Here is a 57,671-nt window from a genome sequence, read left to right on the forward strand (position 1 = left end):
GTGATGCATGACGAAGGTCGAAGTGACGACGTCGACCGAGGCATCGGGCAGGGGCAGCGACTGGGCGGCGCCGACTTCGAGACGGCAGTTGGACGAGGCGCCGATGCGGCCGGTCGCGTAATCGATCATCTCCTGGGACGGGTCGATGCCGATCACTCGACCGTCCGGTCCGACTCGATCGGCGAGTGCTCGGACGAGTTGGCCCGGACCGCAACCGATATCGACGGCGTGCTCGCCCGGGGCGGTACCGGTCAGCTCGACGAGTCGAGCATTCAGACTCCCGACGCGGCCGAGCAGTAAGACCGATTTCAGGGCGAGATAGCCGCGCGGTTTGGTGATGAGAATGCCGATCTCGGAGTTCCGGTCAGCATATGCGTTAGTGGCCTGTTGTCCTTTTCCGGTCATGTGTTCATAATCGGACCAGATGACCGGATCGACCAGAAGCAAAAGTGCGGATATCGTGCCGTTCCGAACGGATTCGCACAATTTGTACGACAACGCGGTATGCGCGTTCGGAGGATGCCGATGACCAGCACCGATCGCCGGGTGCGGCGCACCAAGAGCCTGCTGCACCGGGCGCTGATCGAGCTGATGATCGAATGCGGCTATGACCGGATCACGTTGCAGGACATTCTGAATCGCGCCGATGTCGGACGCTCGACCTTCTACGCGCACTTCCGGGACAAGGACGATCTGCTGTTGGTCAGCAGTACCGAGTACCTGCGCGCGGCGGTGGCCGATATCGAATCGGCCGCGAATGACGCTGATGCACCGCAGCATTCGGAACCACTCGCGCCGCTGTACACGCTGTTCCGACTGGCGTCGGCGAATCCGGAGGTCTATCGGGCGCTACTGGGTCGCAGGGCGACCGGGGTGCTGCTGCGCTCGACCCGGCGCATGGTGGAAGAGATTCTCACCGAGCAACTTTCGGGCCGACTCGATATGGACGACGACGAATTCGCGGTCACGATGACGTTCCTGTCCTGGGGCGTCGTCGGCCTGCTCGGCTCGATCGCGGATGCCGAACCACCGCTGCCGGCGGCCGAAACCTACCGTCGCCTCGAAGATCTGGTCGGCCCCGGCCTCACGAGCCGGGTATCGCACACCGGACGGATCAGCCGCACCGGCCGATGATCTGTCACACCGACGCGCCGATCAGCTCGAGCGCCTGGTCTGCGGTGCGGCAGGCCGCGGTGATCGATTCGAGGTTTACCAGCGACGCGGCGTGGGCTTGCGGGTCGACCGCGGCCACACAGTCCGCGGCCGGATGCACGGTGAAGCCGAGATCGGTTCCGTTCCTGGCGGTTTGCTCGACCGCGAGATCTGTCGCGAGCAGGGAGTCGATGCCCTGTTCGTCGCACCATTCGGGCAGCGGGCAGCCCGCGAGCGCGGAGAGCTTCTGATTGTCGAACACCACGGTCGGCTGTTCGATCATTTCCGGAATCATTCGGAAACCGGGCGCATCCAGGGGGAATTCGGTTTGCGCCGCGGCTACCGAACGCATGAATCCGGTATGAGCTCAGGACGAATAGTCCTTGCGCAGCTGAACTTTGACGACCTTGCCGCTGGCATTGCGGGGCAGTTCGGCCACGATCACCAGATCCTTGGGGTGCTTGTAGCGGGCCAGGTTCTCGTTGAGGAACGGCGCCAGCTCGTCGAGAGTGAGCTCGGCATCCGGATCGACAAGGGCGACAACGGCAACCGGCACCTCACCCCACTTCTCGTGCGCGCGTCCGACCACCGCGGCCTCGCGGATCTTCGGATGCGCGAACAGCACATTCTCCACCTCGGCACAGTAGATGTTCTCGCCGCCGGAGATGATCATGTCTTTCTTGCGGTCTACCACCCACAGGAAGCCCTCCTCGTCCGCGCGGACCAGGTCACCGGAGTGGAACCAGCCGCCGGCAAAGGCCTCGGCGGTGGCCTCCGGTTTATTCCAGTAGCCCTTCATGAGAGTCGGTCCGCGATAGACGATTTCACCGATCGCACCGGGCGCGACATCATTCATCGCATCGTCGACGACGCGAGCCTGGATGGTCGGAATCGGCTTACCGACGGAACCCAGCTTGCGGATCGCGTCCTTACCCTCGAGCACACAGGTGATAGGCGACATCTCGGTCTGGCCGAAGACCGCGACATTGACCGCATCCGGGAAGCAGTCGGCCATGGCCCGCAGCACGGTATCGGAGGCCGGAGCCGCACCCCAAGTAAGCACCTTCAGTGCGAGCTTGCGCTGCTTGACCGTCGGCTCCTCGCAGATCAGCTGCCACTGCGCGGGCACACAGAAGGCGGTGGTGGCCTGCTCGCGCTCGACCGCGTCCAGGAATTCCGTGGGATCGAACGCACCGAGCGGATGTAGCACGGTCTTGGCGCCGAGCACGAAATACGGTGCGAGGCTGCCGAGTCCGGCGATATGGAACAGCGGTGAGGTGCAGAAGCCGACCGAATCGGTGTCGATCGCCGTGGCCCGAATGCAGGTCAGCGCTTGGGCATTCATATTCGCGTGGGAGAGCACCGCACCTTTCGGACTGCCGGTGGTGCCCGAGGTGTACATGATCAGCGAGGGGGTGTCCTCGGCAATGTCGAGCGGCGTATGCGGTTCACCACCCTCGGCCAGCACATCGTCATAGCCGAGCACCGCATCGGTGGTCTGGCCGCCGATCACGATGCAGATCGCCAGCTCGGGGGCCTGACCCTGCACGGCGGTGGCCAACGGCTGCAACATGGTGTCGGTGACAATTGCCTTGGCGCCGGAATCGCCGACGATATAGGCGACCTCGGGCGGGGTGAGCCGGAAGTTCACCGGGACCGCGATGGCGCCGAGTGCGTTGATGCCGAAGACGGCCTCGAGGTATTCGGGATAGTTCAGCGCCAGGATCAGCACCCGGTCACCGAAGCCGATGCCGCGGCGGGCGAGCGCGTCGGCGAACTTCAGCGAACGCTCGTGCAACTGCCGCCACGTGGTGTCCACACCACGGAACCGCACGGCGACCGCGTCCGGGCGCATCTGCGCATGGGATGCGAGCTGGTTGTTCCAGTGGTTGCGCCGCGACCTGATCGGCTCGCCGAGCGCCTGTGCACCGGTGGTCATGCCACTCCTCTCGGACCGCCAACCATGCGCCGGTGCATCCGACGGCGTCGACGGACTGAACTGAGAGCAGAATAACAACTAACTTATTGCGACGGCAAGAGATCGAGATATGAATCGCTGTTAATCTTCTCAGTACGAGATCTCGGCCAGAAAATCGCATCTAGCTGCGCATTTGCCGATAATCGCGTGTGCCAATTTGGATTCTCGTGTACGTTCAGAGGGCATGACTATGCGAATCTGGGCTTACTTATAAGTTGAACAGCGGATGATACGCCTGCGGACGACGCGTCTTCGACGAGGGCGATCTCGATGCGGGCATCTGGTCGGCCGGCCTGGCCCAGGGCCTCATCCACGACATCCCGTCCTGCGCCGAACTGATCGGCCGGATGGTCGCCGAAGCGGAGGAACTGATCACCGCCCGACTCCGCCCAGGCGATCTGATGCTTCAACAGCACTATCTGGCGGCCAGTGCCTCGACCGCGGCGTAGTCGTGGGCCGCGACGATGTCGATGCCGTCGGGTAGGGCGTGGAGGCGGTGAATGGTGGCGAAGGTGGCATCGCGGTCGGCATCGAAGAGTTGGCCGGGCATGGGCGCCTTTTCGCGGATCAGCTGGACCTGGAGTTTGTTCCACACCGCGTCGCCCGCGAGCAGTACCCGGGTGCCGTCGTCGACCGCGAGCAGAACGCCGATACTGCCCGGGGTATGTCCGGCGAGGTCGACGAGCAGCACCGAACCGTCACCGAACAGGTCCAGGCTGCGCGGGAAGGTGAGCACCGGCGGGCCGTCGAGTTCGAACGTGTCGAAGGCGCGACCGCGCAGGGGGCCGCGGGCAACGCCGACCGGGGCGTGTGGGCCGTCGAGCGCCCAGGCGCGTTCAGCCGCAGGTAGCCGGATGGTGACGGAGTCGGGCAGTTCCAGCAGGCCGGAAATGTGATCCCAGTGCAGGTGGGTCGGCAGGACGAAATCGATGGCGTCGACGGCGATATCGTGGCCGGCCAGCGCGTCCGCGAGCCCGAGTACCGGCTTATCGGGCGCGACCAGGAGTGGAATCGGGAACGGCAGCTCGGGCAGCACCCGATCGTGCACGCCCGCGCACAGCGCCGGATCGACCAGGAATCGCGCCTTCGGATGTTCGATCAGGTAGGCCGACATGGTCATCGGCAATTCGCGCAGGCTGCGCACGCCCTCCGCGACAATCGTGGTGGGAGCGGCCATGCGCGCCTGCATCAGGACGGTGAGCCCGACGGTCGCCTTGGTCTGCGGCAGCGGCATCGGCTCCAAACCGGACAGCAACGCGGTGTCAGGGCGACGCGGCCGCAGCAGTCGGCCCGGCGTGGCCGCCAGTGCGGTGCAGCAGCGCAGCGCGGTCGACAGGGTGGGGGTCCGCTCGGATACGGATTCGGGCACGGTGCCACCGTAAGCGATCACGGCATACCGCGAAAGAGCCGGGCATGCAGGATAATTCCGGACAATTCACCCGCCTGCTCCCGATCCAGGGACGCCTTGATCGCGCCGATATCTACGGCATAATTGCAGAGGTACCGGCGTGGGGGCAGCAGCCCTCCGGCGACGGGAGGAGGACGGATGGGGCCTGGTCTTCCCGACGGGCAGGGTGTTGTCTCGAGCGACCTGCGAACAGTCGCCAACGGTGTTTCGAACAGATCCGGTTCGCGACGTGCTGCGCTGCGCTGCGCTGCCACCGCGGCCATCGCCGACCTGCTGAATGTCGATGCCGCAACGGTTTCGACCACTGCGCCGTTCAGCGATCTCGGCCTCAGCTCGCTACAACTGGCGCGGCTGACGGCACATCTGGAAGATGCCATGGGAGTCGAGGTTTCACTCACCGCCCTCTACGACCACCCGGACATCGAGCAGCTTGTCGAGTATCTCGCGATGCGATGAGCACCGTGCCCACACATCGGAAAGGCCAGTTCGCCTCCGGCCGTCCACATCCGCCGGTTGCGATCGTTGGCATCGGCTGCCGGGTGCCCGGCGCGTCGAATGTGCCAGAGTTCTGGCGAATGCTGTGCGGTGGCCGCGATGCCACCGGGGCACCGCCGCCCGGTCGACCAGGTACGCGGCACGCCGGATATCTCACGGATGTCGATGCGTTCGACAACGACTGGTTCGCCATCTCCAGTCGCGAGGCCGCGCTGATGGATCCGCAGCAGCGGCTGGCGCTCGAGGTCGCGGTCGAGGCGCTCGACGATGCCGGAATCGGCTATCGCACCAGGGGTTCCGAGGCGGCGGTGGTATTCGGTGCGGGCGCCTACGATCACGGCATCGCGGTGTTGGGCCGCGACGGGCACGATGCGCCGTACGCCGTCACCGGATCGGCGCTCAGCATCATTGCCAACCGGCTCTCCTATGTCCTCGACCTGCACGGACCCAGTCTGGTGCTGGACAGCGCCTGCTCATCCTCACTCGCCGCGGTCGATCTCGCGGTGCGTCTGCTGGCCGATGACGCGGTGCCGTTCGCGATCGTCGGCGGAGTGAATCTCACACTGCTGCCGCATACCTCGGAGTACCTGGCCAAAGGTGGGTTCCTCGCACCTGATGGGCGGTGCAAACCATTCGATGCCGCGGCCGACGGATATACCCGCGCCGACGGATGCACCGTGGTGGTGCTCCGGCGCACCGCCGATGCACTGCGGGACGGGCATCGGGTGTATGCCGAAATCCTCGGCACAGCAGTCGGTTCGGACGGGCGATCCAATGGGCTGTACGCACCGAGCGGCCGAGCCCAACAGGACACCATTCGTACCGCGTTGGCACGGGCCGAACTCGATCCACATGATGTCGGATACGTCGAATGCCACGGCACCGGAACACCATTGGGTGATGCGGTGGAGGTAGGCGCGCTCGCCGCCGTAGTCGGCAGCGCTGCCGAACCGACCTGGATCGGCTCGCTCAAAGCCAATATCGGACATCTGGAGGCGGCCGCCGGAATCACCGGAATGGTCAAGGCGGCGCTGTCCATTCGGCACGGCGTCATCCCACCGACCATCAATTTCCACACCGAGAATCCGCTACTGAAACTCACCGAACATGGACTGCGAGTGCCCACCGAACCGGTGGACTGGACCGACACACCGGTGCGTGCACGCCATGCCGGAGTCAGCTCATTCGGATTCGGTGGAACGAATGCGCATGTGGTACTGCGTGGTCTGGAACCCGAGCGTCATCGGAGCTATGAGCCGCCCGTGCTGCTCCCGGTCACCGCTCGCGACATCCCGGAGCTCCGCTCGAGCGCGCTACGGTGGGCCGAGTTGCTCGAGGGGGCCGACGCGAGCGGTACGGCATCGGACGGCACGAGCCACGCCCCATGGAACAGGTCGACCACCGCCGTGCGCGACGGCGTGAGTAGCGCCGCGCACGACGCCATGAGCAGCACCTCACGCGACGGCACGAGGGGCGCCGCCGACGACGGCACACGCCGTGCCATCGGCGACGACACGAGTAGCACCATGCGCGACAGCACCACCAGACCCACACGCGACGCCATGAGCCGCGCCACATGCGACAGCACAAGCCGCACCAAGGGCGACGGTACGCGCGGCGCCACACCTGACATCACGTGCAGCGCGACGCACGACGGCACAACCGGCACCACACGCGACAGCGCCAGCAAGCCCGAACACGACGGCGTGAGCACTGCATCGAGCGACGGCTCCGGCCACACATCGCGCGACAGTTCGCGCGGCGGCACCCACAGCGCCACAGGCGAATACACGCCTGGCACCACACGCGACCGCACAAGCAGCGCGACGCGCAACGCCACGATCAGCGCGTCGAGTGACGGCTTCAGCCGCGCATCGCGTGACGGCGCAACGACTTACAGCTCCTACCGCGCATCGCGCGACAGCATCAGCGACAGTTCGAACAACGCCACAGGCAACGCCCCGCGAGACGGCACCCACAGCACCACAGGCGAATACACGCGCGACGACACAGCCAGCACCATGCACGGCAGCACCTACAAGGTCGCACCCGACGGCATGGGCGCCGCGTCACGTGACGACTCCAGCCGCGCATCGCACGAAGGCAGCAACGACAGTTCGAACAACGCCACAGGCAACGTCTCGCGAGAGGGTGCTGGTAACTCTCGGTGTGACGGGACCAGTCGCAGTTCACGTGAGCGCGCGAGTGACGACTCGCGTGCGGGTGTGCGGGACGCGACGGTGATGAACTACTCAGGTACGGACATAGGTGAACGCGAAATTCTTCGGAGTTTTGCCGCCGCTGCGGGGCGGTTGATACCCGAGAATGCGCGCGCCGCAGTGGTTGCGCGTGATCTGAACGAAGCGGTAGGTCAGTTGCGGGCGCTGGGAGACGGGAAGTCAGGTGGTGGGGTGATCGGCGCTGGTTCGGTGCGGCGGCGGGGCGGTGTGTTGTTCCTGTTCTCCGGGCAGGGTGGTCAGCATGCCAAGATGGGGCGGGGGCTGGCGGCTCGTTATCCGGTATTCGCGAAAACGGTTACTGCTGCCGCGGATGCGATTGCGGCCGCGGGTGGTGGGCGAGTGTGGACGCCACGCAACGGGTTCGCGCTCGGCAGCGGGGCTGGCGCGACGGAACAGGTGCAACCGGCGATCTTCGCATTCCAGGTGGCACTCGCCGAACTGCTCGCCGCATGGGGTGTCGAACCGGATGCGGTGGTGGGACATAGTCTCGGCGAGGTAGCCGGGGCCGCGGTGAGTGGTGCGTTATCGCTGTCGGATGCGGCCCGAGTCGTGGTGCAGCGCAGCCGGATTCTGGCACGGCTGGACGGTCAGGGGGCGATGGCGGTACTGGAGGCGACACCGGATGAAGTGGCGCGGCTGGTCGAGCCGCTGCACGCGACGGTAGCGGTCGCGGCCGTCAATGGACCGCGTTCGGTGGTGATCTCCGGTGCGCCACGTTACGTCGATGCCCTGGTCCGGCGGGCCAGGCGCAGGCAGATGTTCGCACATCGAATCGCGGTCGACTTCGCCGCACACAGCCCACAGGTCGGCGCGCTCGTCCCCGAATTCGCCCACGCGCTCGATGGACTCACCGCCCAGGTACCGCGCGTTCCGGTGTACTCCACGGCGCGCCGCCGCGAAACGGTCACCACAATGGATGCCGTCTACTGGGCCGAAAATGCTTCGAGAACCGTCGAATTGGCCGCCGCACTGCAACAAGCCGCCGACGACGGATTCGCAACAGTACTGGAAATCGCACCACATCCGGTGCTGACACCCGCCATCCGGGAGTATCCCGAATTCGCCGACGCCACCCACGCGGTAACCACCCGCGACGACGAAGCCGGATCCTTCCTGACCTGTCTCGCCAACCTCTACCTCGAAGGCCGCCCCATAAATTGGGCCGCAATCGGCCCCGTCACCGCAGCACCCCCACCACGCCAATGGGCGCACCGGCGGTTCCCATTGATCACCACGCTCGACCCCGGCACCACCCGCGACACCCCCACCAAGCCCGACATCACCAATGTCGCTGCAACCGAACAGCCCACCTCGTACGACGCTGCGCCCGAGCCCCCCACCGCCGGCGGTGCTGCCCCCGAACCGCGCATCACCAGCGACGCTCCCACCAAATCCGATACGACCCGCCGCGCTGCCACCAAGTCCGGCACGCCCCACGTCGCCCCCACCAACTTCGACAGTGCCACCAATCCCGACACCACCAGTGACGCTGCCACCGAACCCGGCACTACTCACGACCCAGCCACCAAGCCCGACACCGCAACTGAGCCCGGTACAACCAGCCACGGCGTCACCGATCCAGCCATCAACGGCCGCACTGTCAACAACCCGTCGGTATCAGACTTCGGCGCAGGCATCGGATTCGATGTCGTCCACGATCCGAACACAACCGCTGGACTCGACGCCATTAGCGGCCGAGACACCCACGCTCCGACCACATCCGCCCAACTCGACACCGCTCGCGGTGGACATACCCCCAACGCGGACATAACCACCGGAAACGACGCCATTCGCGGCCGAGCCACCCACGACCTGAACACAGTCACCCGACACGACATCATTCGCAGCCGGAGTATCCAGGACGCAACCACGGGACTCGACACCGGTGGTAGCCGAAACATCGACAACCCGAACATCACCACCAGAAACGACACCGCCCGCGCCTGCGATGCCGTCGATTCGAGCGGCGGCGCATTCGCACACTCGAACCGGGCCGCCTCCATCGGCGAATCCGGTTCCCCCGCCGACGATCTCCACGATCATGTCGTGCAGGGTGTTCCGACCGTCCCTGCGGTCTTCTGGCTGCTCGAGTTGATCGGTCTGGCTGGGAAGGGGCGGACGGTCACCGATTTCGTGGTGCATGAGCGGACCGAGCTTGCCGCGCTGTCCGCGGTCAGCTATCGAGCCAGCGGTGCTGGAAGATTGCAGGCGGAGGTCACAGGCGCCGGGACGCTGGCTTCGGCACGGTTGGCCAGTGACCCCACACCCGGGGATATCGTCGCATGGATGCGGGTGGTCGATGCAAATCGGGCCGCCCGCAGGCGCATGCGCGCGCTCACGCCAGATGTTTTCTACAACTCGTTGCGCACGCGTCAACTCGACTTCGGCCCCGGTTTCCGCGCACTGCGCGATATCGAGGCCGGACCCGATTGTGCGGTGGGGTGGTTCGACGCCGCGCCGCTACAGCGCTCGGCGACCCTCGACGGATGTCTGCATCTGCTCGCCGCCGCGAGCTGGGACTATCTACCCGCCGACGCCATTGCGCTGCCGATCGGCATCGAAAGATCCTGGCTGTCCGCCGAACCGGAGCTGGCGCTGCTGGAAGCCCATGCGCTCGTGCGTGATCGATCGTCGACCGGGCTGACCGGTGACATCATCGGCACCGATCAGCACGGTGTCCCGGTACTCGCGCTGTTGGGTGTCCGCATACGTTTCGCAACGATCGAATCCACGACGCAGGTCGGCCCTTTCCGCCATGAAACGTGGATCCCGTTCCAGCACATTCGCCATTCCGCGCAGCGCAATGGCGAGCACCACCGAACCACGAATCCCCAGCGTGCCTTGGTTATCGGCGAATCCCAACTGGCCATCCAGCTCGCTGGAGAACTCGACCACACCCTGCCCACCGAACGGGTTGCCCGCGAACCGGATGCCGCCGGTCCGATCGTCTCCGCCATACTCGCCGGACGCTCCGGCACCGGGAACACGGCAGTCGTCGTGATCTGGCCCGCCGAATCCGACGGGACCCACACGAGCCATGACACCGAGTCCGCAAACAGTGTGATCGCCACCACCGGACGAGTGCTAGATCTGCTCCAACGCGTCCAATCCGAAGACACCACAGCCTCTGTGACGATCGTTCTCCCAGATCCCGGCGCCGGCGACCACCAGCAATCCGCTACGCAGCGCGGCTCGACGTCGCCAGGCAAGACGATCACGCCTATGGCGATCGCCGGTTTGGTGCGATCTATGCAGCTCGAATCGGGCCGCGAAGTACGGCTCGTCTGGACCGACGCGTCACCGACTGCGGTGACCCGACTGCGCGACCTGATCGAAGCAACCACCACCGCGCATGCACTCCCCGATGAGCTCCGCATCTGCGCCGATGCCCTCACCGCACGCCGCTTCGTACACTCCCGCCCCCGATCAACCACCCCGACGCGGATCGACCCCGACGGTACCTACGTGGTCACCGGCGGGCTAGGTGCGCTCGGGTCGGTCGCGGTGCGCTGGCTGCTCGATGCCGGTGCCCACGATGTCGTGGTGCTCACCCGCGCACCCAGACCGGTGCCCGCACTCCTGGAGGGACTAGAGGATCGGATCGTCGTAGTGCGCTGCGATGCCGCGGACCGCAGCGATCTCGCCAACGCGCTCAACGATGTTCGCGAATGCGGTTCCACCATCCGCGGCGTCGTCCACGCTGCGGGCGCACTCGAAGACGCCGCATTCGACGCCGTCACCACCCGCCAACTCACCCGCATGTTCGCACCGAAACTCATCGCCGCGGGCAATCTCATCGAACTCACCGCCATCGATCCGACCGACTTCGTGCTGCTTTTCTCCTCGGCCACCGGTGCGCTCGGCGCACCCGGACAGGCCGCCTATGCCAGCGCGAATGCCGCAATGGACGCACTCGCCCGCGCCTACCCGGGCCGGCGCGTATTGAGCATCGGCTGGGGCGTGTGGAATTCGGGCCTCACCGAGGACGCGGGCGGTGCGGTCCATCTGCGACGCGCCGGAATCTCCGCATTCGATATCCCGCGCGGCACCGAATTGCTCGCCCAGACCATGCTGTACAACGAGCCCTACCTGCTCGCCTTGGACTACGCGCCGACCACTGGGACCGAACCGATCGCCACCCGCCTGCGAAACCTGCTCACCGATCAACCGTCGACAGCGGACCCCGCACCACCGAATCCCGCTCCGTCCCTGCACCATCCCACGGAATTACTCACCGCGACCATCCGCACCATCCTCGCCGCGACCCTGGACGTGCCCTCCCACCACCTCGACCCGGAAGCCGATTTCAACGCATTGGGCCTGACTTCCCTGCTCGGCATAGAAATGCGCCGCCGCCTCGAAACCCGTCTCAATATCCGCATCTCGACCGCGGAACTGTTCCAACATCCGACCATCACCGCCCTCGGTGCCGCTTTGGCCGACCGAGTCGCGGCGAAATCCGGTGGGGCGCCGTGACCTCGCCGAATACGACGTGGCAGACCAACGTCTTGGCGACCCGGGTTGCCGAGTGGGCGCGGACCAAGCCCAACGACAGTGCGTACACCGAATTGCGTTATCGCGGACAGGACTGCGTTCCGGTTACGTCGACCTACGCAGAACTGCACCACGCAGCGGGTGCGCAGGCACAAAGGCTCAGGGCGGCAACCGATCCCAGCGACCGAGTAGCGATCCTGTGTGCGCACGGAATCGACTACGTCATCGCCTTTCTCGCCTGCCTATACAGCAATCGCACTGCGGTGCCGTTGTTTCCGCCGACGGGCAATGGAAACCGGCCCCGGCTCGAAGGTGTGCTCGCTGATGCCCGACCCGCGTTGAGCCTGATCTCGGCGACCGACACCACTACCAGCGAGATCTTGGGCCCGGCCCTGGGCCGAGTGCTGAAACTCGCGACCGACACCTCCCCAGCGCCCGACCCGATTGTCGACCCCACCCGAACCGCGACGGCTTATCTGCAGTACACCTCCGGATCGACCAGGAGCCCAGCGGGCGTCGAAGTAACCTACGGCAATCTCGCTGCGGCACTGGATCAATTGTGGACCGCCGTGCCCGCGGTACGCACCGACCCCATTGTCTCCTGGCTCCCGTTCTTCCACGATATGGGCCTGATCCTGACCCTTTCACTACCGCTCTACTCGGGTGTGCACGGTGTCACCATGGCACCGGCCGAATTCGTGAAACGCCCGATCCGCTGGCTGCGCGCCCTCAGTGACTTCCGTGCCGGCGCCACCGCCAGCCCCAATTTCGGCCTGACCCTGGCGGTCTCGGCAACCACACCCGAAGAACGCGCGGGCCTGGACCTATCCCGCCTCGACGCCCTGCTCAACGGCGCCGAACCGATCCGCGCCGCTGCCCTCACCGACTTCACCGAAACCTTTGCCCCCCACGGATTCCGGCATCACGCCCACACACCGGGCTACGGCCTCGCCGAGGCCACACTCTCGGTCACTGTATGCGGTCGGTCGGACGAACCCGTCGCCCATCGATTCGACCGTGCGGCCTTGGCGCAGGGCCGGGCACAGACTGCACCGGACGGTATTCCGCTCGTCGGCTGCGGTTACCCCGCAGGCCAGCGAGTTGTGGTGGTGCAGCCCAACGAACACACCGAGCTCGCGGCAGGCACCGTCGGCGAGATCTGGGTCCGCGGCCCCAATGTCTGCGCCGGTTACTGCGACAATCCGGCCGCCACTGCCGCGACTTTTCGGGCCACCCTATCCGACAGCGACGAATCCTGGCTGCGCACAGGCGATCTCGGCTTTTGGTACGAAGGTCAGCTCTATATCGCGGGCAGACTCCAGGATCTCATCATCATCGACGGCCGCAACCACTATCCGGCCGATATCGAATCCACCGTGTCGGACTGCGCGCCCGAGGTGCGCGTCGGCCACGTCGCCGCATTCGGCCACGATAACGACCACCGCGAGGATCTGGTGGTCGTGGCCGAACTCGCCGACACGGCGGCGACCGGATCAACGGAACTGGCGCACCGCATCCGCAATGCCATCGCGGCTGCGCATCAGGTGACACCGGGGGCCGTCATCCTGGTCGAGCCGGGCCGGATCCCGAAGACCTCCAGCGGCAAACTGCGCCGCGGCGAATGCCGAGCCCTCTACCGCGCGGGCCACCTGACCCAGCCGTAGCGGAAACACCAGCCGACCTCCCCCTATTGGCCCACCTCTGGCGCGATGATGTGCCAATGGCGACCGCAAACATCCCCGTGACATGGAAAGACCTGCCGGACGAACACGACTACCCGGCAGCGGCGGACTATCTGGAGCTGCTCGCCGCACCGGATGTCGTCGACGCGGTGATCGCGCACCTACGCACGGCACCTATCGTGCACAAAAAGGCCAAGGACATCCTGCGAGCAGCCGGACTAGAACTGGTGTCGGCCGACAATCAGTATGTCCGCCGCGACCTCGTCAAGATCAATGATCGCAAGTCGATCTCCCCGATCCTGCTGGTGCGCGGCGACTTCCGCACCGGCGTCCCTATGGTGATCGCCGATGGCTACCATCGCGTCTGCGCCGTCCACTGGGCCGATGAGAACATCGCCATTCCGGCGAAGATCGCCGCCATGCCGTAATGACCTTCGCGACCCTCGCCCTGGTCATCACGCTCGGACTGTGCGGACCGCTGCTCGCGCTGCGGCAGAACTGGCACCTCCCGGTGATCCTGGGTGAACTGCTCGCGGGCATCGTCTTCGGTGCCACCGGATTCGGCGTCCTGCATACCGCCGACCCGATCTTCACCTTTCTCGCCGATATGGGCTTTGCCGTGGTCATGTTCGTCGCGGGTACCCATGTCCCGGTGCGTGATCCGGCCGTGCACTCCGCACTCGGAAAGGGCGCGGTCCGGGCCGTCCTGGTCGGATTGCTCGCCGTAGCGGCCGGTTTCGGGCTGGCCCGCTGGTTCGGAACCGGACACGGTGCGGTCTACGCGGTGCTGATGGCTTCCTCATCGGCAGCACTGGTGCTGCCGATCGTCGATTCGCTCGGCCTGCAGGGCAAACCGGTACTTGCCCTCACCGCTCAGGTCGCGATAGCCGATATCGTCTGTGTGGTGGCGCTGCCGCTGGTGATCGATCCGGCGAATGCGGGTCGCGCGGCACTCGGCGCCGTCGCGGTCGCGGCGGCCGTGGCGGTGTTGTTTCTGGTGCTGCGCGAACTGGAGCTGTCGGGGCGGCACCGGCGGGTGCACCGGCTGTCGGAGAATCGCGCATTCGCCCTGGAACTGCGGATCAGTCTCGCGGTGCTGTTCGCCCTGTGCGCGTTGGCAACCCAGACTCGTGTCTCGATCATGCTCGCCGGATTCGGCGCCGGACTCGCGGTCGCGGGCATCGGGGAGCCGCGTCGCGTGGCCCGCCAGCTCTTCGCCATCAATGACGGCTTCCTCGGCCCGCTGTTCTTCGTCTGGCTGGGCGCCAGACTCAACCTGCGCGAATTCGGTGACCACCCGCGGCTGATCGGACTCGGCCTCGCACTCGGTATCGGCGCGGTGCTGGTGCACCTGACCACCCGCGTCGCAGGACAGCCGATTGCCTTCGGCACCATCGCGGCGGCACAGGTCGGCGTGCCGGTCGCCGCCGTCACCGTCGGCTCACAGCTACACGTCCTGGTGCCCGGCGAGGCATCCGCGATGATGCTCGGCGCCCTGTGCACCATCGCCGCCGCCGCACTAGCGGCCAGCCGAATCGCAACCCGCAGCACTCACATGAGCTGAGCACCAGAATCCACGAGTCCGTCAAGGCGACAACTGATTTCGCGAGTACATGGGTAACTCGCCGGGCACGCCCACAACTCAGCCGGAATCCCAACGGTCAGCCCGCGACGGCGGCTGCTCGGCACCGACATCCGGAGAGGCGGAGGAGCGCAGCCGGTCCGTCTCGCGACGTTCCCGTTTGGTGGGTCGGCCGGAACCTCGGTCCCGGCGCGGCATGGCCGCGAGAATCTCCGGGGTCGGCGGCGGGGGGCTGCGGTCGATCAGGCACTGCGCGGCAACCGGAGCACCGACGCGCTTGGCGATAATGCGCTCCACGATGACTATGCGTTCGCTGCCACTGGCTCGAATGCGAACCTCGTCACCGGGGCGCACTGGTTGAGCCGGTTTGGCCGCAACACCATTCACACGGACGTGCCCGCCGCGGCAGGCTTGCGCGGCCGCGGACCTGGTCTTGAAAAGACGTACCGCCCACGTCCAGGAGTCCACGCGGACCTGGGTTTGGGTGGTTTTGGCGGTCGGTTGGGCAGGTGCCACCCTTAGACCATACGGCGTGCCGTCACAACCATGTCGGGGCGCAGCGGGGTGTAGGACACCGGCTGACCGGACTGGACCGCATTGAGCAGCTTGCCATCACCCGCGTACAGGCCGACGTGGCCGCCGCCGTTGGTCACCACGATATCGCCGGGCCGCAGGTTCTCGAACGCGACCGGAGCACCGACGTGCGACTGCTCGAAGCTGGTGCGCGGCAGTTCGATTCCGGCCTGCTTATAGGCCCACTGGACCAGACCCGAGCAGTCGAAGCTGAACGGTCCGGAGGCACCCCAGGAGTACTGTGCGCCGATCTTGGTCTTGGCGGCGTCCAGCGCGATATCGCTCGCGGTGTTCTGCTGGAACATCTGCGGCATGACCGGGGCGAGGAGGCCGGGAAGCGATGGCGCGGCCTGCGGGGCGGCCGCCTCCGGCGCGGCGGCCATCGAGCCGAGCGCCTGGGTTAGCTGCTTACCCAGATCCTGGGCCTGCTGATCGAATTCCTGCGGAACCGGGACATCGAAATCACCGATCCCTGGAATGTTGATGGTGGCTGCCATCGCGGGGATCGCGGGCATCGCACCGGTAGATGCGGCGACTGCGCCCATGACGAGCGCACCCTTGACGGAATTCGGTAGCCGCGATTCCCGCTGCAAGCTGTGTTTACCCACCGAGCCGAGTCTCCGATCTTTCTGCTCTCCCGCCGACCGGGTCAGCTGTCGAGTTCGGACCGGCAGAACGGCCCCAACTCCCAGTTGAATCTCTGGGTCCCGGCACGGCAGCCGGAATTCGTGGCCCCGACAGCCGTTTTGGCGGTAACTCAGTGGCGCCGCTTCTCTTCCGAACCGACAGACTCCACTAAGTCACGAAGAGATTACGGCCATGACGCGATGTTGTCCAGCGCACAGACCAGCAGCTTCCCGGATCATCGAGAAATCCCAGGACGAGCGGCCACAGTTGCGACACGCCCAGATGATCACGACTCGGTATCGGCGCCGCGCCGTGTGTTATCGAACCGAGGTCCCGATCGGAAGCGACACTGGGCCTGCCCGATTCGGGATGCCACCGACGGCTATTCGTCGGATCCGGCGCCCTGTTGACCAAGCGCCCGCTCCAGCTCATCGATCCGCCGCCGCGCATCGGCCAGGCTGACCTCGAGCTGACCGAGCGCCACCACCAGCGGACCCACCGCGAGATCCGCGACGAGCTGTGGATCATCGAAGCCGCGATCGATCGCGGCCAGGATATTGGCGCGGATCCGGCCGGCCGCCGCGGCGCCGGAGGGAACCTTCCAGGACTCGACCACCTCGGCGGTGGTGGGGAGTGGTTCCTCGGACATACCCCTCCGTTCCAGTACTGGTCGGTTCATCGAACCGCCATCAGCGTAGAGACTTTCGCGGCGACAGCAATAGTGCAAGTCCCAGAATGCGATAGTTTGCTAGCGATATCTAGGACACGTCGTATATATGGCCAGATTCGGCTGGCGAGACGCGCTACGGTGTGTGGGCATGGACCCAGTGCGGAATCCGTATGCTCCCGGAGCCGGACAGCGCCCACCCGAATTGGCCGGGCGCGATAAGCAACTCGAGGCCTTCGACATTGTGCTGGAGCGGATCGCGCATGGTCGGCCGGAACGCAGCGTCATGCTCGCCGGATTGCGCGGTGTCGGAAAGACCGTGCTACTCAACCAACTTCGCTCCGCCGCGGGCACCCGCGGTTGGGGCACCGGCAAAATCGAGGCCCGCCCGGATCAGGAACTGCGCCGCCCGCTGTCGTCCGCACTGCATATGGCCGTCCGCGCCATCGCCATGGCACACCGCAACCAGGAGCGCGTCGACGACTTCCTCGGCATACTCAAGGCTTTCGCGTTGCGTTCCACCGCCGGTAAGGGCATGCGGGACCGCTGGCAGCCCGGTATCGACGTGCCCGCGGTCACCGGTCGCGCCGATTCCGGCGATATCGAGATAGATCTGATCGAACTGCTCAAGGAGGCAGCCGGACTGGCCAGCGATATCGGCGTCGGCATCGCGGTCTTCATCGACGAAATGCAGGATCTCGGTCCCGCCGATATCTCCGCGATCTGCGGCGCCTGTCACGAATTGAGCCAGGACACCGCGCCTTTGATCGTGGTCGGCGCCGGACTGCCGCACCTGCCCGCGGTGCTGTCGGCTTCGAAGAGCTACTCCGAGCGACTGTTCAGCTACCACCGTATCGACCGGCTGGACCGCGAATCGGCGGATCAAGCCCTCATCGCACCGGCCGAGCGGGAAGAGGTGAAGTTCACCGCGGAAGCGCTGGATGCGTTGTACCAGCGGGCAGAAGGCTATCCATATTTCGTACAGGCCTACGGCAAGGCCGCCTGGGATCAGGCGCCGGAGAGCCCGATTACCGCCGAGGATGTGGCGGTGGCGGCACCGAGCGCCGAAGAGGAACTGGCCGTCGGATTCTTCGGTTCCCGATACGAGCGCGCGACCCCGGCCGAACGCGAATATATGCGCGCCATGGCCGATTTGGCGGGCGACGACGGTCCGGTGCCGACCGCGGCGGTGGCCAATGAACTCGGCCGCAAACCCGCCTCGCTCTCACCGGCGCGCGACGGTTTGATCAAGAAGGGCCTGATCTATTCGGCCGAGCGCGGCACCATCGGGTTCACGGTGCCGCACTTCGGTCGCTACCTGCGCAGTGTGTAGCCGAAAGCGAGCGGCCCCGCCGCACCTGCGCGCATCCACCGCGGGCGGCGGCACGGCATCGGATGTCGTGGTGCCGGTGCGCATCGTTGCCGAAGGCCCCGTCGGCGATCCGGAATACCGGCCACTGCATGGCTTTCGCGCGCGTCTCCGGTCCGTAGATGCCGTCGTCGCGGCACCGTAGTCGAGCTGCAGATGCCGAATGGCGCGCTTCATCGAGGTGTTGCACACCCCCGTCGCGTCCAGTTCGATCTATCAAGATCATTAGAAATTGATAGATAACGCTCTACCTCGACATCTACCGGCCAGTAACAAACCCTCCTACACTCTTATGTGATCCTGATCACGTTCGAGGAGGACAGCATGGCGACTACCGCGAAAGTCGACGCCACCGAAGAACAGGCCCGCGCACTGGTCGAGGAATCCCGCGAAACCAGCTGGGCCAAACCATCGTTCGCCAAAGAGATGTTTCTCGGTCGATTCCGGCTCGATCTGATCCACCCCTATCCCCAGCCCAGCGAATCCGATGCCGCACGCACCGAGGCCTATCTGGCCCGGCTGCGGCCGTTCTGCGAATCGCTCGACGGCAGCGTTATCGAGGCGGAGTCCAAGATTCCGGACGAGTACGTCAAGGGGCTGGCCGAACTCGGCTGCTTCGGCCTCAAGATCCCGACGGAATACGGTGGTCAGGGCCTTTCCCAGGTCGGCTACAACCGAGCCCTCATGCTGGTCGGCTCCGCACACCCCAGCCTCGGGGTCCTGCTTTCGGCACATCAGTCGATCGGCGTGCCCGAACCGCTGAAACTGGCCGGCACGGATGAGCAGAAGGCCGAATTCCTGCCCCGCTGCGCGGCCGGTGCGGTCAGCGCATTCCTGCTCACCGAACCCGATGTCGGCTCCGATCCGGCCCGGATGGCCAGCACCGCGACCCCGACCGCGGACGGCGAGGCCTATGAGATCAACGGCGTGAAGCTGTGGACCACCAATGGCGTGGTCGCCGAACTGCTGGTGGTCATGGCCCGGATACCCAAGAGCGAGGGCCACCGCGGCGGCATCTCGGCCTTCATCGTCGAGGCCGATTCGCCCGGCATCACGGTGGAGCGGCGCAATTCGTTCATGGGCCTGCGCGGCATCGAGAACGGGGTGACCCGGCTGCACAACGTCCGAGTCCCCAAGCGCAATCTGGTCGGTCGCGAGGGCGACGGCCTGAAGATCGCGCTGACCACCCTGAATGCGGGCCGCCTGGCCATCCCGGCACTGTGTACGGCCGCGTCGAAGTGGTCGCTGAAGATCGCCAGGCAGTGGTGCACGCAGCGGGTGCAGTGGGGTCGGCCGGTCGGCGAGCACGCGGCGGTCGGGGAGAAGATCTCCTTCATCGCGGCCACCACCTACGCGCTCGAGGCCGCGCTCGACCTCTCGGCCACCATGTGCGACGAGGGCCGCAACGATATCCGCATCGAGGCCGCCCTGGCCAAGCTCTGGGCCAGCGAGATGAGCTGCCGAATCGCCGACGAACTGGTACAGATCCGCGGCGGGCGCGGTTACGAGACGGCGGCCTCGCTACAGGCCCGCGGTGAGCGTGCGGTCGGGGCCGAACAGCTGGTCCGCGATCTGCGGATCAACCGGATCTTCGAGGGCTCCAGCGAAATCATGCGGCTGCTCATCGCCAGGGAGATGGCCGATGCCCATATGGCCGCCGCCGGTGCGCTGGTCGATCGGAACGCGGAGTTCAAGGCCAAGGCCAAGGCCGCGGTCGGCGCGGGTGGTTTCTATGCCAAATGGTTCCCGCAGCTGGCCGTCGGCGCGGGTGCGGCGCCAACGACCTATGCCGAATTCGGGCCACTGGCGCGGCACGTGCGCTTCGTCGAGCGCAACGCCCGCAAGCAGGCCAGATCTCTGATGTACGGGATGGCGCGCTGGCAGGCGGGTCTGGAATACCGGCAGAACTTCCTCGGTCGCATCGTCGATATCGGCGCCGAGTTGTTCGCGATCTCGGCCGCCTGCGTGCGCGCGCAGGCACTGCGGAACGCGGGCGCCCCGGAGGCCAAGGCCGCCGAGGAATTGGCCGATACCTTCAGCAGGCAGGCGCGGATTCGGGTGAAGAAGTTGTTCGACGCGCTGTGGGACAACACCGACGACGACGATCGCACCCTCACCCGCAATGTCCTCGACGGCCGCTACGAGTGGCTGGAGGAGGGCATCTTCGATCCGAGTGAGGGCACCGGGCCGTGGATCGCCGAATGGCAGATGGGTCCATCGACCGAGACCAACCTGCTGCGACCGTTCCTGCCGTCGACCCGTAGCCACGCGAGCACGTAGGCGCGGAGCCACTACGAGCCGCCGCTCATTCTTGGGTGGCGGCTCGTCGCGTTGGAAATATTCACATATCTTGGAAAATTCCTAGACCACGACATGCTTTCGATACTTCCCGGCGGCGACCGTTCGATAACAATCTCTTGCGGACTCTAGAAAATTCGATCAATTACCCCATATCAGGCAACACAGCGGTCGATCATGGACGTCTACCTGAATCCAGCGTCTGATCTACTCGTTCTCGGATACACCGATCGACCAGCTCACAGGCATGAACATGTCGATCAGCGGCGTCAGTTGGACAACGCGTACATAACGGGCGGTATGGCGCGTTAACGGTGCGGGAATTCCGCGCGACAACCGGGCAAGAACGCTCCGAACAGGGTGTCCTCCCAGACACAGGAGAATCTTCATGTCAACGACGACTGCCCGCCGAGCCGCCGACTACGACGGCCACCGGATCACGGTATCGGCCGACGACGGCACCCCGATCTCGGTCCGCACCTTCGGCACCGACGACGCGCACCTGACCGTCGTCTTCGTACACGGCCACTGCCTGCGCGCCGAGTCCTGGTCATTCCTGCGCGATCAGTTGTTGCGGCACTGGGGGACGGTAGTCGGCGGAGCCGACGGGGCGGGTAAGTACAGCGGGACGGTAGTCGGCGGAGCCGACGGGGCGGGTAAGTACAGCGGGACGGTAGTCGGCGGAGCCGACGGGGTGGGTAAGTACAGCGGGACGGTAGTCGGCGGAGCCGACGGGGCGGGTAAGTACAGCGGGACGGTAGTCGGCGGAACCGACCAGGCGGGTAACCACAGTGGGTCGGCGGATGTACGCATGGTGTTCTACGACCACCGTGGACATGGCGAATCCGGCATCGCCCATCCATCGACCTACACCATCGATCAACTCGGCCACGACCTCGACGCCGTACTGCGGTCGGTCGTGCCGACCGGCCCGATCATCCTCATCGGACATTCGATGGGTGCGATGGTCACCATCGCCTACTCCCGGCTGTTCCCGGCGACCATCGGCACCCGGGTGGTCGGTGTCGGCCTGATCGCCGGTGCGGCCAACGGCATCACCGAGGTTGGACTCGGTCGTTTCCTGAATCGGCGCGCGGTGAACTCGCTGCAGGTCGCGGTGCTGCGGGCGCCCCGGTTCATGCAGGCCTCCAAGCGGCTTTCCCGCCGGATCTTCGAGCCGATCGCCCGCGAGGCGAATATGGGCACCAAGCGGACGAATCCGCGCATGGTCGCGGTGGCCGCAGCGATGATGAACGACACGCCGCTGCTCACCATGTCGAGCTTCCTGGCCTCGCTGATGTCCTTCGACGAGAGCGCGTCGCTGTGCCGGCTCGGCAGCATTCCGGCGCTGGTGCTGGCTGGTTCGGCCGACATCGTGGTGCCGTTCGCACATTCGGTGGTACTCGCCTCGCAACTGGCGGGCTCCGAGCTGGTCCGGCTCGAGGGTGCGGGACACAGCGTGCATCTGGAGCGGGCCGAGGAGGTCGCGCTGTCCATCGTCGCCCTGGTCGACCGGGTCATCGCCGCCATGCACGGTCATGACCCCGGATACGCCACCGCCAGCTGACCGGACGACCCATCGGGGCTCACCACGGTCCGATAGCCAACAGCAGGCAACGTTCGGTGGACTTCCCGGATTGTGGGCCCCATGAGCCAAAACCCAATTTCTCACGTACTGTGTTGTAGATCACGTTGTGTGGTGAGTCACACGACTCGGTAAGGCGTGGTCCAAACCATGGAACCAACCGCCACCCACCGAGTTCGTCTGTCCACCAAGTAACACAGGAGGTATCGATGACACGCAGCGAAATAGCCGAACTCCACTACGCGGTCGGCCAGCTCCGGCAATCCATCGGCGCACTGCGCTCCCACTACGGCGACGCCAAATCGGTGCGACGATTGGAAAACGATCTCGAGCGCCTCGTCATCGACACCGACGAATTCGACCAGTCACCGCCGCAGGAGATCGTCAGCCGCCGCAAGGACGAGACGATCTACGTCCCCGACAGCAAGTCCGATGAGGCGGCATGGATGGGCGCACAGGACGAGGGCCTCGGCTTCCACTCCCGCCCACGCACGAAGTAACCCGGTTCGCGGACCTGACTCGGCGCTGAGCGGGCCCGCGATCCGCTCGCTGTGCCACGCCGATCCGCGCGGCGGCGAGACACCATGGGTCGAGATCCCATTCCCACACCAACGCAAGCACTTACACCATCACGGCCGCGGCAAACACCGCCCGCGGTCCACTGCCGAGGCGGCGGGTCGTTCCGGAATCCGGCGACCGCGAACGGCAATCGATAGAGCTTCGTAGCTGGTTCGCCACCCCGCGTGCTGACCAAACCTGGATCGAATGTGGCAGAAATCACGCCACTCGAGCCGGGGTGGCTTTGCCGGGACCACGCTCGAGCGATAGCTGACGTGTCGTATGGTGCTCAGCATCACATTCGATTGCGGGGGTCGCGGAGACCATCCGCACAGCAGATCAGCGAGGCATCCACCTGTGAGTGCCGCACCGACCGCCGCCCCGGAAACGGGCACCGGCGTCTTCAGCAAGACCAGGGCCGCCATCTCCACGCGCACACTGCGCACCGACCGGTGGTGGATCCCACCGCTAGCGACGGCCGTCGGACTAGCCGCGTTCGTCATCTACGCGACCATCAGATCGTATGTGCGAACGGCATATTGGGTTCCCGACTACCACTACCTGACGCCGTTCTACTCGCCGTGTGTGAGCAGCGACTGTGTCGAGGGCTCCAGCCATTTCGGCGCATGGTTCGGCCACATCCCGGCGATCCTGCCACTGGGCTTCCTGGTGCTGCCGTTCCTGCTCGGGTTCCGGCTGACCTGCTACTACTACCGGAAGGCCTACTACCGCGCGGTGTGGTTCTCCCCGCCCGCGTGCGCGGTCGCCGAACCGCACGCCAAGTACACCGGCGAAACCAAACTGCCGCTGATCATCCAGAACGCGCACCGCTACTTCTTCTATGTGGCCGTACTCGTTTCGCTGATCAACACCTATGACGCGATCACCGCGTTCCACGGCAAGACCGGCGGCTTCGGCTTCGGTCTCGGCAATATCGTGCTGACCGGCAATGTGGTGCTGCTGTGGGCCTACACGCTGTCGTGCCATTCCTGCCGGCACGTCATGGGCGGCAAGCTCAAGCACTTCTCCGCCCACCCGGTGCGGTACTGGTTCTGGACCCAGGTCTCCAAGCTCAATACCCGGCATATGGCGCTGGCCTGGACCACCCTCGGCACGCTCGTGCTGACCGACTTCTACGTGATGTTGGTTGCCAGCGACACGATTTCGGATCTGCGGTTCATCAACTAACCGCCCTCACAAACCAGGAGTTTCGCGGCCATGCCAGAAGTGGAACGGCACAAGTACGACGTCGTCGTCATCGGTGCCGGTGGCGCCGGACTGCGCGCGGTGATCGAAGCCCGCGAACACGGTCTCTCCGTCGCGGTGGTGTGCAAGTCGTTGTTCGGCAAGGCGCACACCGTGATGGCCGAGGGCGGATGCGCCGCCTCGATGGGTAACGCCAACGAAAAGGACAGTTGGCAAACGCATTTCAAAGACACCATGCGCGGTGGCAAGTTCCTCAACAACTGGCGCATGGCCGAATTGCATGCCCAGGAGGCACCCGACCGGGTGTGGGAACTGGAAACCTATGGCGCGCTGTTCGATCGGACCGCCGACGGCCGGATCAGCCAACGCAACTTCGGTGGCCACACCTACCCGCGGCTCGCGCACGTCGGTGACCGCACCGGACTCGAGATCATCCGGACCATGCAGCAGAAGATCGTTTCGCTGCAGCAAGAGGATTTCGCGCAGACCGGCGACTACGAGTCGCGCATCAAGGTTTTCGCCGAATGCACCATCACCGAATTGCTCAAGGATGGCGACCGGATCGCCGGTGCGTTCGGGTACTGGCGCGAGTCCGGACGGTTCGTGCTGTTCGAGTCGCCCGCCGTGGTGCTCGCGACCGGCGGTATCGGCAAGTCCTACAAGGTGACCTCGAATTCGTGGGAGTACACCGGTGACGGCCACGCGCTGGCACTGCGGGCCGGCGCGACGCTGATCAATATGGAATTCCTGCAATTCCATCCGACCGGCATGGTCTGGCCGCCCAGCGTGAAGGGCATTCTGGTCACCGAGGGTGTGCGCGGTGACGGCGGGGTGCTCCAGAACACCGAGGGCAAGCGGTTCATGTTCGACTACATTCCGCCGGTCTTCAAGGGGCAGTATGCCGAGACCGAGGAAGAGGCCGATCAGTGGTTGCGCGATAACGACTCCGCCCGCCGCACACCGGATCTACTGCCGCGCGACGAGGTGGCCCGTGCCATCAACTCGGAGGTGAAGGCGGGACGCGGCACCGAACACGGTGGCGTGTACCTGGATATCGCCTCGCGACTGCCCGCCGAGGAGATCCGGCGGCGGCTGCCCTCGATGCACCATCAGTTCAAAGAGCTCGCGGATGTGGACATTACGAAGGAGCCGATGGAGGTCGGCCCGACGTGCCACTACGTGATGGGCGGAATCGAGGTCGATCCGGATACCGGCGCGGCGACCGTGCCCGGATTGTTCGCCGCGGGTGAGTGTTCCGGCGGTATGCACGGCTCGAACCGGCTCGGCGGCAATTCGCTGTCCGATCTGCTGGTATTCGGTCGGCGGGCCGGACTCGGCGCCGCGACCTACGTCGAAGAACTGTCCGAGCGCCCCGCGGTCGCCGGTGCCGATATCGATGCGGCCGCGAAAGCCGCGGTGGCGCCGTTCGATCCGCCCGCCGAAGGGACGGGGGAGAACCCCTACACCGTGCACACCGATCTGCAGCAGGCCATGAACGATCTGGTCGGCATCATCCGCAAGGAACACGAATTGCGGCAAGCCATCGATCGCCTCGCCGAACTGCGGACCCGCTTCAACAGTGTGACGGTAGAGGGGCATCGGCAGTTCAACCCGGGCTGGCATCTCGCCCTCGACCTGCGCAATATGCTGCTGATCAGCGAATGTGTTTCGCAGGCTGCACTTTTGCGCACCGAGAGTCGCGGCGGACATACGCGCGACGACTTCCCCGCCATGGATCCGCAGTGGCGCAACAAGTTGCTGGTATGCGCGATTGATCCCGCAGATGCGGACGGACAGGTGCCCGGTGTGCGGGTCACCCCGCAGGACCAGATCCCGATGCGCGACGAACTGCTCGCGCTCTTCGATCTGAGTGAGCTCGAAAAGTATTACAACCCAGCCGAACTCGCCTCCCATCCGGAGGGTTCGGTTTCGGCCACGGAAGGCGAGGCGTAGGAATGGGTTACGACGCCAAATTCCGCGTGTGGCGCGGTGATATCGACGGCGGGGAACTGCGCGACTTCACCGTCCAGGTGAACGAGGGCGAGGTGGTGCTCGACATCATCCACCGGCTGCAGGCCACCCAGGCACCGGATCTCGCGGTGCGGTGGAATTGTAAAGCGGGTAAGTGCGGTTCGTGTTCGGCCGAGGTGAACGGTCGGCCGCGGCTGCTGTGCATGACCCGGATGTCGACCTTCCAGCCGGACGAGTTGATCACGGTCACGCCGATGCGCACCTTCCCGGTGATCCGCGACCTGGTGACCGATGTGTCGTTCAACTACCAGAAGGCGAGGGAGATACCGTCTTTCACGCCGCCCGACGATCTGAAGCCGGGCGACTACCGGATGCAGCAGGTCGATGTGGAGCGCTCCCAGGAGTTCCGCAAGTGCATCGAATGCTTCTTGTGCCAGAACACCTGTCACGTGGTCCGCGACCACGAGGAGAACAAGGCGGCGTTCGCCGGTCCGCGCTTCCTGATGCGGATCGCCGAGTTGGAGATGCATCCACTCGATGTGGCCGACCGTCGCGATCTGGCTCAGGAAGACCAGGGGCTCGGGCTCTGCAATATCACCAAATGCTGTACCGAGGTCTGCCCGGAGCACATCAAGATCACCGACAATGCCCTGATTCCGATGAAGGAGCGGGTGGCGGACAAGAAGTACGATCCGCTGGTCTGGTTGGGCAACAAGCTCTTCCGGCGCTGATCAACCGCTGACAGGCCACCGGCCGGGTAGGAAGCCCGGCCGGTCGGCGCACCCTTACAATAACGCGACAACACCGACGGCGACGCCCCACACGAGCACCCCGACGAAAAGTGCCGAGAGGAACGAGCCGGTCAGGACGAATACGCCGACGGCGGACACTGCGAAAAGCAGTGCCACGATCAGCCATTCCACCCAATCATCCGGCCGCAGCTTCTTGTACCGGGGATGGGAACTCTTGAGCCCACGGTCCACAAGATATTGGTTACCCGTAATACCCCTCGGCAAACGCGATTTCGTTGTCGAATCTGCGCTATTTCGTGATCCAGCCGAGCACATCCGATCACTGACGGCTCGGCAAAGCGCCTCTGCCGTCACGTGACTCGACCCGGTGGGCAGACCACGCCGGGTCGATCACACTAGGACTCTGGCCGGTCGAACTCACCATCGTGCACACCCGCTGTGAAGGCGGCCCACTCACCGGGCGTGAAGACCAAGACAGGCCCGTCGGGGTCCTTACCGTCGCGCAGCGCGACGTGCCCGGCATCCAATAGCGCCACCTCCACACTGTCCTTTCCCGTGCCCGCACCGGCCGTACGCCAGACCGCGCCGGTCAGGTCCACTTGCGCACCCTCATTGATGCTCACGCCCGCAACTCCTCAGAACTCGCCGCCAGTAACACCTGTGGTAAAAGCCTTCCATGCACTCGTGCTGAAGACGAGGGCAGGTCCTCCGGGATTTTTGCTGTCGCGCACGCCGACCCGGCCGCCCGTGAGGTAGGCGACCTCCACGCAGTCCTTGCCCGCACCGCTGTGGGTGCTCTTGAACCATTGCGCGCCAACCAAATCCATACTCATGCCATATACTCCTTCGCTATCTGCCGGAGCAGATGTCTACTGGGTTGAATATCCAGCGCGCAGCGCTGGAGGCACTCGTGCGCACGATCGTACCGCCGTACATCAGCATGTCTTTCGAGGTAGAGATCCCCCGTGAAGCCCTCTGCGTACACCACCGGCGGCTCGACCGGCTGGCCCTTGCTATCGATTCCGAATTCGAGAACTGTGAACGGCCCGGTGGATACTCCGAGCGGAACACCGGCCGCGAACGGCAGAATACGCAGGGAGATATTGGGTTGGGTACTGATATCGGCAAGATGACGTAGCTGCGCCGCCATCACTTTGGCGCCACCGACCACCCGGCGCAGAACCGACTCGTGCAAGATCACGTTCACCGTCGCCGGTGCGACCTTGCGCGTGATCAAAGCCTGGCGCTGCATACGCAGTTGGACCCGGCGCTCGATCTCGGCATCCGAATCGTCCGGATAGCCAAGACGATTGAGGGCTCTGGCGTAGTCGGCGGTCTGGAGTAGGCCGAGGACGAGTTCGGACTGGTACGAGGTGAGTTGCTGGGCAGATGCCTCCAACCCGACATAGACGTCGAAGTTTTCGGGGATGAGATCGCCGTAGGCATGCCACCAGCTCTTGACGGCGGCTTGCTGGGCCAGGCCCTTCAGCCCGTCGGACAATTCGCCCGGCATGCCATAGATGCGACACAGCTCTTGGATATCGATGGTTCGAATGCGGTCGGCCTGGCCTTTCTCCAAGCGCTGCAACGTACTTGCGCCCCACTCCATCAGCCTGGATGCCTCGGCGATGGTCAGGCCCGCCTGAGTGCGCCAGTCCCGGAGATATCTGCCCAGCTGGCGTCTGGGTAGAGTAGAGGCGCCGTTCTCGGGCGACAGTCGGTCCGAGGTCTCCGAGGCTTTTGCCGAATTCGCTGACACAGCACGCTCCGTTCTGTATTCAACTGCGACGATCCCGGGCCCTACGCGGTCACGCAGGCTTGCGCCTCCGGGCCCGTCGCACACGGCGCGAGCTCGGATGCTCACCCAAGGGTTTGCTCCGGGGCTACCCCACAAGCTCGGTTCCCCGTCACTTCGCTTGGGCCGAGGGCTGTTTCGTCCACTATGGAGAATCCTCCCTTCCCGGTTGGGTTTTGTGCTGGGAATTCGCCTCAAATCTTTGGATATCCAAGAAGGACGTTGTTCGGAACCCACCGCGGATGGTGTGCTGGAAGTGTGCCCGGAGCGGATCAGGTGCCTCTTCCCTCCTCCTGTGAAACCTCCGGGCGCGCACGGTATCCAATTGCGACACTCGCGGCGCCCTCCGTGGCCACGCAAGCTACCGCCTCCGGGCGCGTCGCGAGAGTCGCAGTATCCGATTGCGACACTCGCGGCGCCCTCCGCGGTCACGCAAGCTACCGCCTCCGGGCGCGTCGCGAGAGTCGCAGGAATCGCATGTAGGAACGAGGAGTCATGGCTGTAAGTGTCATAGCGTCGTCGTTGATGACCAGCGATTTGACCCCGCATCGCGCCCGTAGTGTCGGCCAGGAGAACTGGGTGGTTTCGTATTTGCCCGGACGCACGCTGACCTGCGACCAGGCGGTTGCCGCACTGAAGGTTGCCGAAGTGGTGCCGTCACTGTTCGCCGCGGTCGGCGATCTCGCGGACGAGGTCGGCCTGACCGTACTCGAGGCGGTAGGTATGGCGGTTCGACAGGCCCCGTGGGATCAGGGACCGATCTCCCGGTACACCCGACACGTTCGCGCGGTGCGACGCCGAGCGGAGGTGGCCTGATGCAAGTCACCAACCTACACATGCCGGTCGCATCGCTATTGGCCTGCGGAAACGATCCTGGCGTGCTGACAATCGAACAAGCCCACGCCGCAATGCAACTGCATATCGACTGCACGGTCGACCGGTGCCGGGTCCGCCGTGCGGCGCGGACCACGCTGGTCGAGGCGGGCAAATGTGTGCTGGACGAGCGCGCGCTGCAGTTATGAGGCCCGCTGCCGAGCCGCCGGGTGTACCGGAGGTGCTTGCCGACTGCATTCGGGTGCTGCGCTGGGTGATCGCCGAATCCCTTGCGCATCGACGACACAGCACGGCCGAGACGACATACGGCCTGCCGAAACGAGTTGTCCGGCGGATCCACTCAATGCCAGGTGTGATCGGTGAGCGGGGTGCGCGGACCGAACTTCGGCTGGTGCGCGTAACCGCTGATCTCCAGCAGGCGGACGGCCCGATAGCGATGTGGCCGTAGCGGTTCCAGATATTCGACCATCGCGTCATCGTCGATGGGTTCGCCGAGCAGTGTCCAGCCGACGATGGCGGCCAGATGGTAGTCACCGACCGAGAGGGCATCCGCGTCACCGAAGGCGCGCTGCCCGATCTCGGCGGCGGTCCACACTCCGATACCGGGCACGGTACGCAGGCGACGGGCGGCGTCCGCCGGATTTTCGGCCGCCGCCCGCTCCAGCGCGTCCGCTACCCGGGCCGCGCGCACGATCGTCTGCGCGCGCTGCGGCCCGACATTGGCGCGGTGCCAGGTCCACGACGGGACCCGGCGCCAGGTATCGGCGTCGGGCGGCAGCAGCAGTCCGACCGGCGCTGGACCGGGAGCCGGAGATCCGAACTGTCGCACCAGCTTTCGCCAGGACGCACGGGCCGAGACGGTGTGCACCTTCTGTTCGAGTACCGCGGGTACCAAGGCCTCGAAGACCAGGCCCGTGCGCAACATGCGCAGTCCGGGAAAACGGCGGTGCGCGTCGAGGATCTTCGGATGTGCAGGGTCGAAGTCGGAGACGTCCTCGTCCAGGCACAGCATGCGGTCGAGGCCGTCGAGGAATTCGGCCGCGCCCGGACCCCAGGCGCGGGCGTCGACCGTGTGCCGATCGGCTTGGGTCAGGCGGTAGGTGACCGGGCCGGTCGGCATCCGAGAGGCGTGCCAGTGCGCGCTGTCCTGGGTGATCTGATGGCACGGGTCGCCGCGGCCGCGGGACAGGGGTGCGAGGGTGGGCGCGAGATCGATCGGCCGCTCGGCCCTGACCGTTCTGGTCAGGCCGGCTCGGCTCAGGTCCGGCGCGGCCGTCTGATTGCGCACCGACCTATTGTGCCCGGTGGGCGGGCGGCGCGAGCGCGGACCTCCCGCACCATGTCGAATGTTGTCCGGCTCACAATTGTTTCCGGTTCGAATGTACGGGTTGCGATACAGATTCGGCATAATCGCAGATCGCCGTTACTTTGTAACGCAATGAATGAATAGAGCGATATTGATGCGTTCAGCAAACAGCCGGCAGTCACCATAGTGGAGGTAGATAAATGATCACCAGCGCGCTCAACTGGTTGCTCAATGCCTGGGGTGCGGTTTCCGCGGGCAGCTCGGGCTACCAGATTCCGCCCGGCACGTTGCCGTTCGGCAGCTGATTCTCATTCGCCGAGCAGAAATTGCGCCAGGTGCAGCCCTCGGTGGCCGCTCAGCTGCATGGCCTGGGTTCGACACGAGAACCCATCGGCTATCAAGGTCGAATCGCCGTCCGCATTCCGCAGCGCCGGGAGCAAGCCATTCTCGGCTACGGCAACCGAAATGTCGTAATGGTTGGATTGCATTCCGAAGTTTCCGGCCAGACCACAGCAGCCGGTAACCTCCGTCACATTAACCTGCATGCTGGCTAATAGTTGGCGATCTTTATCGAAGCCGAGTACGGCATGGTGATGGCAATGCGGTTGGACGACCACCGACTGTCCGGGCCGAGCCGGCGGACGCCAGTTCGGCTGTTCGGCAAGGAATTCGGCGAGTGTGCGCACGGCGGCCGCGGTCGCGGCGGCGCGTGGGTCGTCCGGTAACAGTTCCGGTAGGTCCGAGCGCAGGACCGCCGTGCAGGACGGCTCGAGGCCGACGACGAGGCCGCCGCCGCGCACATGCTCATCCAGTTCGGTCAGTGTGGCGCGCAGCCGGGCCCGAGCGCCGTCGAGTTGGCCGGTGCTGATCCAGGTGAGCCCGCAGCACACCCGCCGTCGCGGTATGCGGACTCGGTAGCCGAGGGATTCCATCAGTCGCACCGCCGCCTGGGCTATTTCGGGGTCGAAGGCATCGGTGAAGGTGTCGATCCACAGCAGCACTTCGGGTGCCGAATCTCCCGACCTTCGATCGTGCCAGCCCCTGCGGAAGCTGCGGTCCGCGAGTCGCGGTATCCCACGGCGCGGATCAATTCCGCCCGCGCGCAAGGTGATGCGGCGCAACCACCCGATTTCGGACAGCGCGTTCACCACTCGCGGCATCCGGCCCGCGGCGCCGAGCCAGCGCGGCAGCCAGCCCAGCGCGTAGTGATCGATGGGACGCGGGCGGCGCCGGTAGCGGCGGTAGAGCGCCTCGGACTTATAGGTCGCCATATCGACGCCCGCCGGGCAGTCGGAGCGACATGCCTTGCAGGACAGGCACAGATCGAGCGATTCGGCGACCGCCTCGGATGACCAGGGGAGTGCGCCGCGCACCACCTCCTGTAGCACCCGCGCCCGGCCGCGGGTGCTGTCCTTTTCGTCGGCGGTGGCCAGATATGACGGGCACATGAAACCACCGGTCGCACGGGTGTCGGCCCGGCATTTACCGACCCCGACGCAGCGATGGACGGCCGCGGCGATATCGCCGTTGTCGTGCGGAAACGCGAAACCCCCCGCACCGTCGACCGGTCGCACTCCGACCAGCCGCAGATCGGCATCGATGGGGCGCGGAGCGACCAAGACGCCCGGATTCAACACATCGTCCGGATCGAAAAGCGCCTTGTATCCGGCGAATACGTCGAGTGCGTCCGAGGAGTACATGATCGAGAGCAATTCCGAGCGGGCCCGGCCATCGCCGTGTTCACCGGAGAGCGAGCCACCGTAGCGGACCACCAGCTCGGTCGCGTCCTGGATGAATTTCCGAAAGCGTTGCGGCGCATCGGCAATCGGCAAATCGAGACGGACGTGGATACAGCCGTCGCCGACGTGACCGTAGAGGAGTCCGTCCACGCCGTGGTCGCTTGTCAGCGTGGCGAAATCGCGCAGATAGGCACCGAGATGCTCCGGCGGTACGGCCGCATCCTCCCAGCCCGGCCAGGCCGGATGGCCCGCCGGCGTGCGACCGGCGAGTCCGGCACCCTCGGCTCGAATGCGCCAAAGTGCCGCGGCGACACCGGAATCGGTGACAATCCGGGAGTCCAGCGCGTCGACGGTTCGACAGAGCCGCGCGGCCGCGGCATACGCCTCCGCGGGAGTATCGCCAGCGGACTCGACGAACAGCCAGCCACTACCGCGTGGCAGTTCCGGCACACCGCTGGTGGCGCCGCGGTGTACGCGCACGATATCGACCAGTCGCGCATCGATGCCCTCGACCGCGATCGGCTTGCATGCCATGACCGCCGCGACATCGTCCGCGGCCGTCGCGATATCGGGATAGCCGAGCACGGTGAGCACGGTGGCCCGCGGCAACGGCACCAGCTCTACCGCGGCCTCGAGCAGCAGCCCGCAGGTCCCCTCGGTACCGACGAACGATTTCGCGACCGCCGAACCACGTTCCGGCAGTAGATGTTCCAGTCCATAGCCGGACGCCTGCCGATCGAATCGGCCGAGTTCGGTGCGGATCACCGCGAGACTCGCTCTGGTGAATTCGGGCAGTCCGGGAATTGCCGACGGGTCGGCCGCCAACATTCGCTCAGCGCAGGTCCCATCGAGAATGCGCAGCTCACGCACATTATCCGAGGTGCGCCCCCAGGCCACGGCATGCGGTCCGCACGCATTGTTGCCGATCATCCCGCCCAGCGTGCACCGATTCTGAGTCGACGGATCGGGCCCGAATCGCAGCCCGTGCACACCGGCCTTTCGCTGCAATTCGGCGAGGACGACACCCGGCTGAACGCGTGCGATGCGCTGCTCGGGGTCCAGCTCGCGGATGCCATTCATATATCGGCTGAAGTCCAGCACGATCCCCGGACCGATGGCATTGCCCGCCACCGATGTCCCCGCGCCCCGGGCGGTGACCGACAGACCGTTACCCCTGGCGAATTCGAGCGTGCGCGCCACATCCTCGGCCCCGCGCGGAAAAACGACCGCGGCCGGGAGCACCCGATAGTTCGACGCATCGGCGGAGTATTCGGCACGCCTGCGTGCGGACGTGTCGACCTCACCCGCAATCCCACGCCCCAGCGCCACCGCCAATCGCTGCATATCCACCCTGCCAGCCTAGGCACGCGTCCCGTCCCCACAGCCGCGGCCACCTCGGCGAACTGCGGAGTTGGGCGGGTTCAGACGGTCGGACGAGGACGGCGCAGCAGCCAGGCCAGGAACGATCGCCGCGGCGGGCGCGGATACTTCGCCACCACGGTCCCGGAATCGACCTCCCCGTCGACGCGGAGCAGCGGCGACCCGGGCAGACTGCCCTCGGTGACCTTGTTCTTGACGGCACCGCTCCAGGCCTGCACCCGATCGAGGTCGACTCGCCAGCCGCGCGGCACGATCAACTGGACCGTGCCGGAACCCGCCGCGACATGCACCGTGACCTCACGATGCGGACACAGAGCCCGGGTGAAGTCGATGGTGATACCACCGGAGTCGCATTCGGCCGTGATCTCGGCCGGGACGATCCACTCCCCATCCTTCACCCGCGCCCCGCTGCTGGTGCGCAGTTCGATGGGTTCGCGCGCCGCGGCGAGCACCGGCAGATCGGAGGTGATGGCGACGAGTTCCTGCGTCGTCTGCGCCGAATAGACCTCCAGCAGTCGTTTATCCAGTTCGAGCAGATCGAGTTGCCCCGCGTCGAGGGCGAGCTGCAGCTGCTTGGCCGCGACCTCGCGATCGGTATCGCCGACCCGGACCGCGGGCAGGTTGTCCTGTGCATCGGTCATCGAATACATCCCCTGGTTCGTCTGCTGCGATCGTACGATGTCGGCTGCGCCCATGGCATGAGCAACCGACCCGGGGGCGCATTTGCGCTGCTTGTCACTGTCATGCGGTAAGACATAGCTATGCCGAGGTGGCTGCTGCACGTCGATCTCGACCAGTTCCAGGCGGCGGTGGAGTTCCGTCGCCATCCGGAGCTGCGCGGCCTGCCGGTCATCGTCGGCGGCCATGGCGACCCCGACGAACCGCGCAAGGTAGTGACCTGCGCGTCGTATCCGGCCAGGGCATTCGGGGTCCGCGCCGGGATGGCCTTGCGCTCGGCCAAGCGCAAATGTCCCGACGGGATCTTCCTGCCGCTGGATATGGCCACCTACGAGGAGGCGTCCGACGAAGTCATGGCGCTGCTGCGGACCTTTCCCGGCCGCGTGGAGGTGTGGGGCTGGGACGAGGCGTTCCTGGCCGCCGATACCGACGATCCGGAACGGCTCGCACGCGAAATCCGTAGTGCCATCGCCGAATTGGAGTTGACCTGCGCCATCGGCATCGGCGACAACAAGCTCACCGCCAAACTGGCGACCGGCTTCGCCAAATCCGCCGGTAAGTCCTCGGCCGCGCCCGCCGATACCGATGGCGCGGCGGCGGGCATCTTCCGCCTCACCGCGGCGAACTGGGTCGAGGTGATGGCGCACCGTCCGACAAATGCGCTGTGGGGCATCGGAAATCGGATCGCCGCGCGGATGGCCGACCTCGGCATCGAAACGGTCGCCGACCTGATGTCCGCCGATCGGCAGCGCCTGGCCGCCGAATTCGGTCCGAATACCGGCCCGTATCTCTGGGTGCTCGGTCACGGTAAGGGCGATACCGATGTCACCACGGAACCTCGAATTCCGGTGGGCCGCAGTAAATCCGAGACCTTCCCGCACGACCTGACCGAAACCGAGGAGATCCGCGCCCAGGTGGCGCGACTGGCCACCGAGGTGGGCGAGGAGATGGCCGCCGCGGGCCGCATCCCCGTGCGCGTCTCGGTGACCGTCCGCAGCAATACCTTCTTCACCCGCAGCAAACAGGAGAAACTCCCCGAGCCGACCACCGATATCGCGACCATTGTGGAAACGGCCCTGCGCATCATCGACCGATTCGAACTCGATCGCCCGGTTCGGCTGCTCGGCGTCCGCCTCGAGCTCGTACCGCAATAGCGGGGGCCGACGTGAAGATCCACCCCGGCGCAGGCCGGCGCTCGTATGCTCGTCGACATGGAGTTCTGGGCGATGGTGGCACACGAATCGGACAGTGGGATCGTGCTCACCCGGCAGCAGGTCGACGAGGACTTCCTCGGGCCGGGTGAGGTCACGATCAAGGTGCACTACTCGAGTGCGAACTACAAGGACGGGCTGGCGATCACCGCGGGCGGTGGCGTGGTCCGGAATTATCCGATCATCCCTGGCATCGATATCACCGGCGAGGTCGTCAGCTCCGAGGTCGACGATTTCGCGCCCGGTGACCAAGTGGTGGCGCACGGCTACGATCTCGGCGTTTCACATCACGGCGGCTTCGCCGAATACGCCAGGGTGCCCGCCGACTGGGTGGTCCGGCTCGACGGTCTCAGCACCCGGGATGCGGCCGCGCTCGGCACCGCCGGTTTCACCGCCGCACTCAGTGTGCAGAGCCTGCTCGATCACGAACTCACCCCGGAGAGCGGCGCGGTGCTCGTCACCGGAGCGACGGGCGGTGTCGGCAGCGTGGCCATCGATATCCTGTCGGGCCTCGGTTTCGAGGTGATCGCGTCCACCGGTAAGACCGATGCGGGCAATCGGCTCGCCGAACTCGGCGCGAACGAGGTGATCGGCCGACTGCCGGAGGATCCGGATGCGAAACTGCGTCCACTGTCGAAGGCCACCTGGGCCGGTGCGGTGGACAGTGTCGGTGGCAAATCGCTCGCCTACATCCTCAGCGCGATCGGCTATGGCGGTGCGGTCGCGGTCAGCGGCCTCACCGGCGGCTCGGATCTGCCGACCACCGTCATGCCCTTCATCCTGCGCGGCGTATCGCTGCTCGGCATCGACTCCGCGTATCTTCCGATCGACAAGCGCCGCGCGCTGTGGGCTCGACTCGCCAATGAGCTACGGCCCCAGCACCTTTCGACCATCGAGAACTTCGCTCCCATCACCGACGCCGAGCAGATCCTGCACGCCATGCATCACGGCAGCCACTCCGGCCGCACCGTATTCGGCGTCGCGGGCGAATTCTGACGCCTAACCCACCGAAGCCCGGCCTGATCCGATCGCGCCGGGCTTCGGTGCGTACGGGTCTCATACCGCGACTTCGACCGGCCGGCCCTGGCTCGGCGGCAACAGGTCTAGGGTACTCGGCGGCATAGGCGCGGTGAGTGGTCACGAAACCGCCTCAGCGCAAAGTGCTTTCAAGTGATCATCGAGGTGACCGAGCCAAGTTGTCAGCGCAGCAGGATAGCGAGCACATCAGGTGCGGTAAAGCGCCGACCGTAGGAGCTGTCTCCGTGTTGGCGAAGTATGCCGGCCTCGACGAGTTGCCCGACGAGTGCATTGGCCCGGGTGTAGGTCGGGTGTGGGCCAGGTCCCGTGCGGTGGAATGGTTGGTGGCTGGCGAATCATGAAGAAATCGACGACGACGTGACAGACCTAAGGGTTATAGATCTCCACGTAGGCGTTGGTGGCGAGGGCGAAGACGCCGGGACCCATCCCGGTGCAACCCACCGTCGTACGCTCACCCGACGGCGTGAAGGGGTAACTGAGCACCTTGTAAGGCCCGACTGCATACAGCGGGAACGGCCCGCTGGCGTAGAGGCCGACGCAGTCGAGGTGGAGCACGTAGTTGGATCCGCCATCGCGCTGGCAGAACGCCGACGCATCGAACAGTCCCTTCTCCACGGTGCAATCCTGCGGCGCGGCCTGCGCGGTACCCGACCCGACAACAGCGGTGAAGGCCAGCCCTGAAATACCCGCGGCCGCGACTCGTGCGGCGACAGCAAACGACCTGCTCATGAAACCCTCCTGGTTTGTGTTGCGGTGTTCGTCGGAGTGAAGCGCTGAAATGTTACGTCCACCACGGGCTGCTGTATGGATAGATGACAACTGGCGCTGACCGATTCGGAGCTGGTGCGCTTGGTTGTGACGTAGGCACCTCCGGCCGCACCGTATTCGGTGTCACGGGCGAATTCTGACGGTATCCCATCGAAGCGGCTCAGGCCGCGACTTCGACCGGTTCCTCCGCGAACTGCGTGCGGTACAGCTCCGCGTAGCGGCCTTCGGCGGCCAGCAATTGAGTGTGCGTGCCGCGCTCCACGATTCGGCCGTCCTCGAGCACCAGGATCTGGTCGGCGGCGCGAATGGTGGAGAGCCGATGCGCGATGACCAGTGCGGTCCGACCGTCCAGCGCCTCGGAAAGTGCCTCCTGGACAGCGGCTTCCGAGGTCGAGTCCAGCGAGGCGGTCGCCTCGTCCAGGATCACCACCCGTGGCTGCTTGAGCAGCAGTCGGGCAATGGTCAACCGCTGACGTTCACCGCCGGAGAGGCGGTAGCCGCGCTCACCGACGACCGTATCCAGGCCGTCCTGCAGCGATGTCACCAGCTCACGTAACCGCGCCCGCTGCAATGCATCCCACAGCTCGGCCTCGGTCGCCCCGGGCCGGGCCAGCAGCAGGTTGGCGCGGATGGTGTCGTGGAACAGGTGGCCGTCCTGAGTGACCAGGCCGACGGTGTCCCGGATGGAGGTCGTGGTCAGGTCGCGCACATCGGTACCGTTCAGCCGCACCGCACCGCCATCCACGTCGTAGAGCCGGGAAACGAGTTGAGCCACCGTGGATTTTCCGGCACCCGAGGAACCGACCAATGCGACGAGCTGACCGGGCTCGGCCCGCAGCGACACATTGTGCAGCACCTCCACCCCACCGCGGGTATCCAGCGTCGCGACATCCTCGAGCGAGGCGAGCGACACTTTATCGGCCGACGGGTAGCCGAAGGTGACGTTGTCCAGTTCCACGGCGACCGGACCCGCGGGCACCGCGACGGCATCCGGCGCGTCCTCGATCAGCGGTTTCAGATCCAGCACCTCGAAGACTCGCTCGAAGCTCACGGTCGCGGACATGATCTCCATCCGCGCGCTGGCCAGTGCGGTGAGCGGTGTGTAGAGGCGGGTCAGCAGCAGCGAAAGCGATACCACCGCACCGGCATCCAGCTGGCCGCGCAGCGCGTACCACCCGCCGAGTCCGTAGACCAGGGCCAGTGCCAGCGCCGAGACCAGGGTCAGCGAGGTGACGAATACGGTCTGCAGCATCGCCGTGCGCACCCCGATATCGCGCACTCGACGCGCGCGCAGCGCGAATTCTTCCGACTCCTGCTGCGGCCGTCCGAACAGTTTCACCAGCGTTGCGCCCGGTGCCGAGAACCGTTCGGTCATCTGAGTGCTCATCGCGGCATTGAGGCTCGCGGCTTCCCGTTGCAATCCGGCCAGCCGATTTCCCATCCGCCGCGCCGGAACCACGAATACCGGCAGCAGCACCAGCGCGAGCAGCGTGATCTGCCACGAGATGTGGACCATGACGGCAAGTGTGAGCGCGAGGGTCACCAGATTCGTGACGACACCGGAGAGCGTATCGCTGAATGCGCGCTGCGCCCCGATCACATCGCTGTTCAAGCGGCTGACCAGGGCGCCGGTGCGTGTCCGCGTGAAGAACGCGACCGGCATCTTCTGCACATGATCGAAAACCGCCGTGCGCAGATCCAGGATCAGTCCCTCACCGATGCGCGAGGACAACCAGCGAATGATCACGCCGAGCGCGGCATCGATCACCGCCAGCCCCGCGATCAGGATCGCGAGAGTCACCACGACACGCGGCGCCGCACCACCGACGATGTCGTTGACCACCCGACCCGCCAACACCGGCGTCGCCACCGCGAGTAGTGCGGACACGACGCTGAACAGCAAAAACGCACCGATCCGACGACGATGTGGCCGCGCGAACCGCGAAATGCGCCGCGCCGTGGCGAGCCGGAACGGCCGCTGCTCCTGCGGTGCGTTCGCACGCCGATACATCTGGCTCCAGGCCACCGATTCGATACTCACCGTGCTGCTCCCTCTCGCTCCCCACCCATCGAACACCTGGCCACCGACACTAAGACCTCAACAAAGGTTGAGCACAAGCCGACTCGCACGTATTCCGCACACAGCGAAACCCGGGTGTTGCCCCGGCCACAGAACAGAACTAAATTCTGGTCATGAAGATTCGAGATCGGTTGCTGCTGGCGGCCGAGCGGCAGTTCGCGGAACGGGGGGCACTGGAGACCACGCTGACCCAGATCCGCGATGCGGCGGGCGCCAGCGTCGGCGCGCTCTACCACCACTTTCCGGATAAGGCGGAGCTGTACCGCGAGGTGTGGACACATGCGCTCGCCGACTATCAGGAGCACTTCTGGGTGGTCGTCGGCGAGAGCACCGATGCGCGCGCAGGCGTTACCGCGGGTGTCGTCGAACATCTGCGGTGGATTACCGAAAATCAGTACCGCGCAAAGGTTCTCACCTCGGCCCGGCCGCCCGGTGTCCGCGACAGCGACAGCAACCGCGAATTCCTGCGCAATGTCTTGCGCTGGTGGCGCACCCACGCCCGCTACGGCGCGGTGCGCGATCTCGATTTCGACCTCGTCTACGCACTGTGGCTCGGCCCGGCGCAGGAGTACTCCCGGCACTGGCTCGGCGGCGAAATCCGTACCGCCCCCATCGATGTTGCGCGTGAACTCGCCGATGCCGCCTGGCAGGCGCTGGGCACAACCGACCACTGACCTAACGGAGCCATCCATGCCAACGATCACCCTCGACCTGGATCACGCGAAGCAGGTGCTGGCCGCGCAGCCATTCGCGCAGCTGATCGGTACCGAGATCACCGCATTCGGTGACGGCGCAGCGACACTCGTCGTTCCCATCCGTCCCGAACTGGGCCAGCAATTCGGCTTCGTGCACGGCGGTGTGGTGTCCTACGCGGCCGATAACGCACTCACCTTCGCCGCGGGAACGGTGCTCGGCGCCAATGTGCTTACCGGCGGCTTCACCATCACCTATCTGCGCCCTGCCGCCGGTACCCGGTTGCGCGCGGCGGCCACCGTCACCGGGGCAACGCGCCGCCAAGCCGTCGTCGCCTGCGAAATCTATGCCGAACGTCCCGACGCCGAACCGGTGCTGTGCGCGGTGGCTCAAGGCACTGCGCGCTCGGTCGAGCGCAAACTCGGCGGCGACTGAGCATCCGCCGACCACTGGGTAGTAAGCAGTGCCACGATTGTGTGCGCACGGGCTTGCCGCCTTGCGTCGCGGTCACGGTGACCATGCACGCGAAACGGGCCGTACCCGCAGGCACGGCCCGTTTCCGGCGAATATCAGGCGCTCGCCGCGAAAGCGGGCGCGTCCAGGGCCGGTTCGGCGACCGGCTCGATGGCGTAGGCCAGGATGTCGGCGACGTCGGCGACCGGACGCACATCCAGGGCGGCCAACACGTCGGCTGGCACGTCATCCAGATCCGGCTCGTTGCGGGCCGGGATGAATACCGTCTTCAGTCCCGCGCGCTGCGCGGCCATCAGCTTCTGCTTCACCCCGCCGATCGGCAGCACCCGTCCGTTCAGAGTCACCTCACCGGTCATGCCGACATCCGCGCGCACCTGCCGGCCCAGTGCCAGCGACACCAGGGCGGTGACCATGGTGACACCCGCCGACGGCCCGTCCTTCGGCACCGCACCCGCCGGGAAGTGGATGTGGATATTGCGATCGAGCACCGACGGTTCGATGCCGATCTCGGCCAGGTGCGAGCGCACGTAGGTGAGGGCGATCTGCGCCGACTCCTTCATGACATCGCCGAGCTGACCGGTCAGGGTGAGCGCACGCTCGCCCTCGGCGCCATTGGCCTCGATGTAGAGGACATCACCGCCTAGACCGGTGACCGCCAAACCTGTTGCCACACCGGGGACCGCGGTGCGTTCCACCGAATCCGGGGTGAACCGCGGGCGACCCAGGTAGTCCTTCAGGTTGTCCAGATCGATGGTCAGCGATCCGGATTGCACCAGCGCGTCGTAGTCCAGCTCGGCGTCGTGGCCCAACGGCACCACGGTTTCGTCGGTGGCGGAGTCGGTTCCGTCCTCGGAGAGCCGAGTCGCGGCCTTGCGCAATGCCTTCGCGATCAAGCGCTCCATCTGCCGCACCCCCGCTTCCCGGGTGTAGTTGGCCGCGACCTCGCGCAGCGCCTCATCGGTGATCGAAACCTCCGCCGCGGTAAGCGCATTGCGCTCCAGCTGCCGTGGCACCAGGAAGTCGCGAGCGATGGCCACCTTGTCGTCCTCGGTGTAACCGTCGACGGTGATCAGCTCCATCCGGTCCAGCAGCGGGCCCGGAATGGTTTCCATGACATTCGCGGTCGCGATGAACAGCACATCGGACAGGTCGAGATCCAGATCCAGGTAGTGGTCGCGGAAGGTGTGGTTCTGCGCCGGATCGAGCACCTCGAGCAATGCCGCGGCCGGATCGCCGCGGAAGTCCGAGCCGACCTTATCGATCTCGTCGAGCAGGACAACGGGATTCATCGATCCCGCCTCCTTGATGGCACGCACGATCCGACCCGGCAGCGCACCGACGTAGGTGCGCCGGTGACCGCGGATCTCCGCCTCGTCGCGCACACCGCCGAGCGCGACGCGAACGAACTTGCGACCCATGGCTCGTGCCACCGACTCACCGAGCGAGGTTTTGCCGACACCGGGCGGCCCGACCAGCGCGAGCACGGCGCCGGAACCACGTCCACCGACGACCTCGAGTCCACGCGCGGCGCGGCGGGAGCGCACAGCCAGGTACTCGACCATGCGGTCCTTGACCTCGTCCAAGCCGTGGTGATCGGCGTCGAGCACCCCGCGGGCGGCCGAAACATCGGTGCTGTCGGTGGTTTTCACGGTCCACGGCAGCTCGAGGACGGTATCCAGCCAGGTCCGGATCCAGCCGGACTCCGGGCTCTGATCGCTGGCCCGCTCCAGTCGACCGACCTCGCGCAACGCCTCGGCGCGCACGTCATCGGGCAGATCGGCCTGCTCGACCCGGGTGCGGTAGTCGTCGGCGCCGTCGGGCTCGTCCTCGCCGAGTTCCTTGCGAATGGCATTGAGCTGCTGGCGCAGCAGGAATTCGCGCTGGCTCTTCTCCATGCCGGCGCGGACATCCTCGCTGATCTTCTCGGTAACCTCGGCCTCGGCGATATGCGCCTTGGTCCACTCGATCAGCTTGGTCAAACGCTGTGCGGTATCCGGAGTTTCGAGCAGCTCACGCTTCTCGTCGGCGGTCAGGTACGGCGCGTAGCCCGCGGTATCGGCAATCGCGGACGGATCGGTCAGCTGATTGACCGCGTCGATGATCTGCCAGGCCTCGCGGCGCTGCAGCACCGAAACGACCAGCTTCTTGTATTCGGCGGCAAGCTCTTTGGTGCGACCGTCGACGGCGGGCGTCTGCACCGGTTCGGCCTCGACCCACAGCGCGGCGCCCGGCCCGGTGACCCCGTGGCCGATCTTGGCGCGCCGTTCGGCCTTCAGCACCGCGGCGGGCGCGCCACCGCGCATCCGGCCGACCTGTTCGATGGTGGCGACGACGCCGTAGGAGGCGTAGCCCTCGGTCAATCGGGGCGCGAGCAGCACCGCGTCGGTATTCGCGGCACGTGCGGCGTCGATAGCGGCCTGCGCCGATTCGTCCAGTTCGATGGGCACGACCATGCCCGGCAGCACGATCGGATCGGTCAGGAACAGCACCGGCAGGTTCTGTGGTGTAGTCACGTGTTCGACCCTTCCAAAAGTTGAGCGATGTCCAGTCAACCTCGGGCCATCTACGTTTGTTCCGCCCCGCCGCCCACGTTCGCTCACAGCGATCGGCGTTCGATGCGGCACTACAATTTCGAGCGTGTTCGCGGCCGGTGTCCGGACCTGTTCGCTGCGACACCATCGCGATCGTGCGCGCCGCCTTCGGCCGCCGCCAATTCGACAATCTCGAGAGACCGACTGCCGCACCCGCGGCACCGACTGGTCGAGGACGAGGAGTTCACCCTCGAACAGGCCGAGAAGATCGACGAGTTCGCCGCACGCAAGCTCCAGGACCTCACTCCAGGGGAGTTCATGGAGATGTTCCACGCCTCGGTCGAACAGGATGCCTGGCTGCTGTATCTGCGCGGCTTGCGGTCGGCGCCGCCCACCTGACGATTTTCGGCTGGTAACCGGCCCCAATCGGATGGGCGGCGCGCCGGGCAAAATACAAGCACGCATGCTTGCATTTTTTTGAGCCCGCTGGGATGCTGAACCACGACGGTGTACGCAGCAGTGCGCCTGGACGGGACAGGGATCCGATGGCCGACCTAGACGCGCTCCTGCGCGATTTCGCCGACGACTGCGCGGAACTGGAACGAATCGTCGCGCCGCTGACTCCGGCGGACTGGTCCGCACCGACACCGGCCCCCGGCTGGAGTATCGCCCATCAGATCGGCCATCTGACCTGGACCGACGAGGTCGCCACGCTGGCCGCCACCGATCCGGACGGTTTCGCGAAACTGGTCGAGGAGGCCGGTCCGCGGGCATTCACCTTCGTCGACGAGGCCGCCGAGGCCGCGGCCACCGCACCGGCCGCCGAACTGCTCGACCGATGGCGCCGCGGGCGCGCCGAGCTGATCAAGGCCCTGCACGCGGTGCCGTCCGGCGCCAAATTGCCGTGGTTCGGACCGCCCATGAGCCCGGCATCCATGGTCAGCGCGCGCATGATGGAAACCTTCGCCCACGGCCAGGACATCGCGGACGCGCTCGGGCTGACCAGGACACCGACCGCCCGGCTGCGCACGGTCGCCCATATCGGCGTACGGACCAGGAACTTCGCCTACACCGTGCGCGGCAAGACCGTACCGACCGAGGAATTCCGGGTCGAACTCACCGCACCGGACGACAGCGTGTGGTCATGGGGTCCCGAGGACGCCGCGCAGCAGGTGACCGGTCCGGCACTCGACTTCTGCCTGCTGGTGACGCAGCGCCGGCACCATGCCGATCTCGCGCTGGAAACAGTGGGTGCCGACGCCGCCGAATGGCTCACCATCGCACAGGCTTTCGCGGGACCGACGGGGGCTGGGCGGTCGGCGGGCCAGTTCACCTGACTCGCCGCACCGAACCTGACAGGTGCGGGCGAGCGTCACACTTGGGTGCGCCGTTCGTGTCGGCCGGACGCCGTTGGCCGGATGTCTCGATGTGGCAATCGAGAATGACGCTCGCCAGCCAAGGATATTTACCCGCCTGTCAGCTCGCGGAAACATGAACGACGCCATCCGGCACGAATGCCGTATCGCGCGCGTTCACCGGCTTTTGTGATGCTGCTCTCCCCCACGAGGCGCCACCTGCGGCCGCACCTGTAACCTGGACGAGCGCGCGGCTTTCAACGATGCGGGCCGCGGTGAGGGGATCAGGGGAGGACGGAAGGAACGCATCGTGCCAGTACATAAGCCTGCCCAAATCGCTCGGCATACCGCCATCGTGCTCGCCGGCGCCGCCAGCCTCGGTCTGACCGTCGCCGCGGGAGCCTACATCGCCCATCAGATGGCCGATACCCAGCACGCCGCCGATAACGTCGCCGCACCACCATCGGTTCGGATTCCGGATATCGGTCCCTACTACGGACCCGCGCTCTCCGATGCCGCGCTGACCGGCGGAAGTCACGACCTGCCCGCACTATTCGGCCGCTTCCCCGCGGAGCCGGGCGACGGCGCGGTGAAAATCCCTCAGGCCCATACCGATTCATCCGCCACCGCCGGAATCGGCGGCAAACTGAGCCTCGGCACCGCATATGTCGGCGCACAGGTGACACCTGGGCTCGCGAATTCGGTCGCCTTCACCGTGGATACCAATGCGCTGACGGTACTGACGGATTTCCTGCTCACCGAACCGGATCGGGAGCGACTCGGCATCCACACAGATCCGGGCGCCGTCACCGAGTTGCGTACCGAGGTCGATACGCACAACGGTGAAGTGACATTCGCCTTCTCGGATCCGAACCTCGGTGCGCACGACCTCAGACTGGACCGCGATCCGTCGCCCCGCACCGAAAGCACGCCCGACGTAGCGAAATCGACGGCTCCGGAGACGAACAGCGCCATCACCGTGTGACAGATTGCCCACCCGAGGCGACAACTGATTTCGTATATCCATGGGTAACTCACCGGGAACGCCCAAAACCCAACCCCACACCGAACGGTCGACCCGCAGCGGAACCTACGAGGCTCCCAACGGCCGGCAAAAGGCTCGGGGAGGCCGATATACCTTCTGTGTCATCGGGGGCGGGATCGTCGGAGTCGCCACGGCGCATCGGATTCTGCGACGTCATCCGGGCGCGAGCCTGGTGCTCATCGACAAGGCCGGTGCCCTCGCGACCCATCAGACCGGGCACAACAGCGGCGTCATCCATTCCGGCATCTACTATCCGCCGGACAGCCTGAAGGCCCGCCTGTGCCGAAATGGCGCCGCTTGGACGAAGGAATTCGCCGCGGCGCACGGCATTCCGTTCGAGGTCTGCGGAAAACTGCTGGTGGCAACCGATGCCGGCGAGTACCAGCGGATGCTCGCGCTCCATGAACGCTCGGTCACCAACGGTGTCGATGTCGAGCTGATCGATACCGCCGAATTGATCCGCCGCGAACCGCATGTGACCGGTGTCGGCGCACTGTTCGTGCCCGCCACCGGCATCATCGACTTCACCCGCGTCACCACCGCGCTCGCCGAGGAGGTCCGGGCCGCGGGCGGCGAGATCGTGCTGAACGCCGAGATCACCGCGCTCACCGAAACCGCGGACGCGGTCACCGTGGCCGGTCCCGCGGGCTCCTGGACCGCGCGCACGCTGGTGGTCTGTGCGGGTCTGCAGGCCGATCGCATGGCCGCACTCGCGGGTCTGCGCACCGATTTCCGGATCGTGCCGTTCCGGGGCGAGTACTACCAGCTACCGCCCAGCCGTTCCGGACTGGTGCGCACGCTGATCTATCCGATTCCCGATCCGAAGCTGCCCTTCCTCGGGGTGCATCTGAGCCCGATGATCGACGGCACCCTGACTGTCGGCCCCAATGCGGTGCTCGGCCTGGCCAGGGAGGGCTACCGCAAGGGCAGCTTCGACGCCCGTGACGCCCGCGCGGTGCTCGGGTTTCCGGGCTTCCATCGGGTGGTTCGCACCCATGTGCGCACCGGACTGCGCGAATTGCGCAACTCCCTGTTCAAACGCGGCTACCTGGCCGAATGCCGAAGGTACTGTCCGGATCTCACGGTCGCTGACCTGCGGCCGCGGGAGGCTGGCATCCGCGCGCAAGCGGTACTGCGCGACGGCACTCTGGTGCACGACTTCCTGATCGAACGCACACCGCGCTCGATTCATGTACTCAACGCACCATCACCGGCGGCGACTTCCGCTATGCCGATCGCCGAGTACATCGTCGACCAGCTGTGACTCCGCCGCGTCAGGTGGGTCGCGCGTGCTGGACGGCTTCGCCAGCGGCCATCCCCCATGTGGAAAGCCCGCCAACCAAATTCCGGGCAATCTCTCGAATAAAGAGGAGAGCTGTAGTACTTTTAGCGGCAGCCAACAGGGAGGGGCCCTATGGGCCACATCAAGTACGCGAGCGACGTCGGAGCCCCGGTCGAGGTGGCCTTCACTTATACGGACAACCATCGGTTCGTACCGGATTGGATGTTCGCCGTCGCCGCGTTCGAGCCGAAAGACGAGCTCGACCAAGGCATCGGTGCGGTCTTCACGACACGGATCCAGCTGGGGCTATGGCGGCCGACCGTTGACTGCGAGATCACCGAATACCGGCGCAATGTGGTGATCGGCTACACATTGCGCGGGCGATTGTCGGGAACATTGACGCTGCACTTCGACCCGCTGGGCTATGGACGCTCGGTGCTGACCTCGGAGGCGGAGTACGCTCCACCGGGTGGGCTGTTCGGTCGGTTGTGCCTGCGCTTGGTGGATTCTGCCGTGCGGTCGGCGCTGCGCCGCACCGAATCCCAGTTGCGAAGGGAGATAGAGGAATTCCACGGTACCGATCTTGTCGGTCGGATTGCGTAGGGTGCCATCCATGATCATCGTGAGCACCGACGGATCCTGCCTCCGCAATCCCGGCGGCGCCATCGGCTGGGCTTGGGTCAATCATCAGGGTGGTTCACGCAGCGGGGGAGCCGCCACCGGAACCAATCAGGTCGCGGAGTTGCGCGCGCTCCTGGAGGCGGTACTCGCCCACCCCGGCGAGGAACCGCTGTTCATCGAGAGCGATTCGCTATACGCGATCAAATGCGCCTCGGAGTGGATCGTCGGCTGGCGGACCAATGGCTGGCGCACCGCCAGCGGCGGCGCGGTGAAGAACATCGAACTCATCAAACAGATCGACCGGGCCATCGCCTCCCGGCCGGGACCGGTCCGGTTCCGTTGGGTGCGCGGACATGTCGGCAATTACTTCAACGAAATGGCCGATACCCTCGCGGGCGAGGCGGCCAGAAAGGCCGCGGCCTCCGCGGCCGCCGGTGAGATCCCGACCGCGGAACTCCCCGAGCTGCAACCGGTGCTCGAGGACTCCTCCGACAAGACCACAAAATCCGCCCGACCGCGGTCCGCGGGGAAGCCGGTTGCGCCAGCACCTCAGGCATTGACGTTGTTCTGAGTCCGCCGGGCGCGACCGGGCGCAAGACCGCCGGAAAGACCTCCGGGCGGGTGGTGCCATTCCCACCCACCCGGAGGCGCTCTTCGCGGTTGTTCGGATAGTCGATCAGTTGCCCATCTGCTTCAGGATGGGCAGGTCGAACTTGTCGACCAGCCACTTGTCACCGACCTTCTGCAGACCGGCCACAACCACCAGCTCCACCTTGCTCGGTGGCTTGTTCGCGGCGGCGATATTCACATTGGTGGTGGTCTGACCGATCACCACCAGCACATTCGCGCTCTCGGTATCGCCGGACTGGAAGCCACACTGCATGTCGTAGGTGGACGAGGTGGCCTTGGCATCGATGACGACACCCTTGAGGTCCTGGCCGAGCTTGGCGAACTGATCCTTCCAGTCACCGGTCGACGCGGCATCCACCCGCTCGAGGTAATCGTCGATGGTCTGTGGATCGTAGGTGGAGATCAGCTTGCCGTAGTCGCACGCGGCCGAGGTGGCGGCGGCGCGCGCGTCCAGCTCCGCGCCGCGATTGCTCGCCTGCCGGTAGAACACCACGATGGCGGTGACCGCCGCGACGAGCAGCACACCGGCGACGAACGCCGCGATGATCGGGACCAGCGCGCCGCCTTTGGCGCCAGTCTGGGCCACCGGTTGCGCGGCACCCTTCGCCAGATTGTCCGTGGCCTGCTTCGGCTCAGCGGGCTTCGGGGCCGCGGCGGCTACCGCATCGGACGACTTCCCGATCTCGACCGTCTTGTCCTGCGCTGCCGCGTCGACGGTGGCGTCAGCTTTCTTGGCGTCGGCTTCCTCGGCATCCGCGTTCAGCTTTCCGGCGCCGACATCATCAGTGGACATCGATACAATCCTGCACTTTCCCGGCGCACCCGAGCGCACCGATATGGCCTGGTCGGTCCGCATCGGACGAACCGTTCGCAGTCTGGGCGAGTATCGCTGTGGCTACTCACCGCAGCGGCGGCGGGGTCATTTCATTCGGATCCACTCCCGGCGGCATCTGCGCGCCGTTGTCCGGCACATTCGGCCGCGGCGCATTCGCCGAACCGCGAATCTGCAGTCCGGGCGGTGGATTTTCGCAGTAGTTCCACTTGGGCAGCGAACCGTCCTGGATGACCTCAGTGCGGATCGGCACATGCCGGTACTGGCAGATCGGCCGAATCCAGACGTCGATAACCGTGTGGAACTCGTTGTCGTGGGCGGGCACACCCGCGGCGGAAAACCCGAGGTTCAGTGCCGGGAACAGCGCCTGCAGCGCCGGAATCCGCAGCTGCGCGGCCTTGGTCATCGCCGCGAAATTGGCCGCCAGACTGGTGATCGGATCGGCCGTCTTGTCCAGGACCGCGCCGAGGCTGGTCAGCTGTCCCGGCGCCCTCTCCAGGACCGCCAGCAATTCGGTGTTGGCATTGTTGAACTGATCGAACAACTGACCCGAATTGCGGGTCAGCGTCTCCAGATCGGGCTGCGCATGCGAGGTGGTGCTCGCGATGGTGCGCAGGTTGGTGATCAGGTTCTGGGTCTGCGGGAGCAGATTGTCGAATCCGGCCATGGCCAGGCTGATGCCATTGACCAAGCCGCGCAACTGATCCGGACCACCGCTCAGCGCGGTGTCCAGATTGGCCAGGATCACGCTGAACTTATCCGGATCGATCTGGGAGATCAGCGCGCTGGAGTTGTCGAGCACCGACCAGATCGGGGTCGGCGTCTTGATCTTCTCCGCAGTGAACTGGATGACCGAACCGTCCTTCAAGAACGGTGCCTGCTCGGTATTCGGCCGGAAGTCGATGTACTGCTCACCGGCGCCGGAGAGCGCACCCACCGAAATATCGGTGTCGACCGGAATCGTGAACTTCGAGTCGATATCGGCCTTCGCGGCGATGGACTGCCCGCGGTCGACCAATTCGATCGAGGTCACCTTGCCGATACGGAAGCCGCGCAGTGTCACATCGTTGCCGGGTTGCAGACCGCCGGACCGATCAAGATGCACCGTGACGGCATAGGTCGATTTCAGCGGGTTTACCCGCATGACGCTCACCAGCAGATAGGTAGCGCCCACGAGGAACACCAGTATCAGGCCGATGGTGGACAGCAGCAGCTTGCGCTGCAGCAGCTTGCCGAGCCAGCTCACCGGTGTCCCCCTTGCAGTCGTCCCTGAATTGCCTGCAAGACGGTGATCAGGCTGCCCGCGAAGTCCGCGAGATCGCGACCGTCGAAGAACTTGCCCTGCGCCGGATCCGACAACACGCTGAAGTTGTGGATATTGGTCAGCGTGGCGTAGACCGCGAGGCTATTGCCACGGAACGACGCGTCGACCGGACCGCGCATCTCGTGCAGCGCGTCCAGCGCGGGACCTAAGGTCTGCTCGGTCTGCGACAGCGCGTCCATCAACTTCTTCACATTGTCGAGGAGATCGGCCAGCTGATCGCTCGAGCTGTTCGCGTAGTCGCCGAGCGCCGCGCTGGTCACCGAAATCTTTTGCAGCAGATCGCCGATGGCCTGGTTGTTCTCCGCCACCGCGCCGATCATCTGCGGCAAGGTGTCGGCCACCTGGCCCAATTCCGAATGCCGCGCCTCGATGGTGCTGGCCAGCGAACCGAACTGGGCGAGCACACTGTCGACTCGAGCGCTGTTCTCGTTCAAACTGCCGACCACGCCGGTCATTTCAGTGATCAGATGAGCGATCTGATCACCGCGACCGCCGACGATCGAATCCATTTCCGAGGTCAGTTTGGCCAATGCGGCGACACCACCGCCATTGAACAACAGGGAGACCGAGATCAACAGCTCCTCGACGGTGGCACCCGCCGAGGTCTTGTCCCGGCCCAGTGTGTCGCCGTCGTGCAGCACCGGCGCACCCGGATCCGCCTTGGCCTTGGATACCGCGACGAACACATCGCCGAGCGGGGTGGCCTGGCGCAGTTCCGCCGTGCTGCCGACCGGAAGTTCGATGTCCTTGCTGATCTTCAGATCGACAATGGCCTCGAAGTTCTTGGTCTGGATATTGGCGACGACACCGATATCCGAGCCACCGATCTTCACCTTCGCCTGATCGGGCAGATTCAGCGCATTCTCGAACTTCGCGTGCACGGTATAGGTTTCACCGACCGTACCCGGTTTGGGCAGCGGCAGTTTCTCCACCGTGAGACCACAGCCGGAGGTGATGGCCACCCCGGATGCCGCCGCCAACGCGATGAGCGTTCGGCGGGCCCTCATCGTGAACCGGTCGCTCATTTGGTCATCCCCAGCAGTGCCGCCGTAATACCGAGGTCCGGACCGAGATCCTCCAGCTTGCCGGTGCGGCAGCCATCCGAACGCATCTGAATCCGTTCACAGAACACGCTCAGCAGTTCACCGTTGAGGAAGGTCGGCAGGTTGCCGTGCAGCCGGATATAGCCCAACTGCCGGTTCATCGAGCGGTCCAGGTTCTGCATGAGCAGTGGCGCGAGGTCGACGATCTCGGTGACGCCGCGGGCGTTGGCGCGCAGCTGATCGGTCACCTTGGTCAGCCCCTCGAGCGAACTACCCAGCTGATCCTGATACTGCACGAAGACCGAACTGGTATTGGCCAGAAAGTCGTTGAACTGTTGCAGCGTCGCCGCCAAGCCGGGGGCCTGATCGCTGAGCAGTCCGGACAGCTGCGTCATCCGATTGCTGAAATCGCGGACGGACTGGTCGTTTTCGGCCAGCATGGTGGTCAGTTCGTTCAATTTGATGATGATGCTGGATACCGCGTCCTTATTGTCGACGCCGATCTTCAACGCACTGGAGAGCGCGTTGAGGGTGTCCCGCATCTTCTCGCCATTGCCGTTCAAGATCGGATAGAGCACCCGCCCCGACAGCGGACCGATGCCCTCGGTGCCCGGTTTCGGCTCGAGCGCGGCGGCGAACTGATCGATGGTCTTCAGCATCATGTCCAGCTCGACCGGTGTCTTGGTCTTCGCCTTCGGCAGATGCGCACCGTCGGACATGGTCTCGCCCTGGGTGTAGGCCGGGGTCAGTTCGACGTGGCGGTCGGTCACGATGGACGGCGAAATGATGGCGGCCATCGCATCTTTCGGGATCTTGACGTCCTTGTCGATCACCATGTGCACCTCGACCATGGTGCCCTTGGGAATGATCTTGTCGATCTTGCCGACCGGTAGCCCGAGCACCGTGACCGGATTGCCCTCGAAGACGCCCGCGATGTTCTCGAAGTCCGCCGTGATCGTCATGGTGTTGCCGAGTGCACTGTTCACCGAACTCGGCACCAGCGAGCAGCTGCCGATGGCCAGGGCCGCCGCGCTGATCATCAGAGGTCTGGCGATGCGCCCGATGTTCGGGCGCCGCAGGTTGATTCGCATCGGTTTCATCCCCGGCACCCCTCGATCAGCTGGGCGAAGCACAACCAGTTGTCCGGGAAGACCCACGGCAGGCCGACCTCACCGTAGGGACCATTGCCGAACGCATTATTGAAGGTGCGCACCGACACCGGCATGATCTGCAGCAGCCGATCGAGGTTGTCCTTATTCTTCTGCAGGCCTTCGGCTATGGTGTTCAACTGCTCGATGGTCGGGCCGAACTGGTTGTTGTTGGCCGCGCCGATCTGCCGCAGCTGGCGGCTCAGCGTCGACACATTGTCGAGCAGCTGCCGCAGCAGACCCTGGCGCTCCATCACCCGGTTGGCGATGGCCTCGCCCTGGGTGATCACCAAGAGCACGCTATTGCGATTGTCGCCGAGGATTCTGGTGACCCGGTCGAGATCCTTCAGCAGGCTGTCGACCTCTTCCTTGCGCGAATCGATGACCTTCGCCAGCGCGCCGACGCTGTCGAGCGCCTGCACCGTCAGCGCGGGCGAATCGCCCATCTGCTTGTTGATCAGATCGAGCGAGGTCGCCAACTGCTTGGTGTCGAGTGCCTCGAACTTCGGGGTGCCGTACTCGACCACATCGGCCAGGTTGTACGGAACCGAGGTGTGCGACAACGGGATTCGGCCGCCCTGTAACCCGGATCCGTCACCCGGATCGAGATCGACGTAGCGCGCACCGAGCAGCGTCGCCATCTTGATCGATGCCCGGGCATCGGGTCCGAGCTGCACATCGTTGTTCACGCTGAGGGTGAGCAGGATGTGCCCGTTCTCCAGCGTCGCACCGGCCACATGGCCACTCGGAATACCGGCGACATTGACCTTGTCCCCGACCTTGACCCCGGCGGTCTGCGCGAATTCGGCCTTGACTGTCTGCGCACCGACGCCGATCAGCTTGTAGGCACTGGACCCGACGAGCAGCGCGATGACGAGGACACCGCCGATGACACCCAGCCAGAAGTAGCGATTGCTGTCGAACCTGTCCTTGATCTTGGTCATCATGGGCGGCACACCGCCGACTGTCCGTTACCGCCGACCATGGGGAGCAGGCCGCGGGGGAGCAGGATGCCGTACAACGAGACATCCAACTTGCAGACGTAAGCGTTGACGTAGGCGCCGTCCTGGGTGGACTTGCCGAGGTCGGCCATCACCGCTGGCAGGTCGATCGCGGCCTGGTCCAGCTTGGCGCCGTTGGCGATCAGCAGTGTCAGCGCGGCGCTGGTCGAATCCTGTGCGCCGGCCAGTTTCGGCTGGATCTTGGCCAGCATGTCCACCAGCCCGCTGGTCGCATCCGCGATCTGCACCGTGGACGCTTGCAGCGACTGCCCCTGGTCGTACAGGCCGCCGATCAATGCCCGGGTCTGGGTAACCAGGGTCTCCAATTCATCACCTCGCTTGGCCAACCCGGACATGACGCCGCTGAGGTTGGTGATCACATCGCTGAGAATCGCGTCTCGGCGCTGGAAATCCGTGGCCAGGGTCGCGGCCTGGGTGATGAACGAGCTCAACGAAACACCGTCACCCTGCAATGCCAGGATGAAGGTCTCCGAGAGCCGGTTCACCTGTTCGGGCTGCAACACCTGGAACAGCGGCTGGAATCCGTTGAGCAGTGCGGACACGTCGAAGGACGGTTCGGTGCGCTCCAGCGGAATGGTGGCCTTGTTCTTCAGCGCCGCCGGGCTCGCCGCCTTGCCCGGGGCCAGCGCGATATAGCGCTGACCGATCAGATTCTGGTAGCGCACCAGCGCCTTGCTGTCGTCGTACACCGTCTGGTTGCGCTGCACAACGAACGTCACATTGGCGACGGACTTCTTGGTCTTGGAATCGCGGGTGAGTTCGATCTTTTCCACCTTGCCGACCCGCACACCCGCCATCCGGACGTCATCGCCCTCGCGCAGGCCGAGCACATCGCTGAAGGTCGCGGTGTAGGTGTTGGTATCACCCGCCACGATCCGTGCCAGCGTATTCCAGACGACGACGGTGACCAGGATCGAGACGATCGCGAAGAGGCCGAAGCCGATCAGTGGCTTACGAATGCTCATTCGGCGGCACCCCGGACCTGCAGGGTGCCCCCGCGCATTGCCGAACCGAGCAGCAGATATTCGGCCGCCGTTGGCCGACGTCCGAGCAGCGCCACGATCGCGGCATCTCCTTCGTACGAAATCGGACCGGCGGTAACGGGCGCACTCGCCGGTTGGGCGGGCACGGCCGGGTCCGCGGGCTGGTCGGCGGTGGGCGGCGCATTCGGCGCCGGCGGCGCCGGATTCGGGAACAACCCCTCCAGCGGCGTACCCGCGAACGGGCCGGCCGGCTTCGGCTCGGCGGGGGGCGGCGTGAGCAGATCACCCGGCGAGATCAGACCCGGAATCTCCGGGAAGCCCGCGGGCAGCGGCAGTTTCGCCAGACCCCGCGCCGTTTCCAGCGAACGCGGCTTCATCGAGTCCGGCAGATAACCGGGATCGGAGACCACCGGTGCGGTGGCGCAGCTCGGGCCGGCCAGATCGCCGTAGCGCGGGCAGTCCGCCTGTTCGTAGGGCCGGTATGGAGTGAGCGTGATACCCGCGTTCCAGACCATCTGCCGCTGCGGACCCCAGTGAAAGGTCTGACTGAGTTTGCGCAGCGAATTGTTCAGTGTGGCAATGGTGTCCGGGATCGAATTCGCATCTGCGGCGATCGCGCCGAACATATCGCTGGTGCCCGCGGTCACCTGTTTGCCGATATCGCCGTTGCGAGCGAACAGCGCGTTGACCGTATCCACCGTGCCCGCCGTACCGCTGATCAGGGCGACCAGTGCGGACCGGTGATCGGCGATGGTCTGCGCGGTCTTCACCGAAGTGCCGAGCACATCGAGCAATTCGGGCGCGGACTCGTTGAGCGCGCGCGCCGAGGCCGCGAAATCATCGAGCAGCACACCGAGATTCGGGATGGACTCGTCCACCGAGGTGAGCCACCTGTCCAGCCGCTCGATGGTGGAGCCCGGCATCCGGCCGCTGCCGTCCAGCGCCTGGGTCAGCGTGCCGAGCACCCGGCCGAACTGCACCGGGTCGATCTTGCTGAGGATATTCCGCACGTTGGTGAGGGTGTCCTGCAGCGCGATGGTGCCCTTGCTCCGGTCCTGCTCGATGATCGAGCCCTCGTGCAGGTACTTGTCCGCGGGACCGTTGAAAACCAATTCCACCGAGGTAACGGCGAACAGGTTGCTCGGCACCACTCGGGCGGTCACATTCGACGGGATATCGCCGGCGAACTCCGGCTTCAGGTCGATCTGCACCTTCTGCAGTTCGCCCTTGTCGGCGATCTCGACGTCCTCGACCACGCCGACCAGCACGCCGCGGAACTTCACATCGGCCTCGCTCGGCAACCCGTCACCGGTGGTGGAGAGATTGGCGACCACATGCACCTTGGGTATGAAATAGCCTCGGTATCTTGCCATCAGGAACCCGAGGATCAGCGCGAAGACGACCAGTCCCGATACGCCGGCGACCAACAGTTGTCGCATGGTGGGGCCACGCCCACTGGGATCGATGATCATCTCGTCCTACCCCGAGATCCGGATGCCGGGATTGACGCCCCAGATCGCCAATGTCATGAACAGGTCCGCGAAAACCACGACAATGATGCACATCTTGATGGCCCGACCGGCCGCGACACCCACACCCTCCGGACCGCCCGAGGCGAAGAACCCGTAGTAGCACTGGATGAACGTGGTGATCGCGACGAACACCATCGCCTTGAGCAGCGAGTAGAGCACATCCACTGGTATCAGGAACTGATAGAAGTAGTGCGCGTAGGTACCGCTGGGCGTGTTGCCGATCAACTGCACCGTGAGCGAGCACGAAATGTAGGCCATGGCCAGGCCGAGGCAATAGAGCGGGATGATGGCGATCATCGCCGCGAACATTCTGGTGCTCACCAGATAGGGCAGCGGCCGGATCGCGATGGACTCGAGTGCGTCGATCTCCTCGGAGATCCGCATCGCACCGAGCTGAGCGGTGAATCGGCAACCGGCCTGGGCGGCGAAGGCGAGTGCCGCGAGCAGCGGGCCCAGCTCCCTGGTGGTGGCGAATGCCGAGATGGCGCCGGTGATCGGGCTGAGGCCGAGCAGATTCAGCGAGGTATAGCCCTGGATGCCGACCGTCATCCCGCCGAACGCACTGAGGATGAGAATGACGCCGATGGTGCCACCACCCACCACCAGGCTGCCGTTGCCCCAGGTGACATCCGATAGCAGCCGCCAGACTTCCTTCGGATAGTGCCGCAGCGCCAACGGGATCGAGCCCACCGACCGCAGGAAGAAGAACACCTGGTGACCCAGGCGCGCAACCATATCCACCGGGACCTGCGCGGACTTCTTCATGTGCCGAAGTGGCCGCAGTAGCGGCGGTATGTAGGTCGATGACACCGGCTCAGACCACCTGTGGGGGGAGGAGAACGTTGTAGATCTGGGTGATGATCAAGTTCACGCCGAACAACATGATGGCGGAACTGACCACCGCGGAGTTCACCGAGTTGGCGACTCCGCCCGGACCGCCCCGGGTATTGAGCCCGGTATCACAGGCGATGATTGCGGCGAGCAACCCGAAGATCAACGATTTCACCAGTGCGACAAGCAGATCGATGGTGGTGGCGAACGAGGAGAAGGTGCCGACATAGGAACCCGGGGTGCCGTTCTGCGCGAAAATATTGAAAATGTAGCCAGTCAAAAATCCGACGAATACGACGAAACCGCAGAGCAATACGCTGACCAGCATGGCCGCACCGAGCCGAGGCGCGACCAGACGACGCAGCGGATCCACACCCATCACCCGCATCGCATCGATCTCTTCGCGGATGGTGCGCGAACCGAGATCAGCGGTGATCGCCGAACCGACCGCGCCCGCGATCATCAGCGAGGTGACCAGCGGTGCACCCTGCTGAATGATGCCGAGACCGTTCGCCGCACCGATGAACGAGGTCGCACCCACCTGGGTGGCGACCGCCCCGACCTGGATCGAAACGATCACGCCGATCGGAATGGCAACCAGCAGCGTCGGTGCCGCGGCGACACTGGACATGAACGCGCACTGACGGATGAACTCACGGTAGGGAAAGCGGCGTCGGAATATCGCGATGAACAACTCCGCGACCGCCGCGAATCCCATCGTGATCTGTCTGCCGAAGGTCTCCAATGAGCGCTTCGGATGGTCTTCCCAGTAGGCCGTCGTCCAATCGACCGCATCACGCATCCGTGACCGCGCTGGTGGACTCTTGGTCGACTGCACTGGCTAACCCCTCTCGACGCC

General features: G+C 65.3%; 51 protein-coding genes and 1 pseudogene (1 of these 52 only partly in view). 26 read left to right on the top strand and 26 right to left on the bottom strand.

All coding sequences use genetic code 11. The features are described from left to right. On the bottom strand, positions 1-405 hold the 5' portion of the coding sequence (locus AB0J29_RS16710; protein WP_364786064.1) for a methyltransferase domain-containing protein. It extends 306 nt beyond the left edge of the window; 405 of the gene's 711 nt are visible here — the first part of the coding sequence; it begins with the start codon at positions 403-405; its stop codon lies off the left edge, out of view. A 120-nt stretch (positions 406-525) separates the two neighbouring features. Here AB0J29_RS16710 and AB0J29_RS16715 point away from each other — a divergent pair, with 120 nt between their 5' ends. Next, positions 526-1,134: a TetR/AcrR family transcriptional regulator gene (locus tag AB0J29_RS16715; RefSeq protein ID WP_364503653.1), complete on the top strand. Its 609-nt coding sequence runs from the start codon at positions 526-528 to the stop codon at positions 1,132-1,134. Between the two features lie 4 nt (positions 1,135-1,138). On the opposite strand, the gene AB0J29_RS16720 is transcribed toward AB0J29_RS16715, so the two are convergent. Beyond that, complete coding sequence (locus tag AB0J29_RS16720; RefSeq protein WP_364786067.1) at positions 1,139-1,504, bottom strand: isochorismatase family protein; 366 nt, start codon at positions 1,502-1,504, stop codon at positions 1,139-1,141. Positions 1,505-1,519: 15 nt separating this feature from the next. After that, the gene (fadD5, locus tag AB0J29_RS16725) at positions 1,520-3,091 is read right to left on the bottom strand and encodes a fatty-acid--CoA ligase FadD5 (RefSeq protein WP_364786070.1); all 1,572 of its coding nucleotides are present in this window, start codon (positions 3,089-3,091) and stop codon (positions 1,520-1,522) included. Between the two features lie 272 nt (positions 3,092-3,363). Here fadD5 and AB0J29_RS16730 point away from each other — a divergent pair. Continuing rightward, a pseudogene (locus AB0J29_RS16730) lies at positions 3,364-3,579 on the top strand (hypothetical protein); the annotation flags it as partial. Here the strand turns inward: AB0J29_RS16730 and AB0J29_RS16735 are convergent. Next, positions 3,546-4,499 (bottom strand): MBL fold metallo-hydrolase, encoded by a 954-nt coding sequence (locus AB0J29_RS16735; protein WP_364786073.1) that lies wholly within the window; start codon positions 4,497-4,499, stop codon positions 3,546-3,548. The pseudogene AB0J29_RS16730 and the gene AB0J29_RS16735 sit on opposite strands and share 34 nt — an antisense overlap. Positions 4,500-4,676: 177 nt before the next feature. Between AB0J29_RS16735 and AB0J29_RS16740 the strand changes: the two genes are divergently transcribed. Genes AB0J29_RS16740 through AB0J29_RS16760 form a run of 5 tightly spaced genes read left to right on the top strand, consistent with a single transcriptional unit; the run spans position 4,677 to position 15,013 of the window. Next, positions 4,677-4,994 carry an acyl carrier protein gene (locus AB0J29_RS16740; protein ID WP_364786076.1) on the top strand — a complete coding sequence of 106 codons (318 nt, stop codon included), beginning with the start codon at positions 4,677-4,679 and terminating at the stop codon, positions 4,992-4,994. Between the two features lie 5 nt (positions 4,995-4,999). Then, a complete protein-coding gene (locus AB0J29_RS16745) occupies positions 5,000-11,749 on the top strand; it encodes an SDR family NAD(P)-dependent oxidoreductase (RefSeq protein ID WP_364786079.1) in 6,750 nt (2,249 codons plus the stop codon). Then, entirely contained in the window at positions 11,746-13,431 is a 1,686-nt protein-coding gene (locus tag AB0J29_RS16750) for a fatty acyl-AMP ligase (RefSeq protein WP_364786082.1), read from the top strand. The genes AB0J29_RS16745 and AB0J29_RS16750 overlap by 4 nt, the downstream gene beginning before the upstream one ends. 56 nt (positions 13,432-13,487) lie before the next feature. After that, positions 13,488-13,877, top strand: coding sequence for a hypothetical protein (locus tag AB0J29_RS16755; protein WP_364786085.1), 390 nt, complete (start codon positions 13,488-13,490; stop codon positions 13,875-13,877). Further along, positions 13,877-15,013 carry a cation:proton antiporter gene (locus AB0J29_RS16760; protein WP_364786088.1) on the top strand — a complete coding sequence of 379 codons (1,137 nt, stop codon included), beginning with the start codon at positions 13,877-13,879 and terminating at the stop codon, positions 15,011-15,013. Before AB0J29_RS16755 ends, AB0J29_RS16760 begins: the two co-directional genes overlap by 1 nt. Positions 15,014-15,091: 78 nt before the next feature. Here the strand turns inward: AB0J29_RS16760 and AB0J29_RS16765 are convergent, their stop codons facing one another. The 3 genes from AB0J29_RS16765 to AB0J29_RS16775 all read right to left on the bottom strand — a co-directional run bounded on the left by AB0J29_RS16765 (position 15,092) and on the right by AB0J29_RS16775 (position 16,880). After that, positions 15,092-15,547 (bottom strand): RNA-binding S4 domain-containing protein, encoded by a 456-nt coding sequence (locus tag AB0J29_RS16765; RefSeq protein ID WP_364786091.1) that lies wholly within the window; start codon positions 15,545-15,547, stop codon positions 15,092-15,094. A gap of 2 nt (positions 15,548-15,549) precedes the next feature. After that, complete coding sequence (locus tag AB0J29_RS16770) at positions 15,550-16,212, bottom strand: NlpC/P60 family protein (protein WP_364786094.1); 663 nt, start codon at positions 16,210-16,212, stop codon at positions 15,550-15,552. Positions 16,213-16,613: 401 nt separating this feature from the next. Then, positions 16,614-16,880: a hypothetical protein gene (locus tag AB0J29_RS16775; RefSeq protein ID WP_364786097.1), complete on the bottom strand. Its 267-nt coding sequence runs from the start codon at positions 16,878-16,880 to the stop codon at positions 16,614-16,616. Between the two features lie 169 nt (positions 16,881-17,049). Between AB0J29_RS16775 and AB0J29_RS16780 the strand changes: the two genes are divergently transcribed. From AB0J29_RS16780 to AB0J29_RS16810, 7 genes are all read left to right on the top strand, one after another. Next, entirely contained in the window at positions 17,050-18,231 is a 1,182-nt protein-coding gene (locus tag AB0J29_RS16780; protein WP_364786100.1) for an ATP-binding protein, read from the top strand. A 360-nt stretch (positions 18,232-18,591) separates the two neighbouring features. Continuing rightward, positions 18,592-20,547: an acyl-CoA dehydrogenase family protein gene (locus AB0J29_RS16785; protein WP_364786103.1), complete on the top strand. Its 1,956-nt coding sequence runs from the start codon at positions 18,592-18,594 to the stop codon at positions 20,545-20,547. Between the two features lie 406 nt (positions 20,548-20,953). Beyond that, positions 20,954-22,132, top strand: a complete 1,179-nt coding sequence (locus tag AB0J29_RS16790) for an alpha/beta fold hydrolase (RefSeq protein ID WP_364786106.1) — start codon at positions 20,954-20,956, stop codon at positions 22,130-22,132. 227 nt (positions 22,133-22,359) lie between these two features. Further along, positions 22,360-22,650, top strand: a complete 291-nt coding sequence (locus AB0J29_RS16795) for a hypothetical protein (protein WP_364786109.1) — start codon at positions 22,360-22,362, stop codon at positions 22,648-22,650. 415 nt (positions 22,651-23,065) lie between these two features. Continuing rightward, positions 23,066-23,896 carry a hypothetical protein gene (locus tag AB0J29_RS16800; RefSeq protein ID WP_364503608.1) on the top strand — a complete coding sequence of 277 codons (831 nt, stop codon included), beginning with the start codon at positions 23,066-23,068 and terminating at the stop codon, positions 23,894-23,896. A gap of 30 nt (positions 23,897-23,926) precedes the next feature. Continuing rightward, positions 23,927-25,867: a fumarate reductase/succinate dehydrogenase flavoprotein subunit gene (locus tag AB0J29_RS16805; protein ID WP_364786112.1), complete on the top strand. Its 1,941-nt coding sequence runs from the start codon at positions 23,927-23,929 to the stop codon at positions 25,865-25,867. A 2-nt stretch (positions 25,868-25,869) separates the two neighbouring features. Beyond that, a complete protein-coding gene (locus tag AB0J29_RS16810; RefSeq protein ID WP_364786115.1) occupies positions 25,870-26,616 on the top strand; it encodes a succinate dehydrogenase/fumarate reductase iron-sulfur subunit in 747 nt (248 codons plus the stop codon). 54 nt (positions 26,617-26,670) lie between these two features. Here AB0J29_RS16810 and AB0J29_RS16815 read toward each other — a convergent pair whose 3' ends face one another. From AB0J29_RS16815 to AB0J29_RS16830, 4 genes are all read right to left on the bottom strand, one after another. Beyond that, positions 26,671-26,868, bottom strand: coding sequence for a hypothetical protein (locus tag AB0J29_RS16815; RefSeq protein ID WP_364786118.1), 198 nt, complete (start codon positions 26,866-26,868; stop codon positions 26,671-26,673). 164 nt (positions 26,869-27,032) lie between these two features. Continuing rightward, a complete protein-coding gene (locus AB0J29_RS16820; protein ID WP_364786121.1) occupies positions 27,033-27,260 on the bottom strand; it encodes a DUF397 domain-containing protein in 228 nt (75 codons plus the stop codon). 12 nt (positions 27,261-27,272) lie between these two features. Beyond that, positions 27,273-27,470, bottom strand: coding sequence for a DUF397 domain-containing protein (locus AB0J29_RS16825; RefSeq protein WP_364786124.1), 198 nt, complete (start codon positions 27,468-27,470; stop codon positions 27,273-27,275). After that, on the bottom strand, positions 27,467-28,354 hold the full coding sequence (locus AB0J29_RS16830; protein WP_364786253.1) for a helix-turn-helix transcriptional regulator: 888 nt from the start codon (positions 28,352-28,354) through the stop codon (positions 27,467-27,469). Before AB0J29_RS16830 ends, AB0J29_RS16825 begins: the two co-directional genes overlap by 4 nt. Positions 28,355-28,957: 603 nt before the next feature. Between AB0J29_RS16830 and AB0J29_RS16835 the strand changes: the two genes are divergently transcribed. Together AB0J29_RS16835 and AB0J29_RS16840 are read left to right on the top strand one after the other, a co-directional pair. Then, positions 28,958-29,248: a hypothetical protein gene (locus tag AB0J29_RS16835; RefSeq protein WP_364503590.1), complete on the top strand. Its 291-nt coding sequence runs from the start codon at positions 28,958-28,960 to the stop codon at positions 29,246-29,248. Beyond that, a complete protein-coding gene (locus AB0J29_RS16840; RefSeq protein WP_364786127.1) occupies positions 29,248-29,454 on the top strand; it encodes a hypothetical protein in 207 nt (68 codons plus the stop codon). Before AB0J29_RS16835 ends, AB0J29_RS16840 begins: the two co-directional genes overlap by 1 nt. A 152-nt stretch (positions 29,455-29,606) precedes the next feature. Here AB0J29_RS16840 and AB0J29_RS16845 read toward each other — a convergent pair whose 3' ends face one another. The 3 genes from AB0J29_RS16845 to AB0J29_RS16855 all read right to left on the bottom strand — a co-directional run bounded on the left by AB0J29_RS16845 (position 29,607) and on the right by AB0J29_RS16855 (position 34,332). Next, a complete protein-coding gene (locus AB0J29_RS16845; protein ID WP_364786256.1) occupies positions 29,607-30,527 on the bottom strand; it encodes a DNA-3-methyladenine glycosylase 2 family protein in 921 nt (306 codons plus the stop codon). 353 nt (positions 30,528-30,880) lie between these two features. Next, positions 30,881-33,655 carry an FAD-binding and (Fe-S)-binding domain-containing protein gene (locus AB0J29_RS16850; protein ID WP_364786259.1) on the bottom strand — a complete coding sequence of 925 codons (2,775 nt, stop codon included), beginning with the start codon at positions 33,653-33,655 and terminating at the stop codon, positions 30,881-30,883. A gap of 77 nt (positions 33,656-33,732) precedes the next feature. After that, positions 33,733-34,332, bottom strand: a complete 600-nt coding sequence (locus AB0J29_RS16855; protein ID WP_364786130.1) for a DUF1707 domain-containing protein — start codon at positions 34,330-34,332, stop codon at positions 33,733-33,735. A 120-nt stretch (positions 34,333-34,452) separates the two neighbouring features. Here AB0J29_RS16855 and AB0J29_RS16860 point away from each other — a divergent pair, with 120 nt between their 5' ends. Both AB0J29_RS16860 and AB0J29_RS16865 read left to right on the top strand, forming a co-directional pair. Beyond that, positions 34,453-35,523, top strand: coding sequence for a DNA polymerase IV (locus AB0J29_RS16860; RefSeq protein ID WP_364786133.1), 1,071 nt, complete (start codon positions 34,453-34,455; stop codon positions 35,521-35,523). 57 nt (positions 35,524-35,580) lie between these two features. Continuing rightward, positions 35,581-36,576, top strand: coding sequence for an oxidoreductase (locus AB0J29_RS16865; RefSeq protein ID WP_364786136.1), 996 nt, complete (start codon positions 35,581-35,583; stop codon positions 36,574-36,576). A gap of 408 nt (positions 36,577-36,984) precedes the next feature. Here the strand turns inward: AB0J29_RS16865 and AB0J29_RS16870 are convergent, their stop codons facing one another. After that, on the bottom strand, positions 36,985-37,347 hold the full coding sequence (locus tag AB0J29_RS16870) for a hypothetical protein (protein ID WP_364786139.1): 363 nt from the start codon (positions 37,345-37,347) through the stop codon (positions 36,985-36,987). Positions 37,348-37,546: 199 nt separating this feature from the next. Beyond that, positions 37,547-39,427, bottom strand: a complete 1,881-nt coding sequence (locus AB0J29_RS16875) for an ABC transporter ATP-binding protein (protein WP_364786142.1) — start codon at positions 39,425-39,427, stop codon at positions 37,547-37,549. Between the two features lie 152 nt (positions 39,428-39,579). On the opposite strand from AB0J29_RS16875, the gene AB0J29_RS16880 reads away from it, so the two are divergent. Together AB0J29_RS16880 and AB0J29_RS16885 are read left to right on the top strand one after the other, a co-directional pair. Then, positions 39,580-40,140 carry a TetR family transcriptional regulator gene (locus AB0J29_RS16880; RefSeq protein WP_364786145.1) on the top strand — a complete coding sequence of 187 codons (561 nt, stop codon included), beginning with the start codon at positions 39,580-39,582 and terminating at the stop codon, positions 40,138-40,140. Between the two features lie 16 nt (positions 40,141-40,156). After that, entirely contained in the window at positions 40,157-40,594 is a 438-nt protein-coding gene (locus AB0J29_RS16885; RefSeq protein WP_364786148.1) for a PaaI family thioesterase, read from the top strand. A 134-nt stretch (positions 40,595-40,728) separates the two neighbouring features. Here the strand turns inward: AB0J29_RS16885 and lon are convergent, their stop codons facing one another. After that, entirely contained in the window at positions 40,729-43,146 is a 2,418-nt protein-coding gene (gene lon, locus AB0J29_RS16890; protein ID WP_364786151.1) for an endopeptidase La, read from the bottom strand. A gap of 102 nt (positions 43,147-43,248) precedes the next feature. Between lon and AB0J29_RS16895 the strand changes: the two genes are divergently transcribed. From AB0J29_RS16895 to AB0J29_RS16920, 6 genes are all read left to right on the top strand, one after another. Continuing rightward, on the top strand, positions 43,249-43,563 hold the full coding sequence (locus tag AB0J29_RS16895) for a hypothetical protein (protein WP_364786154.1): 315 nt from the start codon (positions 43,249-43,251) through the stop codon (positions 43,561-43,563). A gap of 146 nt (positions 43,564-43,709) precedes the next feature. After that, the gene (locus AB0J29_RS16900) at positions 43,710-44,501 is read left to right on the top strand and encodes a TIGR03084 family metal-binding protein (protein WP_364786157.1); all 792 of its coding nucleotides are present in this window, start codon (positions 43,710-43,712) and stop codon (positions 44,499-44,501) included. Between the two features lie 328 nt (positions 44,502-44,829). Continuing rightward, entirely contained in the window at positions 44,830-45,504 is a 675-nt protein-coding gene (locus AB0J29_RS16905; protein ID WP_364786160.1) for a hypothetical protein, read from the top strand. Positions 45,505-45,544: 40 nt separating this feature from the next. Beyond that, positions 45,545-46,828 (top strand): L-2-hydroxyglutarate oxidase, encoded by a 1,284-nt coding sequence (gene lhgO, locus AB0J29_RS16910; protein WP_364786163.1) that lies wholly within the window; start codon positions 45,545-45,547, stop codon positions 46,826-46,828. Between the two features lie 150 nt (positions 46,829-46,978). After that, positions 46,979-47,449: an SRPBCC family protein gene (locus AB0J29_RS16915; RefSeq protein WP_364786166.1), complete on the top strand. Its 471-nt coding sequence runs from the start codon at positions 46,979-46,981 to the stop codon at positions 47,447-47,449. A 10-nt stretch (positions 47,450-47,459) separates the two neighbouring features. Next, entirely contained in the window at positions 47,460-48,038 is a 579-nt protein-coding gene (locus AB0J29_RS16920) for a ribonuclease H (protein ID WP_364786169.1), read from the top strand. A 105-nt stretch (positions 48,039-48,143) separates the two neighbouring features. Here AB0J29_RS16920 and AB0J29_RS16925 read toward each other — a convergent pair whose 3' ends face one another. The 9 genes from AB0J29_RS16925 to AB0J29_RS16965 all read right to left on the bottom strand — a co-directional run bounded on the left by AB0J29_RS16925 (position 48,144) and on the right by AB0J29_RS16965 (position 57,614). Further along, positions 48,144-48,890: a hypothetical protein gene (locus tag AB0J29_RS16925; RefSeq protein WP_364786172.1), complete on the bottom strand. Its 747-nt coding sequence runs from the start codon at positions 48,888-48,890 to the stop codon at positions 48,144-48,146. Positions 48,891-48,996: 106 nt separating this feature from the next. Beyond that, positions 48,997-50,175 carry an MlaD family protein gene (locus AB0J29_RS16930; protein ID WP_364786175.1) on the bottom strand — a complete coding sequence of 393 codons (1,179 nt, stop codon included), beginning with the start codon at positions 50,173-50,175 and terminating at the stop codon, positions 48,997-48,999. Beyond that, positions 50,172-51,278, bottom strand: a complete 1,107-nt coding sequence (locus tag AB0J29_RS16935) for an MCE family protein (protein WP_364786178.1) — start codon at positions 51,276-51,278, stop codon at positions 50,172-50,174. Before AB0J29_RS16935 ends, AB0J29_RS16930 begins: the two co-directional genes overlap by 4 nt. Further along, complete coding sequence (locus AB0J29_RS16940) at positions 51,275-52,387, bottom strand: MlaD family protein (protein WP_364786181.1); 1,113 nt, start codon at positions 52,385-52,387, stop codon at positions 51,275-51,277. The genes AB0J29_RS16935 and AB0J29_RS16940 overlap by 4 nt, the downstream gene beginning before the upstream one ends. A 5-nt stretch (positions 52,388-52,392) precedes the next feature. Continuing rightward, entirely contained in the window at positions 52,393-53,388 is a 996-nt protein-coding gene (locus tag AB0J29_RS16945) for an MCE family protein (protein WP_364786262.1), read from the bottom strand. Then, the gene (locus AB0J29_RS16950; RefSeq protein WP_364786184.1) at positions 53,388-54,431 is read right to left on the bottom strand and encodes an MCE family protein; all 1,044 of its coding nucleotides are present in this window, start codon (positions 54,429-54,431) and stop codon (positions 53,388-53,390) included. Before AB0J29_RS16950 ends, AB0J29_RS16945 begins: the two co-directional genes overlap by 1 nt. After that, positions 54,428-55,921: an MCE family protein gene (locus tag AB0J29_RS16955; protein ID WP_364786187.1), complete on the bottom strand. Its 1,494-nt coding sequence runs from the start codon at positions 55,919-55,921 to the stop codon at positions 54,428-54,430. The genes AB0J29_RS16950 and AB0J29_RS16955 overlap by 4 nt, the downstream gene beginning before the upstream one ends. Before the next feature lie 6 nt (positions 55,922-55,927). Beyond that, positions 55,928-56,746, bottom strand: coding sequence for an ABC transporter permease (locus tag AB0J29_RS16960; RefSeq protein ID WP_364786190.1), 819 nt, complete (start codon positions 56,744-56,746; stop codon positions 55,928-55,930). Between the two features lie 49 nt (positions 56,747-56,795). Beyond that, positions 56,796-57,614 (bottom strand): ABC transporter permease, encoded by an 819-nt coding sequence (locus AB0J29_RS16965; protein WP_364786193.1) that lies wholly within the window; start codon positions 57,612-57,614, stop codon positions 56,796-56,798. Between the last annotated feature and the right edge of the window lie 57 nt (positions 57,615-57,671).

This window comes from Nocardia sp. NPDC049707, from assembly GCF_040674855.1.
Lineage (GTDB): Bacteria > Actinomycetota > Actinomycetes > Mycobacteriales > Mycobacteriaceae > Nocardia.

Coding starts and splice junctions, on each gene's coding strand:
- lhgO (WP_364786163.1), top strand. CDS start 45,545: ATGGGTAACTCACCGGGAACGCCCAAAACCCAACCCCACACCGAACGG.
- AB0J29_RS16850 (WP_364786259.1), bottom strand. CDS start 33,655: ATGCAGCGATTGGCGGTGGCGCTGGGGCGTGGGATTGCGGGTGAGGTC.
- AB0J29_RS16880 (WP_364786145.1), top strand. CDS start 39,580: ATGAAGATTCGAGATCGGTTGCTGCTGGCGGCCGAGCGGCAGTTCGCG.
- AB0J29_RS16900 (WP_364786157.1), top strand. CDS start 43,710: ATGGCCGACCTAGACGCGCTCCTGCGCGATTTCGCCGACGACTGCGCG.
- AB0J29_RS16935 (WP_364786178.1), bottom strand. CDS start 51,278: ATGAGCGACCGGTTCACGATGAGGGCCCGCCGAACGCTCATCGCGTTG.
- AB0J29_RS16865 (WP_364786136.1), top strand. CDS start 35,581: ATGGAGTTCTGGGCGATGGTGGCACACGAATCGGACAGTGGGATCGTG.
- AB0J29_RS16795 (WP_364786109.1), top strand. CDS start 22,360: ATGACACGCAGCGAAATAGCCGAACTCCACTACGCGGTCGGCCAGCTC.
- AB0J29_RS16940 (WP_364786181.1), bottom strand. CDS start 52,387: ATGCGAATCAACCTGCGGCGCCCGAACATCGGGCGCATCGCCAGACCT.
- AB0J29_RS16780 (WP_364786100.1), top strand. CDS start 17,050: ATGGACCCAGTGCGGAATCCGTATGCTCCCGGAGCCGGACAGCGCCCA.
- AB0J29_RS16755 (WP_364786085.1), top strand. CDS start 13,488: ATGGCGACCGCAAACATCCCCGTGACATGGAAAGACCTGCCGGACGAA.
- AB0J29_RS16870 (WP_364786139.1), bottom strand. CDS start 37,347: ATGAGCAGGTCGTTTGCTGTCGCCGCACGAGTCGCGGCCGCGGGTATT.
- AB0J29_RS16955 (WP_364786187.1), bottom strand. CDS start 55,921: ATGATCATCGATCCCAGTGGGCGTGGCCCCACCATGCGACAACTGTTG.
- AB0J29_RS16920 (WP_364786169.1), top strand. CDS start 47,460: ATGATCATCGTGAGCACCGACGGATCCTGCCTCCGCAATCCCGGCGGC.
- AB0J29_RS16715 (WP_364503653.1), top strand. CDS start 526: ATGACCAGCACCGATCGCCGGGTGCGGCGCACCAAGAGCCTGCTGCAC.
- AB0J29_RS16945 (WP_364786262.1), bottom strand. CDS start 53,388: ATGACCAAGATCAAGGACAGGTTCGACAGCAATCGCTACTTCTGGCTG.
- AB0J29_RS16925 (WP_364786172.1), bottom strand. CDS start 48,890: ATGTCCACTGATGATGTCGGCGCCGGAAAGCTGAACGCGGATGCCGAG.
- AB0J29_RS16790 (WP_364786106.1), top strand. CDS start 20,954: ATGTCAACGACGACTGCCCGCCGAGCCGCCGACTACGACGGCCACCGG.
- AB0J29_RS16965 (WP_364786193.1), bottom strand. CDS start 57,614: ATGCGTGATGCGGTCGATTGGACGACGGCCTACTGGGAAGACCATCCG.
- AB0J29_RS16775 (WP_364786097.1), bottom strand. CDS start 16,880: ATGTCCGAGGAACCACTCCCCACCACCGCCGAGGTGGTCGAGTCCTGG.
- AB0J29_RS16835 (WP_364503590.1), top strand. CDS start 28,958: ATGACCAGCGATTTGACCCCGCATCGCGCCCGTAGTGTCGGCCAGGAG.
- AB0J29_RS16805 (WP_364786112.1), top strand. CDS start 23,927: ATGCCAGAAGTGGAACGGCACAAGTACGACGTCGTCGTCATCGGTGCC.
- AB0J29_RS16885 (WP_364786148.1), top strand. CDS start 40,157: ATGCCAACGATCACCCTCGACCTGGATCACGCGAAGCAGGTGCTGGCC.
- AB0J29_RS16860 (WP_364786133.1), top strand. CDS start 34,453: ATGCCGAGGTGGCTGCTGCACGTCGATCTCGACCAGTTCCAGGCGGCG.
- AB0J29_RS16760 (WP_364786088.1), top strand. CDS start 13,877: ATGACCTTCGCGACCCTCGCCCTGGTCATCACGCTCGGACTGTGCGGA.
- AB0J29_RS16895 (WP_364786154.1), top strand. CDS start 43,249: ATGCGGCACTACAATTTCGAGCGTGTTCGCGGCCGGTGTCCGGACCTG.
- AB0J29_RS16915 (WP_364786166.1), top strand. CDS start 46,979: ATGGGCCACATCAAGTACGCGAGCGACGTCGGAGCCCCGGTCGAGGTG.
- AB0J29_RS16960 (WP_364786190.1), bottom strand. CDS start 56,746: ATGAAGAAGTCCGCGCAGGTCCCGGTGGATATGGTTGCGCGCCTGGGT.
- AB0J29_RS16855 (WP_364786130.1), bottom strand. CDS start 34,332: ATGACCGATGCACAGGACAACCTGCCCGCGGTCCGGGTCGGCGATACC.
- AB0J29_RS16825 (WP_364786124.1), bottom strand. CDS start 27,470: ATGAGTATGGATTTGGTTGGCGCGCAATGGTTCAAGAGCACCCACAGC.
- AB0J29_RS16840 (WP_364786127.1), top strand. CDS start 29,248: ATGCAAGTCACCAACCTACACATGCCGGTCGCATCGCTATTGGCCTGC.
- AB0J29_RS16950 (WP_364786184.1), bottom strand. CDS start 54,431: ATGAGCATTCGTAAGCCACTGATCGGCTTCGGCCTCTTCGCGATCGTC.
- AB0J29_RS16810 (WP_364786115.1), top strand. CDS start 25,870: ATGGGTTACGACGCCAAATTCCGCGTGTGGCGCGGTGATATCGACGGC.
- AB0J29_RS16720 (WP_364786067.1), bottom strand. CDS start 1,504: ATGCGTTCGGTAGCCGCGGCGCAAACCGAATTCCCCCTGGATGCGCCC.
- AB0J29_RS16740 (WP_364786076.1), top strand. CDS start 4,677: ATGGGGCCTGGTCTTCCCGACGGGCAGGGTGTTGTCTCGAGCGACCTG.
- AB0J29_RS16785 (WP_364786103.1), top strand. CDS start 18,592: ATGGCGACTACCGCGAAAGTCGACGCCACCGAAGAACAGGCCCGCGCA.
- fadD5 (WP_364786070.1), bottom strand. CDS start 3,091: ATGACCACCGGTGCACAGGCGCTCGGCGAGCCGATCAGGTCGCGGCGC.